This window comes from Streptomyces sp. NPDC058291 (genome assembly GCF_042880855.1).
Classification (GTDB): Bacteria; Actinomycetota; Actinomycetes; order Streptomycetales; family Streptomycetaceae; genus Streptomyces.
On record NZ_JBHVYK010000006.1, the window covers coordinates 1 to 57,671 of the forward strand.

At 69.2% G+C, this 57,671-nt stretch carries 47 protein-coding genes and 1 tRNA gene (1 of these 48 running past the window's edge); 27 read left to right on the top strand and 21 right to left on the bottom strand.

The window, feature by feature from the left end; genetic code table 11:
* Positions 1-78: 78 nt before the first annotated feature.
* Positions 79-1,464 (bottom strand): serine hydrolase domain-containing protein, encoded by a 1,386-nt coding sequence (locus tag ACFVYK_RS04545; RefSeq protein WP_389768386.1) that lies wholly within the window; start codon positions 1,462-1,464, stop codon positions 79-81.
* Positions 1,465-1,660: 196 nt separating this feature from the next.
* A complete protein-coding gene (gene dnaB, locus ACFVYK_RS04550) occupies positions 1,661-3,139 on the bottom strand; it encodes a replicative DNA helicase (protein ID WP_389768388.1) in 1,479 nt (492 codons plus the stop codon).
* Positions 3,140-3,599: 460 nt separating this feature from the next.
* On the opposite strand from dnaB, the gene ACFVYK_RS04555 reads away from it, so the two are divergent.
* Positions 3,600-4,937 carry an MATE family efflux transporter gene (locus tag ACFVYK_RS04555; protein WP_389768390.1) on the top strand — a complete coding sequence of 446 codons (1,338 nt, stop codon included), beginning with the start codon at positions 3,600-3,602 and terminating at the stop codon, positions 4,935-4,937.
* A gap of 126 nt (positions 4,938-5,063) precedes the next feature.
* On the opposite strand, the gene rplI is transcribed toward ACFVYK_RS04555, so the two are convergent.
* From rplI to rpsF, 4 genes are all read right to left on the bottom strand, one after another.
* Positions 5,064-5,510 carry a 50S ribosomal protein L9 gene (gene rplI / locus ACFVYK_RS04560; RefSeq protein WP_057609128.1) on the bottom strand — a complete coding sequence of 149 codons (447 nt, stop codon included), beginning with the start codon at positions 5,508-5,510 and terminating at the stop codon, positions 5,064-5,066.
* Positions 5,511-5,528: 18 nt separating this feature from the next.
* Positions 5,529-5,765 (bottom strand): 30S ribosomal protein S18, encoded by a 237-nt coding sequence (rpsR, locus tag ACFVYK_RS04565; protein ID WP_020130672.1) that lies wholly within the window; start codon positions 5,763-5,765, stop codon positions 5,529-5,531.
* A gap of 81 nt (positions 5,766-5,846) precedes the next feature.
* The gene (locus ACFVYK_RS04570) at positions 5,847-6,452 is read right to left on the bottom strand and encodes a single-stranded DNA-binding protein (protein WP_389768392.1); all 606 of its coding nucleotides are present in this window, start codon (positions 6,450-6,452) and stop codon (positions 5,847-5,849) included.
* A gap of 78 nt (positions 6,453-6,530) precedes the next feature.
* Positions 6,531-6,821 carry a 30S ribosomal protein S6 gene (rpsF, locus tag ACFVYK_RS04575; RefSeq protein WP_006604399.1) on the bottom strand — a complete coding sequence of 97 codons (291 nt, stop codon included), beginning with the start codon at positions 6,819-6,821 and terminating at the stop codon, positions 6,531-6,533.
* 287 nt (positions 6,822-7,108) lie between these two features.
* On the opposite strand from rpsF, the gene ACFVYK_RS04580 reads away from it, so the two are divergent.
* The 3 genes from ACFVYK_RS04580 (at position 7,109) to ACFVYK_RS04590 (ending at position 9,861) form a co-directional block, all read left to right on the top strand.
* Positions 7,109-7,420, top strand: coding sequence for a hypothetical protein (locus ACFVYK_RS04580; RefSeq protein WP_389768394.1), 312 nt, complete (start codon positions 7,109-7,111; stop codon positions 7,418-7,420).
* 211 nt (positions 7,421-7,631) lie between these two features.
* Complete coding sequence (gene femX / locus ACFVYK_RS04585) at positions 7,632-8,753, top strand: peptidoglycan bridge formation glycyltransferase FemX (protein WP_389768396.1); 1,122 nt, start codon at positions 7,632-7,634, stop codon at positions 8,751-8,753.
* Positions 8,754-8,829: 76 nt separating this feature from the next.
* Positions 8,830-9,861: an alanine racemase gene (locus ACFVYK_RS04590; protein WP_389768398.1), complete on the top strand. Its 1,032-nt coding sequence runs from the start codon at positions 8,830-8,832 to the stop codon at positions 9,859-9,861.
* A gap of 113 nt (positions 9,862-9,974) precedes the next feature.
* Here ACFVYK_RS04590 and ACFVYK_RS04595 read toward each other — a convergent pair whose 3' ends face one another.
* On the bottom strand, positions 9,975-11,474 hold the full coding sequence (locus tag ACFVYK_RS04595; protein WP_389768400.1) for a glycosyltransferase family 87 protein: 1,500 nt from the start codon (positions 11,472-11,474) through the stop codon (positions 9,975-9,977).
* Between the two features lie 131 nt (positions 11,475-11,605).
* Positions 11,606-14,302 carry a transglycosylase domain-containing protein gene (locus ACFVYK_RS04600; RefSeq protein WP_389768402.1) on the bottom strand — a complete coding sequence of 899 codons (2,697 nt, stop codon included), beginning with the start codon at positions 14,300-14,302 and terminating at the stop codon, positions 11,606-11,608.
* A 352-nt stretch (positions 14,303-14,654) separates the two neighbouring features.
* Between ACFVYK_RS04600 and ACFVYK_RS04605 the strand changes: the two genes are divergently transcribed.
* The 4 genes from ACFVYK_RS04605 (at position 14,655) to ACFVYK_RS04620 (ending at position 18,462) form a co-directional block, all read left to right on the top strand.
* The gene (locus tag ACFVYK_RS04605) at positions 14,655-15,338 is read left to right on the top strand and encodes a helix-turn-helix transcriptional regulator (protein ID WP_389768404.1); all 684 of its coding nucleotides are present in this window, start codon (positions 14,655-14,657) and stop codon (positions 15,336-15,338) included.
* A gap of 44 nt (positions 15,339-15,382) precedes the next feature.
* A complete protein-coding gene (locus tag ACFVYK_RS04610) occupies positions 15,383-16,465 on the top strand; it encodes an inositol-3-phosphate synthase (protein WP_389768406.1) in 1,083 nt (360 codons plus the stop codon).
* A 93-nt stretch (positions 16,466-16,558) separates the two neighbouring features.
* Positions 16,559-17,821 carry an MFS transporter gene (locus ACFVYK_RS04615; RefSeq protein ID WP_389768408.1) on the top strand — a complete coding sequence of 421 codons (1,263 nt, stop codon included), beginning with the start codon at positions 16,559-16,561 and terminating at the stop codon, positions 17,819-17,821.
* 125 nt (positions 17,822-17,946) lie between these two features.
* Positions 17,947-18,462, top strand: a complete 516-nt coding sequence (locus ACFVYK_RS04620) for a hypothetical protein (protein ID WP_389768410.1) — start codon at positions 17,947-17,949, stop codon at positions 18,460-18,462.
* 111 nt (positions 18,463-18,573) lie between these two features.
* Here ACFVYK_RS04620 and ACFVYK_RS04625 read toward each other — a convergent pair whose 3' ends face one another.
* Positions 18,574-20,040, bottom strand: a complete 1,467-nt coding sequence (locus tag ACFVYK_RS04625; RefSeq protein WP_389768412.1) for a CCA tRNA nucleotidyltransferase — start codon at positions 20,038-20,040, stop codon at positions 18,574-18,576.
* A gap of 259 nt (positions 20,041-20,299) precedes the next feature.
* Between ACFVYK_RS04625 and ACFVYK_RS04630 the strand changes: the two genes are divergently transcribed.
* The 7 genes from ACFVYK_RS04630 (at position 20,300) to trxA (ending at position 30,145) form a co-directional block, all read left to right on the top strand.
* Positions 20,300-22,696 (top strand): DUF6049 family protein, encoded by a 2,397-nt coding sequence (locus tag ACFVYK_RS04630; RefSeq protein WP_389768415.1) that lies wholly within the window; start codon positions 20,300-20,302, stop codon positions 22,694-22,696.
* A gap of 44 nt (positions 22,697-22,740) precedes the next feature.
* Positions 22,741-25,056, top strand: coding sequence for a murein biosynthesis integral membrane protein MurJ (gene murJ / locus ACFVYK_RS04635; protein ID WP_389768417.1), 2,316 nt, complete (start codon positions 22,741-22,743; stop codon positions 25,054-25,056).
* A gap of 194 nt (positions 25,057-25,250) precedes the next feature.
* On the top strand, positions 25,251-26,969 hold the full coding sequence (locus ACFVYK_RS04640; protein WP_389768419.1) for a protein kinase family protein: 1,719 nt from the start codon (positions 25,251-25,253) through the stop codon (positions 26,967-26,969).
* Between the two features lie 26 nt (positions 26,970-26,995).
* A complete protein-coding gene (gene sigM, locus ACFVYK_RS04645) occupies positions 26,996-27,721 on the top strand; it encodes an RNA polymerase sigma factor SigM (protein ID WP_389768421.1) in 726 nt (241 codons plus the stop codon).
* The gene (locus ACFVYK_RS04650) at positions 27,718-28,626 is read left to right on the top strand and encodes an anti-sigma factor family protein (protein ID WP_389768423.1); all 909 of its coding nucleotides are present in this window, start codon (positions 27,718-27,720) and stop codon (positions 28,624-28,626) included. The genes sigM and ACFVYK_RS04650 overlap by 4 nt, the downstream gene beginning before the upstream one ends.
* Before the next feature lie 178 nt (positions 28,627-28,804).
* Complete coding sequence (trxB, locus tag ACFVYK_RS04655) at positions 28,805-29,773, top strand: thioredoxin-disulfide reductase (RefSeq protein ID WP_389768425.1); 969 nt, start codon at positions 28,805-28,807, stop codon at positions 29,771-29,773.
* Positions 29,774-29,812: 39 nt separating this feature from the next.
* Entirely contained in the window at positions 29,813-30,145 is a 333-nt protein-coding gene (gene trxA / locus ACFVYK_RS04660; RefSeq protein ID WP_109004575.1) for a thioredoxin, read from the top strand.
* Between the two features lie 89 nt (positions 30,146-30,234).
* Here the strand turns inward: trxA and ACFVYK_RS04665 are convergent, their stop codons facing one another.
* The 9 genes from ACFVYK_RS04665 to rpmH form a co-directional block, all read right to left on the bottom strand.
* The gene (locus ACFVYK_RS04665; RefSeq protein WP_389768427.1) at positions 30,235-30,852 is read right to left on the bottom strand and encodes a GNAT family N-acetyltransferase; all 618 of its coding nucleotides are present in this window, start codon (positions 30,850-30,852) and stop codon (positions 30,235-30,237) included.
* 308 nt (positions 30,853-31,160) lie between these two features.
* Positions 31,161-32,279 (bottom strand): ParB/RepB/Spo0J family partition protein, encoded by a 1,119-nt coding sequence (locus ACFVYK_RS04670; protein WP_389768429.1) that lies wholly within the window; start codon positions 32,277-32,279, stop codon positions 31,161-31,163.
* A complete protein-coding gene (locus tag ACFVYK_RS04675; RefSeq protein ID WP_389768673.1) occupies positions 32,276-33,352 on the bottom strand; it encodes a ParA family protein in 1,077 nt (358 codons plus the stop codon). Before ACFVYK_RS04675 ends, ACFVYK_RS04670 begins: the two co-directional genes overlap by 4 nt.
* A 452-nt stretch (positions 33,353-33,804) precedes the next feature.
* A complete protein-coding gene (gene rsmG / locus ACFVYK_RS04680) occupies positions 33,805-34,521 on the bottom strand; it encodes a 16S rRNA (guanine(527)-N(7))-methyltransferase RsmG (protein ID WP_389768431.1) in 717 nt (238 codons plus the stop codon).
* A 121-nt stretch (positions 34,522-34,642) separates the two neighbouring features.
* Complete coding sequence (locus tag ACFVYK_RS04685; RefSeq protein ID WP_389768432.1) at positions 34,643-35,155, bottom strand: protein jag; 513 nt, start codon at positions 35,153-35,155, stop codon at positions 34,643-34,645.
* A gap of 15 nt (positions 35,156-35,170) precedes the next feature.
* Complete coding sequence (yidC, locus tag ACFVYK_RS04690; RefSeq protein WP_389768434.1) at positions 35,171-36,454, bottom strand: membrane protein insertase YidC; 1,284 nt, start codon at positions 36,452-36,454, stop codon at positions 35,171-35,173.
* 3 nt (positions 36,455-36,457) lie between these two features.
* Complete coding sequence (gene yidD, locus ACFVYK_RS04695; protein WP_389768436.1) at positions 36,458-36,811, bottom strand: membrane protein insertion efficiency factor YidD; 354 nt, start codon at positions 36,809-36,811, stop codon at positions 36,458-36,460.
* Positions 36,808-37,179 (bottom strand): ribonuclease P protein component, encoded by a 372-nt coding sequence (gene rnpA, locus ACFVYK_RS04700; protein WP_078615780.1) that lies wholly within the window; start codon positions 37,177-37,179, stop codon positions 36,808-36,810. The genes yidD and rnpA overlap by 4 nt, the downstream gene beginning before the upstream one ends.
* 21 nt (positions 37,180-37,200) lie before the next feature.
* Positions 37,201-37,338 carry a 50S ribosomal protein L34 gene (rpmH, locus tag ACFVYK_RS04705; protein ID WP_018846094.1) on the bottom strand — a complete coding sequence of 46 codons (138 nt, stop codon included), beginning with the start codon at positions 37,336-37,338 and terminating at the stop codon, positions 37,201-37,203.
* Positions 37,339-37,715: 377 nt separating this feature from the next.
* Here rpmH and dnaA point away from each other — a divergent pair, with 377 nt between their 5' ends.
* From dnaA to ACFVYK_RS04750, 9 genes are all read left to right on the top strand, one after another.
* The gene (gene dnaA, locus ACFVYK_RS04710; protein WP_389768438.1) at positions 37,716-39,644 is read left to right on the top strand and encodes a chromosomal replication initiator protein DnaA; all 1,929 of its coding nucleotides are present in this window, start codon (positions 37,716-37,718) and stop codon (positions 39,642-39,644) included.
* A gap of 1,206 nt (positions 39,645-40,850) precedes the next feature.
* A complete protein-coding gene (gene dnaN / locus ACFVYK_RS04715) occupies positions 40,851-41,981 on the top strand; it encodes a DNA polymerase III subunit beta (RefSeq protein ID WP_389768440.1) in 1,131 nt (376 codons plus the stop codon).
* Positions 41,982-42,206: 225 nt separating this feature from the next.
* Positions 42,207-43,082: a phosphogluconate dehydrogenase (NAD(+)-dependent, decarboxylating) gene (gene gnd, locus ACFVYK_RS04720; RefSeq protein WP_389768443.1), complete on the top strand. Its 876-nt coding sequence runs from the start codon at positions 42,207-42,209 to the stop codon at positions 43,080-43,082.
* Positions 43,083-43,134: 52 nt separating this feature from the next.
* Positions 43,135-44,256: a DNA replication/repair protein RecF gene (gene recF / locus ACFVYK_RS04725; RefSeq protein WP_389768445.1), complete on the top strand. Its 1,122-nt coding sequence runs from the start codon at positions 43,135-43,137 to the stop codon at positions 44,254-44,256.
* A complete protein-coding gene (locus tag ACFVYK_RS04730) occupies positions 44,253-44,789 on the top strand; it encodes a DUF721 domain-containing protein (RefSeq protein WP_389768448.1) in 537 nt (178 codons plus the stop codon). Before recF ends, ACFVYK_RS04730 begins: the two co-directional genes overlap by 4 nt.
* Before the next feature lie 374 nt (positions 44,790-45,163).
* Positions 45,164-47,251, top strand: a complete 2,088-nt coding sequence (gyrB, locus tag ACFVYK_RS04735; RefSeq protein WP_389768451.1) for a DNA topoisomerase (ATP-hydrolyzing) subunit B — start codon at positions 45,164-45,166, stop codon at positions 47,249-47,251.
* Positions 47,252-47,293: 42 nt separating this feature from the next.
* Positions 47,294-49,888, top strand: coding sequence for a DNA gyrase subunit A (gyrA, locus tag ACFVYK_RS04740; RefSeq protein ID WP_389768453.1), 2,595 nt, complete (start codon positions 47,294-47,296; stop codon positions 49,886-49,888).
* An 18-nt stretch (positions 49,889-49,906) separates the two neighbouring features.
* Entirely contained in the window at positions 49,907-50,701 is a 795-nt protein-coding gene (locus tag ACFVYK_RS04745) for a DUF3566 domain-containing protein (protein ID WP_389768455.1), read from the top strand.
* 134 nt (positions 50,702-50,835) lie between these two features.
* Positions 50,836-50,909, top strand: a tRNA-Ile gene (locus ACFVYK_RS04750).
* A 325-nt stretch (positions 50,910-51,234) separates the two neighbouring features.
* On the opposite strand, the gene ACFVYK_RS04755 is transcribed toward ACFVYK_RS04750, so the two are convergent.
* Positions 51,235-52,764 carry a helix-turn-helix domain-containing protein gene (locus ACFVYK_RS04755; protein WP_389768459.1) on the bottom strand — a complete coding sequence of 510 codons (1,530 nt, stop codon included), beginning with the start codon at positions 52,762-52,764 and terminating at the stop codon, positions 51,235-51,237.
* Positions 52,765-53,230: 466 nt separating this feature from the next.
* On the opposite strand from ACFVYK_RS04755, the gene ACFVYK_RS04760 reads away from it, so the two are divergent.
* Complete coding sequence (locus ACFVYK_RS04760) at positions 53,231-53,845, top strand: DUF4232 domain-containing protein (RefSeq protein WP_389768462.1); 615 nt, start codon at positions 53,231-53,233, stop codon at positions 53,843-53,845.
* A gap of 187 nt (positions 53,846-54,032) precedes the next feature.
* On the opposite strand, the gene ACFVYK_RS04765 is transcribed toward ACFVYK_RS04760, so the two are convergent.
* A complete protein-coding gene (locus ACFVYK_RS04765; RefSeq protein ID WP_389768465.1) occupies positions 54,033-54,422 on the bottom strand; it encodes a DUF6344 domain-containing protein in 390 nt (129 codons plus the stop codon).
* Between the two features lie 348 nt (positions 54,423-54,770).
* Here ACFVYK_RS04765 and ACFVYK_RS04770 point away from each other — a divergent pair, with 348 nt between their 5' ends.
* Both ACFVYK_RS04770 and ACFVYK_RS04775 read left to right on the top strand, forming a co-directional pair.
* Positions 54,771-54,899 (top strand): DLW-39 family protein, encoded by a 129-nt coding sequence (locus tag ACFVYK_RS04770; RefSeq protein ID WP_003999697.1) that lies wholly within the window; start codon positions 54,771-54,773, stop codon positions 54,897-54,899.
* Between the two features lie 247 nt (positions 54,900-55,146).
* Positions 55,147-56,634 (top strand): hypothetical protein, encoded by a 1,488-nt coding sequence (locus ACFVYK_RS04775; RefSeq protein ID WP_389768466.1) that lies wholly within the window; start codon positions 55,147-55,149, stop codon positions 56,632-56,634.
* On the opposite strand, the gene ACFVYK_RS04780 is transcribed toward ACFVYK_RS04775, so the two are convergent.
* Positions 56,598-57,671: the 3' portion of a protein kinase gene (locus tag ACFVYK_RS04780; protein WP_389768469.1), read on the bottom strand. 627 nt of this gene lie beyond the right edge of the window; 1,074 of the gene's 1,701 nt are visible here — the last part of the coding sequence; its start codon lies beyond the right edge, outside the window; it ends in the stop codon at positions 56,598-56,600. The two genes, ACFVYK_RS04775 and ACFVYK_RS04780, sit on opposite strands and share 37 nt — an antisense overlap.

Sequence of the window (57,671 nt, forward strand, 5' to 3'; positions counted from 1 at the left end):
CCCCTTCCGAAACGGAAAGTACCGGCTGCGGGGTGGCCGCTGTTTCACGTGAAACAGCGGCCTCCCCGCTGTGGGCGGTCAGCCGATCCCTCGCCAACCCGCCGGGTCGACGCCGCCGGGCACTGCGGCTCCCTTCTCGTACGGCTGACGCGTGAACACGAACGACCCCAGATCCAGGTGGTCCACACTGCCGTCCGTCCTCCGTTCCGCCTGCAAGAGTTCCCCCGCGTAGTAACCCTCCAGTCCGGTCCAGGTGCCGTCCCCGTTCGGCCGGAACCGGCTGCGCCGACCGCCGCCGGACAAGGGCCCCAGGGAGAGGAGCCCGTCGGCCGTCACCCGCAGCGCGACAGGGCTGGTCCCCCAGTACCACTGACCGGCCAACTCCATTACCGAGCTGTCGACTTCGCGCAGCGGACGCCAGGGCTCGGGGATCCGTGGCTCGGCCTCGGCGACGATGCCTACGAGATCGGCGGCCACCTGCGACGTCAGGGGGCCGGATGTGCAGTTCGCGAGCACGACCGCGGCAACGTCGTCCGCGACGCCGACCGTGAGCGTCGCCAGGAAACCCGGGACCGAGCCCGAGTGACCCACGAGCAGCCGTCCGTCCCGATGCTGGATCTGCAGCCCCAGTCCGTAGGACGCGCCGTCCGCCAGGTCCGCCGGTCCGGCCGGTGCCGCGGGCGTCCCCATCTCGCGCAGCGTCTCAGCGCTCAGCACCCGTTCGTCGCCCCGTGCCAGAAAGGCGGCGAACCGCGCGAGGTCGCCGCTGGTGGACCAGAGCTGACCCGCCGGCGCCATCCGTCCGAAGTCCTCGGCGGGCTCGGGCAGCATGACGTCGGCCCAGGGATGCACCGCCCAGCCGCCCGCGGCCGGAGCCAGCGCATGGACACTCGTGCGGTGCAGCCGCAGGGGCTCGAGGACCTCGCGCCGCAGCACTTCTGCCCAAGGCGCTGCGCGAAGCTGTTCCACGAGGGCCCCAAGAACGGTGTAGCCGGGGTTCGAGTAGTGGAACCGCCGGCCGGTGGGATGCGGCGCGTCCCGGTCGCCGAGGACGTCGGCGAGTTCGGGGCGCAGCGAGCCCGGGGTCCGCTCCCACCACGGGCCGGGTGTCTCGGCCGCCAGTCCGCCGGTGTGGGCCAGCAGTTCGGCGATCGAGACGTCGCCGACGCCCGTGCCGGGCAGGTGCTTCTCCAGCGGGTCGTCGAGGTCGAGCACTCCCTCGTCCCGCAAGCGCAGCACGAGGACGGCGGTGAAGGTCTTGGTGATCGAGCCGATCCGGTACTGCACGTTCTCGTCCGGGGCGTGTCCGTCGACCGAGGTCCGAGCCCCGTGCCACACGGTCCGGCCGTCCCTCACGACGGCGGCGACGAGGGACGGCGCCCGCCCTTCGGCCTGGGCCACGGCGATCCGGTGGAGCAGCGCACGCCGGGTGCCGGGCAGCAGCTCATCCTGAGGTGTCGTCATGGGGCCAGTCCACCCGGCCCCGCGACCGACGTCGAGTCCATTTCACCGAGGATCGCCAGGGTCTCGCCTCGCGGAGCAGTTCTGCCCTTCCCGCGCCTCGGTGAGTCGTGTCGGTCAGCGCGGCAGAGCTGACCCGGCGGCAAGGGTGATACCGGTCCGGCAGCGCGTATTCAGGACCCCCGATGACGGGACAGGATCAGGTCTGAGCCATGTCGACGAAGCGCGAATAGTGGCCCTGGAAGGCGACCGTGATCGTGGCCGTCGGGCCGTTACGGTGCTTGCCGACGATGATGTCCGCCTCGCCCGCGCGCGGGGACTCCTTCTCGTAGGCGTCCTCGCGGTGCAGGAGAATGACCATGTCGGCGTCCTGCTCGATCGAGCCGGACTCACGCAGGTCGGACACCATCGGCTTCTTGTCCGTGCGCTGTTCGGGACCACGGTTCAGCTGCGAGAGCGCGATGACGGGCACCTCGAGCTCCTTGGCCAGCAGCTTGAGGTTACGAGACATGTCCGAGACCTCCTGCTGACGGCTCTCGGAGCGCTTGGACCCTCCGGCCTGCATCAGCTGGAGATAGTCGATGATCACCAACTTGATGTCGTTGCGCTGTTTCAGCCGACGGCACTTCGCGCGGATCTCCATCATCGACAGGTTCGGGGAATCGTCGATGTAGAGCGGCGCGGAGGACACTTCGGGCATCCGGCGGGCCAGCCGGGTCCAGTCCTCGTCGGTCATCGTGCCGGACCGCATGTGGTGCAGGGCGACCCGGGCCTCAGCGGACAGCAGACGCATCGCGATCTCGTTGCGCCCCATTTCCAGGGAGAAGATGACGCTCGGCAGGTTGTGCTTGATCGACGCCGCGCGCGCGAAGTCCAGCGCGAGAGTGGACTTGCCCATGGCGGGACGGGCCGCGATCACGATCATCTGGCCCGGGTGCAGCCCGTTGGTGAGCGAGTCGAGGTCGGTGAAGCCGGTGGGCACGCCCGTCATCTCGCCGCTGCGCGAACCGATCGCCTCGATCTCGTCGAGGGCGCCCTCCATGATGTCGCCGAGCGGGAGGTAGTCCTCGCTGGTGCGCTGCTCGGTGACGGCGTAGATCTCCGCCTGGGCTCGGTTGACGATCTCGTCGACGTCGTCGTCGGCCGCGTATCCCATCTGCGTGATGCGGGTGCCGGCCTCCACTAGGCGGCGCAGCACCGCCCGCTCGTGGACGATCTCCGCGTAGTACTCGGCGTTGGCCGCGGTCGGCACCGTCTGGACGAGGGTGTGCAGATAGGACGCGCCGCCGACTTTGTTGATCTCGCCGCGCTTGGTGAGCTCGGCGGCGATCGTGATCGGGTCGGCCGGTTCGCCCTTGGCGTAGACGTCGAGAATCGCCTGGTAGATCTTCTCGTGCGCGGGCTTGTAGAAGTCGTGGCCCTTGAGCACCTCGACCACGTCGGCGATGGCGTCCTTGGACAGGAGCATGCCGCCGAGGACGGACTGTTCGGCGTCGAGGTCCTGCGGCGGCACTCGCTCGAAGGCGGTACCCCCGCCCTCCCACTCACCGCTGTCCCGCCCGCGGTCGTGCTGGTCGTCCCGGCCGCGGCCGCCGTCACCGCGTCGGCGGGAAGCGGGGAGACGATCACTGGGGCCGCTGTCGGCCCACGGGTCGTCCAAGGGCTCGGAAATGCTCACCGAGCCACCTCCTCCCGTCCGCCGAGAGCGGACCTCGCCGTGCCTCTTTTCTACGGCACGACACTGACAATCGAGATGCCCAACTCCGTTTGTGGTGCGTCGTTTTTATAAGGGTTTCTTCAGCCAACGGACGGAGCGGGCGCCGGACCACGGTAGGCCCGCGGGCACCTTCAGCCAATCTGGTTATCCACAGGCCATGTGGACGACGGCCCCGATGCTGTGGACAACCCTGCGAAACCTGTGCACGACCCGGTGGACAGTGCTGTGAACAAGCCCTCTACTTTTCTTTTCGGCGCTCTGTGACCTGCGGTTTCCTCATCCACCGGCTGTGCAGAAGAAAAAGTTGCCCAGTCGGGCCAAGATCTCTTCGAACGGAACGCGAGCATGTGCGTCACGCACACACAAGTAAGGGGCACAAGGCAATTGCATCTCTTACCTGTGGACGATTAGATTAGTGCTCATGACACAGGCTCCCGCGCCCCTCAAGGCCACCCGACGACAGCACGATCGAGAGATCCTCGCACTGGCCGTCCCGGCCTTCGGCGCGCTCGTCGCCGAGCCGCTGTTCGTCATGGCCGACAGTGCGATCGTGGGGCATCTGGGCACCGCTCAACTGGCCGGCCTCGGCGTCGCCTCCGCTCTCCTGACGACAGCCGTCAGCGTCTTCGTCTTCCTCGCCTACGCCACCACCGCGGCAGTGGCCCGTCGGGTAGGCGCCGATGACCTTCCCGCGGCCATCCGGCAGGGCATGGACGGCATCTGGCTGGCGCTTCTGCTCGGCGCCGCCGTGATCGCAGGCGTCCTGCCCACCGCCCCAGCACTGGTGGGACTCTTCGGCACCTCGGACACAGCGGCCTCATACGCGACCACCTATCTCCGCATCTCGGCACTCGGCATCCCCGCCATGCTCGTCGTGCTGGCCGCCACCGGCGTCCTGCGCGGCCTCCAGGACACGAGATCACCGCTGTATGTCGCCGTGGCGGGCTTCGTCGCCAACGCGGGTCTCAACGCTGCTCTCGTCTACGGTGCCGGCCTGGGCATCGCCGGTTCCGCCTGGGGCACCGTCATCGCCCAATGGGGCATGGCGGTGGCCTACCTCGTGCTGGTGGTCCGGGGAGCCCGTCGCCACGGTGCCTCCCTGCGGCCCGACGCCGCGGGCATCAGGGCCTCAGCCCAGGCAGGCGCCCCCCTCCTGGTCCGCACCCTCTCCCTGCGGGCAATCCTGATGATCGCCACCGCCGTGGCCGCTCGCCTGGGCGATGACGACATCGCAGCACACCAGATCGCTCTGGGCCTGTGGAGCCTGCTCGCGTTCGCCCTGGACGCCATCGCCATCGCGGGACAGGCCATCATCGGGCGATATCTCGGGGCGGACGACGCCCGGGGCGCCCGCGGCGTCTGCCGCCGGATGGTCGAGTGGGGCATCGCCGTGGGTGTCCTGCTCGGCCTGCTGGTGGTGATCGCCCGGCCCCTGTTCCTGCCGCTTTTCACCCGCGATCCGGCGGTTGAGGACGCAGCGCTGCCGGCTCTTCTCGTGGTGGCGCTCTCCCAGCCCGTGTGCGGCATCGTCTTCGTGCTGGACGGTGTCCTGATGGGAGCGGGAGACGGGCCCTATCTGGCCTGGGCGATGGTGCTCACGCTGGCCGTCTTCACTCCGGCGGCCCTGTTGGTACCGGTCTTCGGCGGCGGCCTCACCGCGGTGTGGGGGGCGATGACCCTGATGATGGTCGTGCGGATGCTGACTCTCTGGCTGCGGGCCCGATCCGGTCGATGGGTCGTCACCGGTGCCGCTCGCTGACCCGTTTCACGTGAAACGGGTGATCGCAGCCAGGACCGCCGTTTCACGTGGAACAGAGCAAGCGGAAGGGGGCCGCACCTCATGGGTGCGACCCCCTTCGCAGCTCTTTCGAGCCGTGCGCAGCGATCAGGCCGCGACAACCTCGATGCTGACCTTGGCGGCAACCTCGGGGTGCAGACGCACGGACGTCTCGTGGGCGCCCAGCGTCTTGATCGGCGAACCGAGCTCGATGCGGCGCTTGTCGACCTCGGGGCCACCGGAAGCCTTGATCGCCGAAGCGACGTCGGCCGGGGTGACGGAACCGAAGAGACGACCGGCGTCGCCGGAGCGGACGGCCAGACGGACCTTGACGCCTTCGAGCTGGGCCTTCACAGCGTTGGCCTGCTCGATGGTCTGGATCTCGTGGATCTTGCGAGCACGACGGATCTGCTCGACGTCCTTCTCGCCACCCTTGGTCCAGCGGATCGCGAAGTTCCGCGGGATCAGGTAGTTGCGAGCGTAACCGTCCTTGACGTCGACGACGTCGCCGGCGGCACCGAGGCCAGAGACCTCGTGGGTGAGGATGATCTTCATTTGTCGGTCACCCTTCCCTTATCGCGCCTGGGCGGTGTAGGGCAGCAGCGCCATCTCACGGCTGTTCTTGACGGCCGTGGCGACGTCACGCTGGTGCTGCGTGCAGTTGCCGGTCACGCGACGGGCACGGATCTTGCCGCGGTCGGAAATGAACTTCCGCAGCATGTTCGTGTCCTTGTAGTCCACGTACGTGACCTTGTCCTTGCAGAATGCGCAGACCTTCTTCTTAGGCTTGCGCACAGGCGGCTTCGCCATGGTGTTTCTCCTGTGTGATCAAGAAGTTGGGATACGACCCGCCTTCGACCCGAGCAGACCCGGACAACCGGGCCCGCCGGCCTAGAAGGGGGGTTCGTCCGAGTAGCCGCCGCCGCTGCCGCCGCTGCCGCCGGAGTTTCCACCCCAGCCGCCGCCACCGCTGCCGCCCTGGTTGCCGGCGGCAGGAGCGCCGCTCGCCCAGGGGTCGTCGGCAGGTGCGCCGCCGCCCTGCTGGCCGCCGCCGGAGTTTCCACCCCAGCTGCCGCCGGCCTGGCCGCCACCGCCGCCGCCGTAGCCACCCTGGCCGCCCTGTCCACCGCGGCCGGAAGCCTTGGTGACCTTGGCAGTGGCACTGCGAAGGCTGGCGCCGACTTCCTCGACGTCCAGCTCGTAGACCGTGCGCTTGACGCCCTCACGGTCCTCGTAGGACCGCTGCTTCAGCCGGCCCTGCACGATCACGCGCATGCCTCGCTGGAGCGACTCCGCGACGTTCTCCGCCGCCTGACGCCAGACCGAGCACGTCAGGAACAGGCTCTCGCCGTCCTTCCACTCGTTCGTCTGGCGGTCGAAGGTGCGGGGAGTGGACGCGACACGGAACTTCGCGACCGCCGCACCGGAGGGGGTGAAGCGCAGCTCGGGGTCGTCGACAAGATTGCCGACGACCGTGATGACGGTCTCGCCTGCCATGGGGGAACCTCTCGGCGGGTTTGCTGCTGGCTGCTAGTGCTGCTACTCAGAATCCCGAGATCAGCTGAGCTCGTGAGCTCAGTGGGTCTCGGGACGGAGGACCTTGGTCCGGAGGACCGACTCGTTCAGGTTCATCTGGCGGTCGAGCTCCTTGACGACCGCAGGCTCGGCCTGCAGGTCGATGACCGAGTAGATGCCCTCGGGCTTCTTCTTGATCTCGTACGAGAGACGACGACGGCCCCAGGTGTCGACCTTCTCCACCTTTCCGTTGCCCTCACGGACGACGGAGAGGAAGTTCTCGATCAGCGGGGAGACAGCGCGCTCCTCGAGATCGGGGTCGAGGATGACCATCACCTCGTAATGACGCATGTGGAACCCACCTCCTTTGGACTCAGCGGCCACGGTCGATCCGTGGCAGGAGGGTTGTGATGCGTAAGCAACGGTATCGGCCACCACTGACAATCGGGGGTCGGCGGGCGACTTCCCCAGTCTGAGCTGGGTGGACTCCCTGGCTCTGGCTCGGCAGACACCGGTGCAGAGGGTACAGACTACCTGCACACCGGCTTCCGGTTGAAATCCGGCGTGGTTCACCGTCAGTCTGTACACGTCGGGTGTGTATGGCGCTACGATGCGCCGCCTTCCGCAGGAGGTGCCCCATGGCACAGGCATTGCGACCCAACACCGCCGGTTCCCTGTTCGCCACCGACGGCAAATCCCATCCGCTCCAGGACACTCTGCTCGCGGTGACGCTGGTGCTCGGTGTGACGGCCTTCGTCACGTCGTTCTTCCACAGCCTTCATCTGCTGAGTTCCTGGACCGGTCTGGTGGGAATCCTGACCGGCGCGTACGGGCAGTGGATCTCCGAGACCACTCGCGAGCGCTTCGGCCTGATCCTCGGTCTCGGTGCCGCGGGCGTCGGTTTCTTCATCGGCATGGCGCACGGCGGCCTGTTCGGCGGAATGTGGTGACCCCACCGGTGCCGACCCCGGCACCGCAGCCGCCGTCCTCGCCGAAGGACGCGTAGAACGCCTACGAACGCACACGGAACGCCCCGGTCGCACCCGAGCCGGGGCGCAGGTGGCGTACGCCCAGTGAGGCCGCTCGCACGGCGCAGTAGGCTTCGGCGCGAGAGCCGGAGCCCCTACCCATGGGGACACCCCAGCCCGAGGAGCGCCCCGAATGAGCCTGACCCTGAGGACGATCAGCCGCGAGCAGCATCTGGCATACATCCAGAGCCTGCCGTCGGCGAGCCACATGCAGGTTCCGGCCTGGGCCGACGTCAAGGCCGAGTGGCGTTCGGAGAACCTCGGCTGGTTCGACGAACGAACCGGTGAACTGGTCGGCGCGGGTCTCGTCCTCTACCGCCAACTGCCCAAGATCAAGCGCTACCTGGCCTATCTGCCCGAGGGCCCGGTCATCAACTGGTACGCGCCGAACCTGACCGAGTGGCTGGAGCCGATGCTGGCGCACCTCAAGCAGCAGGGCGCCTTCTCGGTGAAGATGGGCCCGCCGGTGATCATCCGCCGCTGGGAGGCCACGTCCATCAAGGCGGGCATCCAGAACCCGGATGTGAAGCGACTGCGCGACATCGAGGCCGACTTCATCGAACCGCGCGCCTTCGAGGTGGCCGACAAGCTGCGCCGCATGGGCTGGCAGCAGGGCGAGGACGGCGGGGCCGGCTTCGGCGACGTCCAGCCGCGCTACGTCTACCAGGTACCGCTGGCGAACCGCTCCCTCGAAGAGGTCCACAAGAACTTCAACCAGTTGTGGCGACGTAACATCAAGAAGGCCGAGAAGGCCGGCGTCGAGGTCGTCCAGGGCGGCTACCACGACCTCGAGGAGTGGCAACGGCTGTACGAGATCACGGCGGTCCGCGACCACTTCCGGCCGCGCCCCCTGTCGTACTTCCAGCGGATGTGGACGGCCCTCAACACCGAGGACCCCAACCGGATGCGGCTGTACTTCGCCCGCCACAATGGCGTGAACCTGGCGGCGGCCACGATGCTCATCGTCGGCGGTCACGTCTGGTACTCCTACGGCGCCTCCGACAACATCGGCCGTGAGTTCCGTCCCTCGAACGCGATGCAGTGGCGCATGCTGCGGGACGCCTACGCGCTCGGCGCCACCGTCTACGACCTGCGCGGCATCTCCGACTCGCTGGACGAGACCGATCACCTCTTCGGCCTGATCCAGTTCAAGGTCGGCACGGGCGGGCAGGCGGCGGAGTACCTCGGCGAGTGGGACTTCCCGCTGAACAAGCTGCTCCACAAGGCGCTCGACATCTACATGTCCCGCCGCTGACGTCACGTTCAGTGCTTCCATCCTTCTGACGCACCTCCCCCACACGGCAGCCACGAGAAAGGTCCCGGGTCCGGCCATGGCGCTCACGCTCTACGTCGACACCGCGCGCTGGCGGGCGCACCACAAGCACGTGCAGGAGCAGTTCCCGGGGCTCGTCCCGGTCTGCAAGGGCAACGGCTACGGCTTCGGGCACGACCGGCTGGCGGAGGAGGCCACCCGGCTGGGCGCGGACGTCCTCGCGGTCGGCACGACGTACGAGGCCGCGCGCATCAAGGACTTCTTCGGCGGCGACCTGCTGGTGCTGACGCCCTACCGGCGCGGTGAGGAGCCTGTGCCGCTGCCCGACCGGGTGGTGCGCTCGGTGTCGTCGGTGGACGGCGTGTACGGCCTCGTGGGTGCTCGTGTGGTCATCGAGGTGATGTCGTCGATGAAGCGGCACGGCATCAGCGAGCAGGACCTGCCGCAGCTGCACTCCGCCATCGAGAACGTGCGGCTGGAGGGCTTCGCCATCCATCTGCCGCTGGACCGCACCGACGGTTCCGACGCCGTCGAGGAGGTCATCGGCTGGATGGACCGGCTGCGCGCGGCGAGGCTGCCGCTGCACACGATGTTCGTCAGCCACCTCAAGGCCGACGAACTCGCCCGGCTCCAGCAGCAGTTCCCGCAGACCCGCTTCCGCGCGCGCATCGGCACGCGGCTGTGGCTGGGGGACCACGAGGCCACCGAGTACCGCGGCGCGGTCCTGGACGTCACCACGGTCGCCAAGGGCGATCGGTTCGGCTACCGGCAGCAGAAGGCGGCCTCGGACGGCTTCCTGGTGGTCGTGGCGGGCGGTACGTCGCACGGGGTGGGTCTGGAGGCTCCCAAGGCCCTGCACGGCGTGATGCCGCGCGCCAAGGGCGTCGCCCGGGCCGGCCTCGCCACCGTGAACCGGAACCTCTCGCCGTTCGTCTGGGGCGGCAAGCAGCGCTGGTTCGCCGAGCCGCCGCACATGCAGGTCTCCATCCTGTTCGTGCCCTCCGACGCGCCGGAGCCGCACGTCGGGGACGAGTTGGTGGCCCATCTGCGGCACACCACCACGCAGTTCGACCGGATCGTGGATCGCTGAGCGCTCACGGGCAGCAGGGGCAGCACCCCGGCAGACAGCGAAGAGGCCGTGCGCGGATTCCGCGTCCGGCCTCTTCCGTGTCCGGGGTCAGTGCCGGACGGCACGTTGTTCGCTCACAGCGAACTGTCGGCGGCGTCCTGCTTGCCCCACTCCACCTGCGGCCCGTCGAAGTGGGAGGCGTGCCGGGGCGGGTGCGCCGCGGCGCCGAGGACGAAGACGTCTTCCGCCCCGTCGAGCACGCCTCCCGAGGGATCGTCCTCACCGGCTCGGCGCACCACGTCCCGTTCCGGCATCAGGATGTCGCGGACGACCACACCGCACAGGTAGAGCGTCCCCACCAGGTGCACGGCGATGGCCCAGTGGTAGCCGTCGGTCGGCAGCCCCTTGTGGGCCTCTCCGCTCATCGTGTAGGCGAGGTACATCCAGATGCCGAGGAAGTAGGCGACCTCGCACGCCTGCCAGATCAGGAAGTCCCGCCACTTCGGCCGGGCCAGCACCGCCAGCGGCACCAGCCACAGGACGTACTGCGGGGAGTAGACCTTGTTGGTGACGATGAAGGCCGCCACGATCAGGAAGGCCAGCTGGGCGAAGCGGGGACGGCGGGGGGCGGTCAGGGCCAGGACCGCGATGCCGACGGCGCACAGCGCGACCAGGAGCGTGGCGAGGGTGTTGACGCTGTCGGTGGTGAGCGGGTCGCTGGAGTTCTGGGCCAGGATCAGCCAGAAGGAGCCGAAGTCGACGCCCCGCTCCTGGCTGAACCGGTAGAACTTCGACCAGCCCTCGAAGGCGAAGAGCATGACCGGCAGGTTCACGACCAGCCAGGAGACGACCGCGCCGCCCAGCGCCTTGCCGAAGTCCCGCCACTTGCCCGCGCGCCAGCAGAGCACGAACAGGGGGCCGAGGAGGAAGACGGGATACAGCTTGGCGGCCGTCGCAAGCCCCAGCAGGATCCCGAAGGCCAGCGACCGGCTCCGGGACCACATGAGCATCGCCGCGGCCGTCAGGGCGACCGCCAGGAGGTCCCAGTTGATGGTCGCGGTCAGCGCGAAGGCGGGCGCCAGGGCGACCAGCAGCCCGTCCCAGGGACGTCGGGTATGTGTCCGGGTCACGCAGACGGCGATGACGGCCGCGCACGCCATCAGCATCCCGGCGTTGACGATCCAGTACCACTGCTCCTGGTCCTGGATGCTGCCCCCACCCGGGGTCAGCCAGTTGGCCACCTCCATGAACACGCCGGTCAGTACCGGGTACTCCAGGTAGTCCATGTCGCCGGGGAGCTTGTCGAAGTACGGCACGAGTCCGTCGGCGAAGCCGCGCCCCTGGTAGAGGTGCGGGATGTCCGAATAGCAGGCGTGCGTGTACTGGGAGGTGGCTCCGAAGAACCAGCCTCCGTTGTAGCAGGGCGCCTTCTGGATCAGACCGAGGGCGAACATCCCGATCGCCACGAGCGCGACGATCCGCACGGGAGTCCACCAGGACGTCCCCAGCAGGGCCCGTCGGCCGAGAGGGCCGCCGATCAGCTCGCTGCCGGCCGCGGCCACCGGATCGTCGCTGGTCGGCTTTACCGGGTCCGGCTCGTACACGCGCGCCGGAGAGGATTCTGCACTGGGCATGGGCGCCATCCTGCCGTACCGAACCAGGAAAACGCCGAGGACCGCCCCACCCGGTCCGGTGGAGCGGCCCTCGTTTCACGTGAAACATGCGCATGTTTCACGTGAAACACGCAACCTGGACAAGAGTACGGTTACCCGCCCGGACCTCCGAAGAAGCCCCCGTTGGCGTTCCCTCGGTTGTCGCCCTCCGTCTCGGAGGCGCTCGGTGACGGGCTCGTTTCGCCCGCACCGCCGTTGCCGTTGCCGTTGCTGTTGCCGTTGCCGTTGCTCGTCCCGCCGTCGTTCTGGCAGCCGAAGAACTTGTTGCAGGTCTCCGACGCGGACGGCGAGGGCTCGACTGCGGACTTGCTCGGCGACGGGGACGGAGACGGTTCCTCCTCCTCGGTCTCGCTGACCGAAGGCGTCGGAGTCGGCGACGGTTCCGCATTGACGATCTCGCCGATGGGCTGAGGCTCCGGGAAGTCCTTCGCCGGTGTGCCCTTCAGCGCCTCGAGCATGTAGTCGTGCCAGATCTGCGCGGGGAACGAGGCACCGTGGATCTTCTTCTGGCCACCCGTTCCGAACATCTTCAGGAACGTACGGTTCTTCTTCGACTCGTCGTCGTCGTACCGGAACATGGTGACCGCGGTCGACAGCTGCGGGGTGTAGCCCACGAACCAGGCCGACTTGTTGCCGTCCGTGGTACCGGTCTTGCCCGCCACCTCACGGCCCGGCAGTTGGGCGTTGGTGCCGGTGCCCTTCTCGACCACGGTCTTCAGAACGTCGGTCACGTTGTCGGCGACCCTCTCCGTGAACGCCTCCGTCGACTGCGTCTGGTGCGTGTAGATCTGGCCCTTCTCACTCGTGACCTTCTCCACGGAGTACGGATCGCGCTGCTTGCCGCTGGCGGCGAAGGTGGCGTACGCGCCGGCCATCCGGATCGCGCTCGGGTCGGAGATGCCGATCGAGAACGACGGGAAGCCGCTGTTGGTCAAGCTGGAATCCTTCAGGCCTGCGCTCCTGGCGGACTCCTTCACCTTGTCCAGGCCGACGTCCATGCCCAGTTGCACGAAGGCGGAGTTCACGGACTCCCGCATGGCCTCCCGCAGGTCGATCTTGTACTTGGGCGGCTCCCCCAGGGAGACGTTGCCGTCATTGGTCTGGAGCCACTCCTCGCCCTTCTCGTTCTTCCAGATCGAACCGTCATAGTTCCTGATCTTGAGCTTGTTCTGTCCGCTGAACAGGCTCTTGGGCGAGACGATGGTGCGCTCGTCCTGCGCCTGCGAGGATCCCAGTTCGGGGTTGCGCACGCCCCAGGTCATCGCGGCCGCCAGCACGAACGGCTTGAACGTCGAACCGACCTGGGCGCCGGTCTGGTCAGCGTTGTCGGTGAAGTGCTTGGTGGCGTCCTCGCCGCCGTAGACGGCCCGGATGGCGCCGGTGGCCGGCTCCACGGAGGCCCCGCCGAACTGGACGTGGGTGTCCGTGTCCGGGCGCTGCTTCGGTTTGATGTTGGCGTCCTGGACCTTCTTGACCGACCGCTCCAGCTGAGCGACCTTGTTCCTGTCGAAGGTCGTGTAGATCGAGAAGCCGCCCCGCTGCAGAGCGTCCTGGGTGACCCCGGTCTTCTCGCTGTTGGTCACCAGGTACCCGTTGGCGAGATCGACGAGGTAGCCGACCTGGCCCTTCAGGTCGGTGTTCGAGCGGGGGTTCTGCCACTTGGGGAGCGTCGTGTACTTCGCCCGCACCTCGGCCTTGAGATGGCCGTACTCCACCATCTTGTCGAGAGTGTCCTGCATCTGCAGCAGGGCCCGCTTGCTGTTGGCCGCGGGCGTGGCGCCGACCGAGTCGACGGACGTCGCGCCGGCCGGGTCGTAGTACGTGGCGCCCTTCAGCATGGCCGCGAGGAACGCGCACTCACCCGGGTCGAGCTTGATCGCGTCCTTGTCGAAGTACGCGTGTGCCGCCGCCTGGATGCCGTAGGCGTTCCGCCCGTAGTAGGCAGAGTTCAGGTACCCGGCCATGATCTGGTCCTTGTCGACCTCCGCGCCCACCTTTATGGACACGAAGATCTCCTTGAACTTCCGGGAGAGCGTCTGCGACTGGTCGTTCAGCATCGCGTTCTTGACGTACTGCTGGGTGATGGTCGAGCCACCCTGCGTCTGTCCGCCCCGGGCCATGTTGAACACGGCGCGGGCGATGCCCTTGGGGTCGATGCCGCTGTCGTCGTAGAAGGTCTTGTTCTCCTGCGAGATCACCGCCCAGCGCATCTCCTCCGGGATCTGCGAGAGGTCGATGTTCTGACGGTTCGTCTCCCCACCGGTGGCAACCATCTGGCTGCCGTCCTTCCAGTAGTAGACGTTGTTCTGCGCCGTGGCCGTCTTGGCGACGTCCGGGATGCCCACCATGGCGTACCCGATGCCGGCCACGGCGACCAGACTGCCGACGAAGCCCACGAACAGGCCCGCGACGAGCTTCCAGGAGGGCGTCCAGCGCTGCCAGCCGTCCTTGTCGGCGCGCGGATAGTCGATCAGGCGCTTCCGGTCGGGCGCCGAACGCCCTCTGCCCCGTCCGGGACCGGTCGGGGCGCCGCGGCGGCCCGCCGCGGGCTCGGCTGATCTACGCCGACCGCCGTCCAGGTTCCTCTGGGAAGCGCGTCGGGCGTCGGCGCGGCTGCCGGTCGGCTGCTCCTCGCTCCCGGATCCTTGGCCCAGCCCGTAGTCGGCAGGAGATCCGGTGGCGCCTCGCGGTGCCGCGCGGCGGCCGGAGGACGGACCGGACTGGCCGCGTCGGGCCGCGGCACGTCCGCCTCCCTGCGGCTGCGGCGGTTTGCGACGGTGCTCGCTCATCGAACGATTACTCCTCGGGCAGGCGCATCCGTGCGCGCCTGGAAAAGGCGGCTGGTTTCCTGTCCCCCCGAAGTACGGATGCGGTCGGTCGCGCATTCATCCGTACTTCACCGAGGACCTCGACGCCCCCCGGCGTCTCATGGGTCCCGGTGGTCTGCATGGCGCACAGACTACGCACCGCCGAAACCCGTCCGGCCCCGAAGTTCACCCCAAATCAGGCAACTCGCCTGCAACGAATCGGTGATGTGATCCCGTTCACCATCCCCGCTCTTGTCGCATGCGGAAGGCCGTTCTATCGTCTAGATGTATCGAGTCGATACATCAGCGCGGCATAAGCCGAGAGGAGGCGACCATGAGCCGGCGTTCCGGGATCCTTGAGTTCGCCGTCCTCGGCCTGCTGCGCGAGTCCCCCATGCACGGCTATGAGCTGCGCAAACGGCTCAATACGTCGCTGGGCGTGTTCCGTGCCTTCAGCTACGGCACGCTCTACCCCTGCCTCAAGACGCTGGTCGCCAACGGCTGGTTGATCGAGGAGCCGGGGAGCACCCCGGAGGACGCCCTCGCAGCTCCACTCGCAGGGCGACGCGCCAAGATCGTCTACCGGTTGACGGCGGAGGGGAAGGAGCACTTCGAGGAGCTCCTCTCGCAGACGGGTCCCGACGCGTACGAGGACGAGACCTTCGCCGCTCGTTTCGCCTTCTTCGGCCAGACGTCGCGCGATGTCCGCATGCGCGTGCTGGAGGGCCGTCGCAGCCGGCTGGAGGAGCGTCTGGAGAAGATGCGCGCCTCCCTGGCCCGCACCCGGGAGCGCCTCGACGACTACACGCTTGAGCTCCAGCGCCACGGAATGGAGTCCGTGGAGCGCGAAGTGCGCTGGCTGAACGAGCTCATCGAGAGCGAGCGGGCCGGACGGGACCTCAAGGGTTCACCGTCCGGGGGGTCCGCTCAGCAGAACACCACATCTGGATCGACGGGCGGCCTGCCCCGTCCCGGAGACATCTCCGAGACGGATACGCCCGACGAAACCGCCACGTGAGCGCCCGCTCAGGGCCTCACTCGTACACACAGGGAGCAACCGGAATGGGTTCGGTTCGCGTAGCCATCGTCGGCGTGGGCAACTGCGCGGCGTCACTGGTGCAGGGCGTCGAGTACTACAAGGACGCCGACCCGGCGTCCAAGGTCCCGGGCCTGATGCACGTGCAGTTCGGGGAATACCACGTCGGTGACGTCGAGTTCGTCGCCGCCTTCGACGTCGACGCGAAGAAGGTCGGCCTCGACCTCTCGGACGCCATCGGTGCCAGCGAGAACAACACCATCAAGATCTGCGACGTCCCGAACAAGGGCGTCACGGTGCAGCGCGGTCACACGCTCGACGGTCTCGGCAAGTACTACCGCGAGACCATCGAGGAGTCCGCCGAGACGCCGGTCGACGTGGTCCAGGTCCTCAAGGACAAGCAGGTCGACGTTCTCGTCTGCTACCTGCCCGTCGGTTCCGAGGACGCGGCCAAGTTCTACGCCCAGGCCGCCATCGACGCCAAGGTCGCCTTCGTCAACGCCCTTCCGGTCTTCATCGCCGGCACCAAGGAGTGGGCGGACAAGTTCACCGAGGCGGGCGTCCCGATCGTCGGCGACGACATCAAGTCCCAGGTCGGCGCCACCATCACGCACCGTGTGATGGCGAAGCTGTTCGAGGACCGCGGTGTCCGTCTCGAGCGCACGATGCAGCTCAACGTCGGCGGCAACATGGACTTCAAGAACATGCTGGAGCGCGACCGCCTCGAGTCCAAGAAGATCTCCAAGACGCAGGCCGTCACGTCGCAGATCCCCGACCGCGACATGGGCGCGAAGAACGTCCACATCGGTCCCTCGGACTACGTGGCCTGGCTGGACGACCGCAAGTGGGCGTACGTCCGCCTCGAAGGCCGCGCCTTCGGCGACGTCCCGCTGAACCTGGAGTACAAGCTCGAGGTCTGGGACTCCCCGAACTCCGCGGGCGTCATCATCGACGCCCTGCGCGCCGCGAAGATCGCCAAGGACCGCGGCATCGGCGGCCCCATCCTGTCGGCGTCGAGCTACTTCATGAAGTCCCCGCCGGTGCAGTACTTCGACGACGAGGCCTACGCCAACGTCGAGAAGTTCATCCGCGGCGAAGTCGAGCGCTAAGCCGACCCCGCACGGAAAATCGCTCCTGCCAGGGCTGAGAAGAGTCCCCGGGTCATATGACCCGGGGACTTCCCCGTGTGTGAGGCTGTGCCCATGGCCGTCGTCCGTGATCTTCGCGTTCTGCTGCGCCTGAGGAACTTCCGGCGCCTGCTCGGCGTACGGCTGCTCTCCCAGTGCGCGGACGGCGTCTATCAAGTCGCGCTCGCCACCTACGTCGTGTTCTCCCCGGAGAAGCAGACCTCGGCCACCGCGATCGCCTCGGCCATGGCGGTCCTGCTGCTGCCCTACTCGCTGATCGGCCCCTTCGCGGGCGTCCTTCTGGACCGCTGGCGTCGCCGGCAGGTGCTGGTGCACGGCAATCTGCTGCGGTCCCTGCTCGCGTCGGCCACAGCCCTCCTGATGGTCGGCCAGGTACCGGACTGGCTCTTCTACGCCTCGGCGCTGTGCGTCACCGCGGTGAACCGGTTCGTCCTCGCCGGCCTGTCGGCGGCTCTGCCGCGCGTGGTCGACGGCGAGCGGCTGGTGACGGCCAACTCCCTGTCCCCGACGGCCGGGACACTGGCCGCGGTAGCGGGCGGCGGCCTCGCCTTCGTCGTCCGGCTGGTGGTCGCGGACACCGACGCGGCGGTGGTGCTGCTGGCCTGCACGCTGTATCTGTCCGCCGCGCTGGCGTCCTTGTCGATGGCCGCGGATCTGCTCGGTCCCGACGACGGTCTCGGCCGGCCCGGACTGGCGGCCGCGCTCAGGGGCACCGCCCAGGGCCTGTCGGCCGGTGTCCGGCACCTGGCCGAGCCGAAGCGCAGGAAGGCTGCCTGGGCGCTTGCCTCGATCTCGCTGATGCGGTTCTGCTACGGCGCCCTGACCGTCATGGTGTTGATGCTGTGCCGGTACGCCTGGTCGTCCGATCCGGACGACGGGCTGGCGCTCCTGGGAGTCGCGGTGGGCGTCTCCGGTGTCGGCTTCTTCGTCGCGGCGGTGGTGACTCCCTGGGCGGCGGGCCGGCTGGGTCCGATCCGCTGGATCGCCGTCTGCGCCGCGGTCGCCGCGGTTCTGGAACTCGTCCTGATGCTTCCGTTCGCTCAGCTCACCACTCTCGTCGCCGCTTTCGTGCTGGGGATGGTCACCCAGGGCGCGAAAATAGCCACCGACACCGTCGTCCAGTCCTGTGTGGCGGATGGCTACCGCGGCCGGATCTTCTCCCTCTATGACGTCCTGTTCAACGTCGCCTTCGTCGGCGCTGCGGCTGTCGCCGCGCTGATGCTGCCCGCTGACGGACGCTCAGCAGCGCTGGTGGTCACAGTCGCCGTTATCTACGGAGCGGTTGCTGGCGCTATGGCCCGCTTTGGTCGTCGGTAAGTGTCACATCAATGACACAGACCCCTTCTCGGCTACAAGGTTGTCAGTGGGGCCCGGTAACTTACGTGCGTCTTACTTCGCGAGTGATTTCGCGCCACGTCCACGTTTTTCTAGGGGGACCCCAAGTGTCGACTCCGCCGCCCCAGGGCCAGAATCCGTTCGCGCAGCCGGGCCAGCAGCCCTACGGCCAGCCCGAGGGTCAGGCCCCGTACCCGCCGCAGGGCGGCTACCCCCAGCAGCCCGGTCAGCCCGGCTACCCCACCGCTCCTTACGGCGCGGTCCCGCCGGAGCAGCCCCGCCGCAAGGTCAGCTTCAAGCTGATCAAGAACATCGTCATCGTGCTCGCGGTCGCCGGCGTGGCCATCGGCGCGTACATATCGAGCCGGGACGACGCCAACACCGCGGCGGTCGGCGACTGCATGCACCGCGGCAACAAGAGTGACAACGACCCGGACCTCGAGGTGGTCAAGTGCGACTCCTCGCAGGCGCAGTACATCGTGCTGGCGAAGATCGACGGCACGTACACGCAGCTCACGGCCGACAGCAAGTGCGAGGAAAAGGCCAAGGACTTCCAGTACTCGTACACCGAGAGCGGTGACGGCACCAACTTCCTGCTCTGCCTGAAGGACTACAAGAAGTAGGTCAGTGACGGAAAGGGGCGGTGTTTCACGTGAAACACCGCCCCTTCGCATGTCCGGCCGCCGCATCGAGCGAGCCATGTTTCACGTGAAACACGACCCCGCCTCCTGGGCTCACTCCTGCTGGGCCCACCACTCCTTGAGGGCCGACACCGCAGCGTCGTGCTCCATCGGACCGTTCTCCAGGCGCAGTTCCAGCAGGTGCTGGTACGCCTTGCCGATGGCGGGGCCGGGGCCGACGCCCAGGATCTCCATGATCTGGTTGCCGTCCAGGTCGGGGCGGATGGCGTCCAGCTCTTCGCGTTCCTTCAGCTGGGAGATGCGTTCCTCCAGCCCGTCGTAGGCCCGGGAGAGCGTGACCGCCTTGCGCTTGTTCCGCGTCGTGCAGTCGGAACGCGTCAGTCGGTGAAGCCGTTCGAGCAGCGGCCCGGCGTCGCGTACGTACCGCCGCACCGCGGAGTCCGTCCACTCGCCCGTGCCGTACCCATGGAAGCGCAGGTGGAGTTCGACCAGACGTGAGACGTCCTTCACCAGCTCGTTGGAGTACTTCAAAGCCGTCATCCGCTTCTTCGTCATCTTCGCGCCCACCACTTCGTGGTGGTGGAAGGAGACGCGCCCGTCCTTCTCGAAGCGACGCGTACGCGGCTTGCCGATGTCGTGCAGCAGCGCGGCGAGCCGCAGAACGAGGTCGGGCCCGTTCTCCTCCAGGGCGATGGCCTGCTCGAGAACGATCAGGGTGTGCTCGTAGACGTCCTTGTGCCGGTGGTGCTCGTCGCTCTCCAACCGCAGCGCGGGCAGCTCGGGCAGCACCCGGTCGGCGATGCCGGTGTCGACCAGCAGCGAGAGCCCCTTGCGCGGGTGCGCGGAGAGGATCAGCTTGTTCAGCTCGTCCCGGACCCGCTCGGCCGAGACGATCTCGATGCGGTCGGACATCTCCTTCATCGCCGTGACGACGTCGGGGTCGACCTCGAAGTCGAGCTGGGCGGCGAAGCGGGCGGCGCGCATCATGCGCAGCGGATCGTCCGAGAAGGACTCCTCCGGGGTCCCCGGGGTGCGCAACACGCGTGCCGCGAGGTCGTCGAGGCCGCCGTGCGGGTCGATGAACTCCTTCTCCGGAAGCGCCACGGCCATGGCGTTCACCGTGAAGTCCCGGCGCACGAGGTCCTGCTCGATGGAGTCGCCGTACGACACCTCGGGCTTGCGCGAGGTGCGGTCGTACGCCTCCGAGCGGTAGGTGGTGACCTCGATCTGGAAGCATCGATCGACGTCTCCCACCCGGGCGTCCTTCTGGACGCCGACGGTGCCGAAGGCGATCCCGACCTCCCACACGGAGTCCGCCCACGGCCGCACGATCTTCAGGACGTCCTCGGGCCGGGCGTCCGTCGTGAAGTCCAGATCATTGCCGAGCCGACCGAGCAGCGCGTCCCGGACCGAGCCGCCGACCAGGGCGAGAGAGAACCCGGCCTCCTGGAAACGGCGTGCGAGGTCGTCGGCGACAGGGGCGACCCGCAGCAGCTCGCTCACGGCGCGGTGCTGCACCTGGCTCAGGACACTGAGGTTGTCTTCGTTGGCGTTCGGCACAACAGAAGAGGGTACGTGGCCGCGCGAGCCGAGGCGGCCCGGTTTTGCCACGGGAGGACACCTGCCCCGATAAGCAGGCAAGGGGGACTCGCGGCCACCCATAGGGGGCCTCCTCTTCATACGCGTACATAGCGGACGATCCGACCTTCTTCCACGATCTTGTGGAGCAGTCCGCGGCACTTCCCCTCAGCGCACATCGTTACCATGCGTGGACGCACATTCCGACGACCACTGACGACGACGAGGGACGGGCGAACGCGTGGCCGAGGCGGCAGACTTCCCGGGGATGACTCCCTCACCTGCCCGCCGGTGGCTGCGGCGCACCGGCGTACTGCTCGCCGGGGCGCCCCTGCTGGCCGGTCTTCTCCAGCTGCCCGCCGCCACCGCGCAGGCCGCCGGTCAGGCCACTGTCAAGGAGGACTCCGACGAAGGCACGGTGGCCGTCTCCGTCGACTCGCTGACGCCCGCCGCCCCCACCGACGGGGACACCCTTACCGTCTCGGGCACGGTCACCAACCAGGGCAAGCAGGACGTGACGGCCGCCCATGTGGATCTGCGGGTGGGTGACGCGCTCGCCACCCGCTCGGCGATCGACAGGGCCGCCAAGCGGCCGGACGCCCTCCCCGCAGACGACGGCTCCACGGTGGGCGGCAAGTACGTCGCCAAGTTCACCAAGCTCACACCCGGTGTGGCTGAGCACTTCAGCATCTCCGTCCCGGTCGACAAGCTCGACCTCGGCAAGGACGGGGTCTACCCGCTCGGAGTCGCCCTCTCCGGCGAGACGTCCGCGCAGCCGTGGGACCAGGTCCTGGGCGTGCAGCGGACCTTCCTTCCGTGGCAGGCCGACGAGGCGGACACCAGGACGCCGACGACCGTGCTGTGGCCGCTCGTGTCCACCGTCCACATGACGGCGGAGACAGGCTCGAACGCGCAGCAGACCCCGGTCTTCCTCAACGAGGACCTGGCCAAGGAGATCGCTCCGGGCGGCCGCCTGGACCAGATGGTGACCCTGGGCAAGGAACTCGACGTCACCTGGGTGATCGACCCGGACCTGCTGGCGTCCGTCGACGCCATGACAGGCAGCTACCGCATCCGGGGTGACGACGACACCACGACAGCCGGAACCCAGCAGGCCGTCGCCAAGCAATGGCTCGACGAACTGCAGGCCGCGGTCACCGGCAAGGAGGTCGTCGCACTGCCCTTCGCCGACCCCGACCTCGCCTCGCTGGCCCACAACGGCACCGGTGTCGCCGGCTCCCTGAGCCAGCTCAAGGAAGCCACCGACGTCGCCGCCACCACGGTGGAGACGGTGCTCCACGTGACCCCGAGCACCGACTTCGCCTGGCCGGTGGAGGGCGCCGTCGACCCGTCGATCGTCAAGGTCGCGACCTCCGCCGGCGCCGACAAGATCATCGCGCGCAGCGACAGCCTCGCCGAGACCGGCGACCTCTCCTACACCCCCTCCGCGGCCCGCCCCATCGGCGGCGGAACCACGGCGGTGGTCGCGGACTCGCGGCTGTCCACGCTGTTCGAGGGCGACCTGAGCAAAGCCTCCGCCTCCACGCTCGCCGTCCAGGAGTTCCTCGCGCAGAGCCTGGAGCTGGGTCTGCAGACGGACAAGCAGCGCAGCATCCTCGTGGCCCCCCAGCGCATGCCCACGGCCGGCCAGGCCCGGACGCTCGCGGAAGCCGTCACCCGGCTCCAGGGCGGCACCTGGGCCCAGCCCCAGCAGCTCGCGGCGACCGCCAAGGCCAAGCCCGATCCGGCCGCCAGCACGAAGGTGCCGTCCAGGTCGGCCTACCCGGCCTCGCTGCGCAAGCGGGAGCTGCCCCGGTCGGCCTTCGAGGAGATCGCGGACACCCAGGACAAGCTCGACAACTTCAAGGTGGTCCTCGCCAACGAGGCCAGGGTGGTGACCCCCTTCGGGCGGGCCCTGAACCGGGAGATGTCGACGTCCTGGCGCGGACGCGGCCCCGCGGCGAGCACGTTCCGCCAGAGCGTGCGGGCCTACCTCGACACGCTGACCGGCCAGGTCAAGCTGATCGACAAGTCGGAGACGAAACTCTCCGGACGCAGCGCCACGATCCCGGTCACCGTGCAGAACAATCTGGTGCAGGGCGTCGACCACCTGGTCCTGCGGCTCACCTCCACGAACCCGACGCGTCTGGAGATCTCCGGCGAGCCCTACGCGGAACAGCCGATCACGGTCTCCGGGGGCCATACGACGACGGTGAAGTTCACCACGTCCGCCAAGGTCAACGGCCAGACGACGGTGATCGCCCAGCTGTACACCGAGGACGGCCAGGAGTACGGGTCGGCGGTGACCTTCGACGTGAAGGTCACCGAGATCACGGCCACGGTGATGCTGGTCATCGGCGGCGGCGTCCTGCTCCTGGTGCTGGCCGGGTTCCGGATGTACACCCAGCGCAAGCGTGCCGCCGCCCGCGAGGCGGAGGGGGCAGACGAGGACGCCCCCGCCGAGGGCGACGAGCCCGCGGACGACCCGCAGAACCCGGCGGGGCCCCAGGACCGTCTCAGGGAAGAGTCCGGCCCGTCAGCCGGGGCAGACGACCCGGAGCAGCCGAGTGACGAGAGCCCGGACACCGAAGCGGAAAGCGCAGACCCGTCCGGCACGGGTGAGAGAGTGGACCGTTGAGGATGTCGTGGCCGGTGGGCCCGGGACGATGAGGTGGGGTAACCATGAACGCGCCGTACGACGCTGACCGCGGCCGGGCCGCGGGCGGCTCGGGGCATCCCGAGGGCCCGCCGCCCGAGCAGAACCAGGTGCCGCCGCAGCACCCCGCGGACATGTACCTCCAGGACGCCTACGACCAGGACCCCTACCAGGCGCAGGACCTCACCGCGCAGGACCCGGTCGCCGAGGCGCTCTACGACCGCGCCGCACACCCCCCGCCGCCCCCGCAGGCCTACGAGCCGCCCCAGCCCCTCTACGGCCGGCCCGCGCAGTCCCCGTACGCCCCCGACCCCCATGTGTGGGCCCAGACCCCTGCGCCCGAACCGGAGGGCCCCACCCAGTACCTGCCGTACGGAGACGACCCCCGCACCACCCAGTTCGTCGGCGTCGACGACCTGGTGACGCACTCCGGTGAGCAGCAGCACCAGCCGGACGCCTTCGCCCACCTCTTCCGCGACCAGCAGCAGAGCGGCTACCAGCAACAAGCCGGCCCTGCGCAGAGCGACTCCCGTCCGTCGGCGGAGCCGTCGGCCATGCCCGGCCCCGCCCAGCCGCACGGCGGGCCGGCAGCACCGCAGCACTACCGGGAGCCGGTCGCCGCCACGCCCGCGATCGACCAGACCATGAACCTCACCGCGACGCCCGACGCAGCGCCGGCCCCGGCCACCGCGGCGCCCGCCCCGAAGAAGGGCGGTCGCGCGTCGGGACTGCTGAAGTCCAGCGCCGTCATGGCGGCGGGCACGATGGTCTCCCGCCTCACCGGCTTCGTCCGCTCCGCGCTGATCGTCTCCGCACTGGGCGTCGGCCTGCTCGGCGACACCTTCCAGGTCGCCTACCAGCTGCCGACGATGATCTACATCCTCACCGTCGGCGGCGGCCTCAACTCGGTCTTCGTCCCGCAGCTCGTGCGGGCCATGAAGGAGGACGAGGACGGCGGCGAGGCCTACGCCAACCGCCTGCTCACGCTGGTCATGGTGGCGCTGGGCGTCCTCACCGTCGGCGCCATCGTCGCCGCCCCCGTCCTGATCCGTCTGCTGTCCGACTCGGTCGCCAGCGACCCGGCGGCCAACCAGGTCGGCATCACCTTCGTCCGCTACTTCCTGCCCTCGATCTTCTTCATGGGCGTCCACGTGGTGATGGGTCAGGTCCTCAACGCGCGCGGGAAGTTCGGCGCGATGATGTGGACGCCGGTCCTCAACAACATCGTCATCATCGTGACGCTGGGCATGTTCATCTGGGTCTACGGCACCGCCGCCGACTCCGGCATGAAGGTCACGACCATCCCGCCGGAGGGCGAGCGGCTCCTCGGCATCGGAGTCCTGCTCGGCCTGGTCGTCCAGGCCCTGGCGATGATCCCGTACCTGCGGGAGACCGGGTTCCGGCTGCGGCTGCGCTTCGACTGGAAGGGCCACGGTCTCGGCAAGGCGGCCACGCTCGCCAAGTGGACCGTCCTGTTCGTGCTGGCCAACCAGGCCGGCGCACTCGTCGTGACCCAGCTGTCCACGTCGGCCGGCAAGGACTCGCCGGTCGACGGCACGGGCTTCGCCGCCTACGCCAACGCCCAGCTGATCTGGGGCCTGCCGCAGGCCATCATCACCGTCTCCCTGATGGCCGCCCTGCTGCCCCGCATCTCGCGTTCGGCCGCCGAGGGCGACGGCGGCGCGGTCCGCGACGACATCTCGCAGGGTCTGCGCACCACGGCCGTCGCGATCGTGCCGATCGCCTTCGGCTTCCTCGCGCTCGGCATCCCGATGTGCACGCTGATCTTCGGTTCCTCGGGCACCAGCGAGGCCACGAACATGGGCTTCATGCTGATGGCCTTCGGCCTCGGCCTCATCCCCTACTCCGTGCAGTACGTCGTCCTGCGCGCCTTCTACGCCTACGAAGACACCCGCACCCCCTTCTACAACACGGTCATCGTCGCCGCGGTCAACGCGAGCGCCTCGGCGGTCTGCTACTTCGTCCTCCCCGCCCGCTGGGCCGTGGTCGGCATGGCTGCGTCCTACGGTCTGGCGTACGCGATCGGCGTGGGCGTCGCCTGGAACCGGCTGCGCAAACGGCTCGACGGCGACCTCGACGGCTCCCACGTCCTGCGGACGTACGCCCGGCTGTGCATCGCCTCCGTGCCAGCCGCCCTGATCAGCGGTGCGGCCTGCTACGGCATCGGCCACAGCCTGGGCCAGGGCGTCATCGGTTCCTTCGCCGCGCTGCTGGCCGGCGGGGCACTTCTGCTCGGCGTCTTCTTCGTCGCCGCCCGCCGTATGCGCATCGAGGAGCTCAACTCGCTGGTCGGCATGGTGCGCGGGCGCCTGGGGCGCTAGGGACCGCCGGACGGACCGGGTCCGGGGAAGGGAGCGCCGCCCGATGCACGAAGGTGAGCGAGGGGCAGTCGCACAACCATCGTTCGCCACCGTGTGTCGTGCATAGCGGCGGACTGTGGGCACAATTGGGTTCGGCGTCGGACGGCGCGCACGAGGTCGCACGGCGCGCACTGAATGGGGAGGCAGGAACGACGGTGGCAGAACGGAGCACAGCTGCCGTCGACGTGGCAGACAACAGCGGTGACGAGCCGCTGACCGCACAAGCGGGCCAGTCCACGGCCGACGGGGTGGTCAAGAACCGGGAGCAGGACACGGACAGCGACGAGGCACAGGGGAGTGGCGGGGCGGAGCGTCCCGGGAAAGCCTCACCGCCGGAACTGCACAGCGGCCACAAGCTCGCCAGACGCTACCGTCTCGAAGAGTGCGTCACCCGTCTGGACGGTTTCAGCAGTTGGCGGGCCGTCGACGAGAAACTCCGCCGTGCCGTGGGCGTCCACGTCCTGCCCGCGGACCACAACCGGGCCCGTTCGGTGCTGGCCGCGGCGCGCTCCTCGGCGCTGCTGGGCGATCCCCGCTTCGTCCAGGTGCTGGACGCCGTGGAGGAGAACGACCTCGTCTACGTCGTCCACGAGTGGCTGCCCGACGCCACCGAGCTGACCACGTTGCTCGCGGCCGGCCCCCTGGAACCGCACGACGCCTACCAGATGGTCAGTCAGATCGCCTCCGCGATGGCCGCGGCGCATCGGGAAGGCCTGGCGCATCTGCGGCTCAACCCGAACGCCGTGCTGCGGACCTCCTCGGGGCAGTGGCGCATCCGCGGCCTCGCAGTGAACGCCGCCCTGCGCGGCATCACCACCGACGCCCCCCAGCGCACCGACACCGAGGCGATCGGCGCGCTGCTGTACGCGGCGCTCACCCAGCGCTGGCCGTACGAGAACGACGCCTACGGCCTGTCCGGACTGCCGAAGGACATCGGTCTGATCGCCCCCGACCAGGTGCGCGCGGGCGTCCACCGGGGCCTGTCGGAGCTGTCCATGCGCGCGCTGGTCAACGACGGTGCGACCGCCTCCCGACACGAGTCCGCCTGCACCACCCCGGAGGAGCTGGTGAAGGCGATCGGGGAGATGCCGCGCATCCGGCCGCCGGAGCCCGCTTTCACCGCACCGCCGGAGTACCAGCGCACGACGTACCAGCAGGGCTCCTACGGTCGGCCGGCGACGCACCCCGGCGTCACCCAGCAGGTCACGGCCCCGCCGCCCCCGCTGCAGAGCCGTACCGGCAAGGCCCTGAAGTGGGCGGTCTCCGCCCTCCTGATCGCCGCCCTCGGCCTGGGCAGCTGGCAGCTCGCTGACGCCCTCATGAACCAGCGCAACTCCGACGACCCGAACCGGACGCAGACGACGGACGAGGGCGACAAGAACAGCAGCGCGCCCAAGCCGGTCCAGCAGCTGAAGATCAAGGACGCAGCCGAGTACGTGGTGAGCGGCAGCGCCCAGCACCCCGGCGACGTCGGTGAGACCTACGACAGCGACAGTTCGACGTACTGGCGGACGGCCAGCTTCATCGGTGGTCCGAACCTCGCGCCCTACAAGCCGGGCGTGGGCATCGTGTACGACCTCGGCTCAACGCAGGAGATCTCCAAGGCGGCCATAGGGCTCTACTACGGCGGCGACCACACCACCGTGAACCTGTACGCCGCTGACTCCCTGAACCCGTCACCGAGCGCCCTGAACTCGATGACGAAGATCGGCACACTCACCACGACCGGAACCACCGCCACGGTGAAGGCGTCCAAAGCGGTCAAGACCCGGTACGTGCTCATCTGGCTCACGGCTCTGCCGTACGCTGCCGGCGACCAGTACAGCGACGGCGGCCACAAGCAGGGCATCACCGACGTGAAGTTCACGGGTTGACGTCTCACTGAAGGGGAGGGGGTCCGATGGCGGGAAGCTCCGGATACGACGGAGTGAGCGACCAGGACCTCCTCACCCGCCACGTCGAGGGCGACGCCGACGCCTTCGGTGAGCTCGTGCGGCGTCACCGCGACCGGCTGTGGGCGGTGGCCCTGCGCACGCTGGGAGACCGCGAGGAAGCCGCTGACGCCGTCCAGGACGCCCTGGTGTCCGCCTACCGGGCCGCCCACACCTTCCGCGGCCAGTCCGCGGTCACGACCTGGCTCCACCGCATCACCGTGAACGCCTGTCTCGACCGTGCACGCAAAGCAGCCTCCCGCAAGACCTCGCCGGTCGACGACACCGAGCGCCTGGAGCAGTTGCTCGACCCGCACGAGTCGGCTTCCGCGCCGGCCGAACGCAACGACGTCCACCGCCAGCTCCTCGAAGCGCTCGGCACGCTCCCGCCCGATCAGCGGGCCGCCCTGGTCCTCGTGGACATGCAGGGGTATGCGGTCGCCGAGGCCGCCCGCGTGCTCGACGTGCCGACGGGAACGGTGAAGAGCCGCTGTGCCCGCGGCAGGGCCAGACTCCTTCCCTTGCTCACCCACCTGCGGCCGGAAGGCTCCGGCGACGGAAGACGAAGCGGCTCAGGACGGAACCGGGCGCAGGGGACATCCGTCCCACCGGCAGCGGGCCTTCGGGACGAGGGACCGGACAACGCCGGGACAGGCGATTCAGCTGCTGTGAAGGGCGGAGGTGGGCGAGCGTGACATCGACGACGGACATGACCGGACACCCGGACGTCGCGGAGATCTCCGACCTCACCGAGGGCCTGCTGGCCCCGGCCCGGAGCGCCGAGGTGCGCCGACATCTGGACGCCTGCGACCTGTGTGCCGACGTCCACGCCTCCCTGGAGGAGATCCGTGGCCTGTTGGGCGATCTCCCCGGCCCACCGCGCATGCCGGACGACGTCGCCCGTCGCCTCGACGCCGCGCTGGCCGCCGAGGCCCTGCTGGACGCCACGGCTCCGGACACTGAGCACCCTCAGGAGACGGTCCCCGCAGTCGCCGGTGACACCGACGCTCCCCCTGTTTCACGTGAAACAACGACAGCGGCGGACCGCCCCTCGGGACATGCCCGCTCCACCACCGGCCCGGGACGCAAGGGTCGCCGGAACGACAGGCGGGGCAACCGCCGCAGGGTCGCCGTCCTCGGCGCGGTCTTCACCGCTGCGGCACTCGGACTCGGCTCCGTCCTGGTGTCGTCCCTCACGGGCGGCGGCGGAAACCCGGGCAGTGCGCCCCACCAGTCGACGGCGCCCGACACCTTCTCCGCGAGCAAGCTGCACACACAGGTCACCGATCTCCTGGCCAAGGCCGGCGGCTCGCGATCACCGTCCAGCATGGGCATCCAGGGCGAGCCCGACACCCAGACGCCCAAGATCCTGCGGCAACCCACCGTTCCGCCGTGTGTGCAGCAGGGCATCGGACGCTCCGAGGCGGTCCTCGCAACCGAGACAGGCACCTACAAGGGGACGGACGCCGTGCTCGTCGTGTTGCCCGACGCCTCGGACAGCACACGGGTCGACGCCTACATCATGGACACGGCCTGTGTGAATCATCCGTCGTCCGGTCCAGCCAAGATCCTGCTGACGACTACCTACACCCGCCCCTGACGAAACGACGCTTCGAGTCGATCTCGCGTCGTACCCCCTTGGCGTCCGTCAGGACGTCCTCCCTCCGTGTGCCCGGACACAGCGGGAATGCACGCCCCTTAGGATCCGTTGGGTGGGGTGAGAGTCCGAAGAAGCTCCCCCGGTCGACCGAAGCTGTCCAGAGACGAGGAAACAAGCCGTGAGCGATGTCCGTAACGTGATCATCATCGGCTCCGGGCCCGCCGGCTACACCGCGGCCCTCTACACCGCGCGCGCCTCCCTGAAGCCGCTGGTGTTCGAAGGCGCCGTCACGGCGGGCGGCGCACTCATGAACACCACCGAGGTGGAGAACTTCCCCGGCTTCCAGGACGGCATCATGGGCCCCGAGCTCATGGACAACATGCGCGCCCAGGCCGAGCGCTTCGGCGCCGAGCTGATCCCCGACGACATCGTCTCCGTCGACCTCACCGGTGAGATCAAGACCGTCACGGACACCGCCGGCACGGTCCACCGCGCCAAGGCCGTCATCGTGACCACCGGCTCGCAGCACCGCAAGCTCGGTCTGCCGAACGAGGACGCCCTCTCGGGCCGCGGTGTCTCCTGGTGCGCCACGTGTGACGGCTTCTTCTTCAAGGACCAGGACATCGCCGTCATCGGCGGCGGCGACACCGCGATGGAGGAGGCCACCTTCCTCTCCCGGTTCGCCAAGTCCGTGACGATCGTCCACCGCCGGGAGACCCTGCGCGCCTCCAAGGCGATGCAGGAGCGCGCCTTCGCCGACCCGAAGATCAAGTTCATCTGGAACAGCGAGGTCGCCGAGATCCAGGGAGACCCGAAGCTGGCCGGGCTGAAGCTGCGCAACCTCAAGACCGGTGAGCTTTCGGACCTGCCGGTGACCGGCCTGTTCATCGCGATCGGCCACGACCCGCGCACCGAGCTCTTCAAGGGGCAGCTCGACCTCGACGAGGAGGGCTACCTGAAGGTCGCCGCGCCCTCCACCCGGACGAACATCACCGGCGTCTTCGCCGCCGGCGACGTGGTGGACCACACCTACCGCCAGGCGATCACCGCGGCCGGCACCGGCTGCTCCTCCGCTCTCGACGCCGAGCGCTACCTCGCCGCCCTCGCGGACGAGGAGCAGGCCGAGCCCGAGAAGACCTCCGTCTGATCCCCTCCCGCCCCACGCACAAGAATGAAGGAGCCCCCTGTGGCCGGCACCCTGAAGAACGTGACCGACGCCGATTTCGAAGAGGTCGTCCTCAAGAGCGACAAGCCCGTCCTGGTGGACTTCTGGGCCGAGTGGTGCGGCCCGTGCCGTCAGATCGCGCCGTCACTTGAGGCCATCGCCGCCGAGCACGGCGAGAAGATCGAGATCGTCAAGCTCAACATCGACGAGAACCCGAACACGGCTGCCAAGTACGGCGTCATGTCGATCCCGACCCTGAACGTGTACCAGGGCGGCGAGGTCGCCAAGACCATCGTCGGCGCCAAGCCGAAGGCCGCGCTCGTCCGCGACCTGGAGACCTTCATCTCCGAGTGACGCGCTGAGCCGTCACGCCGACGGCCGATGTTTCACGTGAAACACGAAGGGCCGGTCCCGACGGACCGGCCCTTCGCTGTGTCGAGCCCCTACAGCGGACGCAGAGCGGGCTCCTTCTGGACTGCTCCCAGCAAACGGTCCAGCGCCATTTCGACGTCTTCCTTCCACGAGAGGGTGCTTCTCAGCTCCAGTCTCAACCGAGGATGGGCGGGATGGGGACGGACGGTCTTGAAGCCCACCGCCAGCAGGTGATCGGCCGGGAGCAGACAGGCCGGCTCCTTCCAGCGGGTGTCACCGAACGCCTCGACGGCCTTGAAGCCTCGCCTCAGCAGATCCTTGGCGACCGTCTGGACCATCACCCGGCCGAGCCCCTGCCCCTGGTACCCCGGCATGATGAACGCGGTCATGAGCTGCACGGCGTCCGGCGACACCGGGCTGGTGGGGAACGCCGTCGAGCGGGGGACATAGGCGGGAGGCGCATAGAGCACGTAGCCCACGGGGACGTCGTCCACGTAGACGACACGGCCGCAGGACCCCCAGTCCAGCAGGACTGCAGAGATCCAGGCCTCCTTCTCCAGCGAGGTCGTCCCCGCCTTCAGTGCGGCTTCGCCGCTGACGGGATCGAGTTCCCAGAAGACACACGAGCGACAGCGCTTGGGAAGGTCTTGAAGGTTGTCCAGCGTGAGCGGTACGAGCCGACGCCCCATGAAGGCTGTTCCTCGCTTCCTTCGCCCGCGGCATCGCGAGCAGCCGTCAGAGCGCTCCGTTCCCTGAGCAGACTGCCGACGAACCCGCCGACCGCGCCCAGCCCGAGTCCGGCGCTCACCAGTCCGGTCCGGCTCATCGTTCGCATGGCCCCCACCTCCCGCTCCGAGGTACTGCCAGGTGGATGCGTCAAAGCCTTACCGCATCGTATCCACGATGCGATTCCATCGACAGCGCCTGCAAGCAAAGAGCGAGCCGTGTCCGGTACCCACCGGACACGGCTCGCTCTGTACGACTCAGGCCGACGCGGTCACTGCTGAGCGTGACCTCGGTCTTCCGTTTCCTCGGTGTCACCCTCCCCGAGGCCCTTCGGCAGGACCGGCCCCTCGCCGGGAGCAAGGGTGCCGAGGATGCGCTCAAGGTCCTCCATCGAAGCGAACTCGACGGTGATCTTTCCCTTCTTCTGCCCGAGATCGACCTTCACCCGCGTTTCGAAACGGTCCGAGAGCCGGGTCGCGAGATCGGTCAGCGCCGGGGAGACCCGGCCGCCGGCACGCGGCCCCTTGGCCCGCTGCGCCGCCTGCGGACGCGACCCCATGAGGGTCACGATCTCTTCGACGGCCCGTACGGAGAGCCCCTCGGCCACGATGCGGTGGGCCAGACGATCCTGCTCCTCCGAGTCGTCGACGGAGAGCAGCGCCCGTGCATGGCCGGCGGACAGCACACCCGCCGCCACGCGACGCTGGACCGCCGACGAGAGCTTCAGCAGACGCAGGGTGTTGGAGACCTGTGGACGGGACCGCCCGATGCGGTCCGCCAGCTGGTCGTGCGTGCAGTTGAAGTCCTTCAGCAACTGGTCGTAGGCGGCTGCCTCTTCCAGCGGGTTGAGCTGAGCCCGGTGGAGGTTCTCCAGGAGGGCGTCCAGGAGGAGCTTCTCGTCGTCCGTGGCTCGCACGATCGCCGGGATCGCCTCCAGGCCGGCCTTGCGGCAGGCCCGCCAACGCCGCTCACCCATGATGAGTTCGTAGCGTGCGGTGCCGGTCTGACGCACGACGACCGGCTGGAGGAGACCGACCTCCTTGATGGAGGTGACCAGCTCGTGCAGGGCGTCGTCGTCGAAGACCTCACGCGGCTGGCGCGGGTTCGGCGTGATCTGATCGAGGGGGATCTCCGCGAAGTGAACGCCGATGGGCGCCGACGGCATCTCCAGGAGGTCACTCGTCGGCAGTTCCTCTGTTTCACGTGAAACATGCGGCAGCGTGGCGACCTTCGCCGCGGCCACCCCTCTGTCCGCCGTCAGGACCGGGACGGCAGCGGGCGACGTGGAGCCCCCGCCGCCCATCGCGGCTTGAGCCGGCGTCTTCTCCGTCGGGGCAGCAGGGATCAATGCGCCAAGACCGCGACCCAAACCCCTCCGTCGCTCACTCACTGGATCCCCTCCACCATGTTCGGGTTGTTCTGAGCGCCGATGTGGGCGTGCGTCGCGTCATATCCGACGTCGACACCCTTCAACGCGAGTTCTCGTGCAGCCTCAAGGTAGGAGAGGGCGCCGCTCGATCCTGGATCGTAGGTCAGCACCGTCTGCCCATAGCTCGGTGCCTCGGAGATACGGACCGAGCGGGGAATGCTCGTCCGCAGCACCTCGTCACCGAAGTGGGTGCGCACCTCTTCCGCGACCTGCGACGCGAGCCGCGTCCGGCCGTCATACATGGTGAGCAGGATGGTCGACACATGCAGGTCGGGGTTGAGGTGCCCCCGTACCAGGTCGACGTTGCGCAGCAACTGTCCCAGGCCTTCCAGCGCGTAGTACTCGCACTGGATCGGGATGAGAACTTCGGCGCCGGCCACCAGCGCGTTGACCGTCAACAGGCCGAGCGACGGCGGGCAGTCGATGAGGATGTAGTCCAGCGGCTGTTCGTACGCCTGGATCGCCCTCTGCAGGCGACTCTCTCGTGCCACCAGGGACACCAGCTCGATCTCCGCACCAGCGAGATCGATGGTGGCGGGAGCGCAGAAGAGGCCCTCCACGTCGGGCACGGGCTGGACGACTTCTGCGAGGGGACGGCTGTCGACCAGCACGTCATAGATGGACGGCACCTCAGCGTGGTGGTCGATCCCCAACGCGGTGGACGCATTGCCCTGAGGGTCGAGGTCGACCACCAGGACACGGCCGCCGTGCAGGGCCAGGGACGCGGCGAGATTGACCGTCGTCGTCGTCTTGCCCACTCCGCCCTTCTGGTTGGCGACCACGATCACACGGGTGTGCTCGGGCCGTGGCAGGCCCTCACCGGCGCGGCCCAGAGCCTCCACCGCGAGTTGGGCAGCACGACCGATCGGAGTGTCGTCCATCGGGGGCGGTGTTTCACGTGAAACATCCTCCCCAAACGACGACTCGGTACGGGGACCGGGGACCGGATCGGTCATCGGTCCCGCGATGTTGGCGTCGGACCGCAAGGATTCACTCTCCTCGACTTCAGGCTCGCAATGAACAGAGCCTCCCATGCCTTCGGGGTGGTGAACCAGTGAGGCCTGTCGTTCTGTGGAGAAATCCACCTCTGTGGACAACTCCCGTCCCTCATCGAGTGAACCGAGAGGCTTGCGGTCGCGCGGTTCGGCAGCGGCGCGGCCGCGGCTGATGATGCCGTGGAGCAAGGAGCGACGTTTCACGTGAAACACGATGCACGGCGGTCAGGTCCCCGCCTGTGCGACACCCCGGTATGCGCACGTTTGGCTTCTTGGGTGGGATATGCCCGGCAGCCGCTCCTCAGTCGAACGCTCCTCCACACGGGCACCCGGAGGACCCGTCGGCAACCGAACCACCACAGAGCGAACCGTCACAGGCCGCACCACCAGCAAACAGCCCGCAAGAGAGCGGACTGCGGGCCGGAGGAACGGCCGACGACGGTGCACGAAGCCCGGCGACGACGCGGCACCGACCCGGACACGCCGTCCGATCAGCGGCGTCGCCGCGTCCGGCCGGTCCGCGCCGCCTTGGCCCGCTTGGCCGCAAAGCGCACACCGCCCGGGCTCTCCCCGACCTCGACCCGCACGACCGTGGACAGAGGATCGACGAATCCCTCCCCGACGTGCAAGATCGAAGTGCCCACGGCGCCGAGCTTGCTCAGTGCCGTGGCAGCGCTCTTCAACTCTTCCTCGGCCGTGTCGCCCTTGAGGGCGAGCATCTCACCGTAGGGACGCAGCAGCGGAATGCCCCACGTGGCCAGGCGGTCCAACGGCGCCACGGCACGGGCGGTCACCACATGGACCGGTGGAATCTTGCCCATGACCTCTTCCGCGCGACCGCGCGCGACGGTCACATGGTCCAGGCCGAGGAGCTCGACGACCTCCGTGAGGAAGTTGGTGCGCCGCAGCAGCGGCTCCAACAATGTGATCTTGAGATCCTCCCGCACCAGCGCCAGGGGAATGCCAGGCAGACCGGCGCCCGAACCGACGTCGCACACGGTCACGCCCTCGGGCACGACCTCGGAGAGGACCGCGCAGTTCAGGATGTGCCTCTCCCACAGGCGGGGCACCTCCCGCGGGCCGATGAGCCCGCGCTGCACTCCTGCCTCGGCCAGGAGCTCGGCATAGCGGACCGCATCGCCGAAGCGATCGCCGAACACCTCGCGTGCCACTTCGGGCGCGGGGGGGAGCTCCGCTGCCTCCGTCACGGGGACCGTCCTTCCGTACCGCATCAACGCTGCTTCGAGCGCCGACCACCAGAACTACCAGGCTGACAAAGACCGGCCCCGTCTGCACAACAGACGGGGCCGGGAACGCGTATGTACCGAATCAGTTGGGCAGCACGACGACGAAGCGCTGCGGCTCCTCGCCCTCGGACTCGCTGCGCAGGCCGGCCGCCTTCACCGCGTCGTGGACGACCTTGCGCTCGAAGGGCGTCATCGGCCTCAGCCGCACCGGCTCACCGCTGTTCTTCGCATCGGCCGCGGCCTTGGCGCCCAGCTCGGAGAGCTCGGCGCGCTTCTCGGCACGGTAACCCGCGATGTCCAGCATCAGCCGACTGCGGTCACCGGTCTCCCGGTGCACGGCAAGGCGCGTGAGCTCCTGCAACGCCTCCAGCACCTCGCCGTCCCGGCCGACCAGCTTGTGCAGGCTGCGAGTGCCCTCATCGCTGATGATCGACACTGAGGCGCGGTCGGCCTCGACGTCCATGTCGATGTCGCCGTCCAGGTCGGCGATGTCCAGCAGACCCTCGAGGTAGTCCGCCGCGATCTCGCCCTCCTGCTCGAGGCGGGTCAGGGTGTCTGCACCCTCGGCGGCGGCGGAGGTGGTGCCTTCCGTCACGGGATGGGCTCCTTCTTACTTCTTGGACGGGGACTTGGGGCGCTGCGGGCCGCCCTTGCGCTGACCGGACTGGGCCTTGCTGCGGCCCGCGGAACCGGGCTTGGCGGCAGGCTGCGTCCTGGCGGCCTCGGCGGCTGCGGAGGGCTTGTCGTCCTCCGGGGCACCGGACTTGATCAGAGAGGTGGGCTCGCCGGCCGCCTTCGCGGGCGCGGACTGGCGCTGGGACTTCGACTGCCGCTTGGGCTGCTGGCGCTTGGCGGCGGCCGCGCTCGTCGGCGTGCCGTCCTCGGCCTGGGCGGCGGCCTGGGCCTCGCTCTTGATCACGGTGCCGTCGACCTGAGCCGCGTAACCCACCTTGGTCAGAGCGTTGATGAACTTGCGCTCCGCCTCGTTGCGGTCACGGCCCTTGGCCACGATGGCCTTGACGATGGCCTTCTCACTGCGCCGACGCGTCTTGCCGTGCTGCGTGACGTGCTTGTACAGGCGCTCCAGGTAGGCGGCCTGAGCCTTGGAACCCGGGGTCGGGTTGTTGCGGATCACGTACATCTGCTGGCCCATGGTCCACACGTTGGTGGTCAGCCAGTAGACGAGGACACCGACCGGGAAGTTGATGCCGAAGACGGCGAACATGACCGGGAAGACGTACATCAGCATCTTCTGCTGCTGCATGAACGGCGTCTTGACCGAAGTGTCGACGTTCTTCGTCATGAGCTGGCGCTGGGTGAAGAACTGCGACGCCGACATCAGGACGATCATGATCGCGGTGACCACGCGGACGTCCGTCAGCGAGGCGCCGAGCGACTCCACCTTCGCCGAGCCGTCGGTGAACTTCGCCGCCAGCGGAGCGCCGAAGATGTGCGCCTTACGCGCGCTCTCCAGCAGCTGCTCGTTGATGACGCCGATCTTGTCGCCCGTCGCGATGCCGTTGAGCACGTGGTACAGGGCGAAGAAGAACGGCGACTGCGCCAGGATGGGAAGGCACGAGGAGAGCGGGTTGGTGCCCGTCTCCTTGTACAGCTTCATCATCTCTTCGGACTGACGCTGTTTGTCGTTCTTGTAGCGCTCCTGGATCTTCTTCATCTCGGGCTGCAGCGTCTGCATGGCCCGGGTCGACTTGATCTGCTTCACGAAGAGCGGGATCAAGCAGATACGGATCAGGATCACCAGAGACACGATCGACAGGCCCCAGGCCCACCCGGTGTCAGGGCCGAAGATCGACCCGTACACCTTGTGGAACTGGACGATGACCCAGGAGACAGGTGTCGTGATGAAGCTGAAGAGGCTGGCAATCGTGTCCACTAATCATGCTCCTTGGGCATGGGACGGTGTCTCTGCGGCCGGGCTCGAAGGGAGGTCCTCTTCGGTGGCCGTTTCGGCGGCGGAGGTCCCGCCCTTGCGTGCACGCCAGGCGTCACGCAGCATTTCGTGCCACCGCGGGCGCTTGCGCGGCGGGACATGGTCCACGCCCCCCAGCGACCACGGATTGCACCGCAGGATGCGCCAGGCGGTGAGTGCCGTTCCCTTGACCGCGCCGTGCCGGTCGATGGCCGTGTAGCCGTAGTGGGAGCACGACGGGTAGTACTTGCACACCGGCCCGAGCAGCGGACTGATCGTCCACTGGTAGAGCTTGATGAGAGCCAGCAGCGGGTACTTCATCGCGCGCCCCCTCCCAGTAGCCGTTGAAGGGCGGCGTCCAGGTCTTGGGCCAGCTGTGCGTGGTCGGCGTCGCCCGCCCCGGGCAGCGCCCGTACGACTACCAGGCTACCGGGGGGGAACAGCGTGACTCGATCGCGCATCAGGTGACGCAGTCTGCGCTTCACCTTGTTGCGGACGACCGCGCCGCCCACCGCCTTGCTGACGACGAAACCCGCACGCGTCGGGGGAGCGCTCTCCCCAGGCGCGTGCGGGTCCGTGGCACCGCTTCGAAGATGGACGACGAGAGTCGGGCGTCCGGCCCGACGGCCCCGTCGTACCGCGGTCGCGAAGTCCTCGCGCCGCCTCAGCCGATGCTCGGTAGGCAGCACGACGTCATGACCTGATCAGGCTCAGGCGGACAGGTTGGCGCGACCCTTGCTGCGGCGGTTCGCGAGAATCGCGCGGCCGGCACGGGTGCGCATCCGCAGGCGGAAGCCGTGGGTCTTGGCGCGACGGCGGTTGTTCGGCTGGAAGGTGCGCTTGCTCACTCGGGGGCTCCAGAAATCAATCGGTGGTGGCGGGGTGCCGTCCTGGCTGTCACCGTGCGCCCACGAGGTAGCTCGCGGTCAACGCCCGAGTGCACCGCTTCCCGATCACCTGACGCGATCTGTGCCCATCGGAGGCAGGCGGCAGCAGCCATCGACAACTCGACCTGGTTACGGTACGCGCGGCTGCGCCATCCGGTCAAACCGGTGGCCGCTGGGAGACACTGTCCACAGGCTGGGGACAACAACTTGAACCGTACCCGCCGCCCTGACTACCGTGGCTGGACTCCGATTCGTTCCTTTGTCCCTGCCCCCGCCCGATATGAATCCCGACCGTCCCGCAACCACACGTTCGTGGGACCCACGAGAGAGCGTGCCCTGTGGCTGACGTGCCTGCCGATCTTGCCGCAGTGTGGCCACGAGTACTGGAACAGCTCCTCGGTGAGGGCCGTGGCCAGGGCGTCGAGGTGAAGGACGAACACTGGATCCGGCGCTGCCAGCCGCTCGCGCTGGTCGCCGACACCGCACTGCTCGCAGTGCCGAACGAATTCGCGAAGAACGTGCTGGAAGGCCGCCTGGCCCCGGTCGTCAGCGAGACGCTCAGCCGCGAGTGCGGCCGCCCGATCCGCATCGCGATCACCGTCGACGACTCGGCGGGCGAGCCCCCGGCCCCGCCCGCGCCCCCCGTCCAGCAGCAGCAGCGCTACGAGGAGCCCGAACTCCCCGCCGGCCCCTACGACGGGCAGGACGGCCGGTACGACACCCCGTACGAGAGCCAGTACGAGGGCTACGGCCGACACCGTGGCGACCAGCTGCCCCCGACCCCGGGCGACCAGCTCCCCGGCTCGCGCGGGGACCAGCTGCCGACCGCACGCCCGGCCTACCCCTCGGAGTACCAGCGTCCCGAGCCCGGCGCCTGGCCGCGCCCGCAACAGGACGAGTACAGCTGGCAGCAGCAGCGACTCGGCTTCCCCGAGCGCGACCCGTACGCGTCGCCGTCGTCGCAGGACCCGTACGGCTCCCCCTCGCAGGACTACCGCCCCCAGTCGGCCGAGCGGCCGCCGTACGACCCGTCGCCGTACGAACAGAAACGGCCCGAGTACGACAAGCCCCGCTCCGACTACGACCGCGACGGCGGCCGCCGGGACCGGCCCGAGTCGTCGGCCGGACCCGGTCACCCGCACCGCGGCGGTCCCGGCGGCCCGGGCCAGTCCGGCATGGGCGCGCCCGGCCCTTCGGCCGGCTCGTCCTCGCCGACGCCCGGACCCGGTGAGCCCACCGCGCGCCTGAACCCGAAGTACCTCTTCGACACCTTCGTCATCGGCGCCTCCAACCGCTTCGCGCACGCGGCCGCCGTCGCCGTCGCGGAAGCGCCCGCGAAGGCCTACAACCCCCTCTTCATCTACGGGGAGTCGGGCCTCGGCAAGACGCACCTGCTGCACGCCATCGGCCACTACGCGCGAAGCCTCTACCCGGGCACGCGGGTGCGCTACGTGAGCTCGGAGGAGTTCACCAACGAGTTCATCAACTCCATCCGCGACGGCAAGGGCGACAGCTTCCGCAAGCGGTACCGCGAGATGGACATCCTGCTCGTCGACGACATCCAGTTCCTCGCGGACAAGGAGTCGACGCAGGAGGAGTTCTTCCACACCTTCAACACCCTGCACAACGCCAACAAGCAGATCGTGCTCTCCAGCGACCGCCCCCCGAAGCAGCTGGTCACGCTGGAGGACCGGCTGCGGAACCGTTTCGAGTGGGGCCTGATCACCGACGTCCAGCCGCCCGAGCTGGAGACGCGTATCGCGATCCTGCGCAAGAAGGCGGTGCAGGAGCAGCTCAACGCCCCGCCGGAGGTGCTGGAGTTCATCGCCTCGCGGATCTCGCGCAACATCCGCGAGCTGGAGGGCGCGCTGATCCGGGTGACGGCGTTCGCGTCGCTCAACCGGCAGCCGGTGGACCTGGGCCTCACGGAGATCGTCCTGAAGGACCTCATCCCCGGCGGCGACGACTCCACGCCCGAAATCACCTCGACGGCCATCATGAGCGCGACGGCCGACTACTTCGGCCTCACGATCGAGGACCTGTGCGGCAGTTCGCGAGGCCGCCAGCTCGTCACGGCCCGGCAGATCGCCATGTACCTGTGCCGTGAGCTGACGGACCTGTCGCTGCCGAAGATCGGCGCGCTGTTCGGCGGCCGGGACCACACGACGGTCATGCACGCGGACCGCAAGATCCGCAATCTGATGGCCGAGCGGCGCTCCATCTACAACCAGGTGACGGAGCTGACCAACCGCATCAAGAACGGCTGACGGCGGGCCGCGGAGCGCGGCGCACCCGTCCCTGACGTCGCTGAGGGCGTCCCCGGAGGAGGAAGTTCCGGGGACGCCCTTCGCCGTTCCCGGACCGCTGCGGCTACGGCTACGGCGGGGCCAATGGCGGCTGACGGAGACCGGTGGAGCCCATGAGAGGACCGACGGGAGACCCACGGGAGCCCCACGGGGAGACCTGCGAGCGTCGGCGGAGGCCGCCGGGAGCTTCCGGAGCTCGGAGGTCGCTCCAAGGCCGCATCGAGACCGCTGGACGCCCGTCGAGGGCCGTCTCACGGGCCCGCGGCCCCGTCCTCGGCCCTTCCCGGCCCCTTCCCGGCCCCTTCCCGGCCCCGTCTCGGTCGCGATGCGGCCGCGACGCGCGTCGTGCGGCGGTCGTACAGGGGTCGCTCACCGCTCACCCGCTGTTCGATTAAGAGCCGAGGTTACGGCCGTCCTCCACAGATTCGGCGACTTTTTCCCGTCCACACCCTGGGGACCGGGAAGTTGTCCAGACTGTGTCCACAGGCACCCTGGATGCGGGACGATCGAGCCAGGTCAATGGGCTGTGGATTCGTGGACGAAGGTCATCCACAGCCTGTGGATGAAAAAACTATCCACAGGCTGTGTACGAAGTTTTCCACCGGCAACCCACAGGCGGAGCCTGCTTGTCCCCAGCGATCACCGGCTTCTCCACATGGCTGTCCACTGTTCGGCAACGTGACGCGCCTCCTCACCGCACCGAGTGAAAGGCGTCACACGAGGTTGCCGAGGGGGCCTGTGGGAAAGACGACCAAACCTGGGGACGACGCTGGGGACAAGTAGCCCCTCCCTGTGCACGGAGTGTGCAGAACTTTTTGTTCTCCACAGAAGGCCCTGGTTATCCACCGGCTCCGCCCACAGGCCCGGTGGATAAAATATCGCCTCTGAGCTGCGAAAACGGGGTTATCCACGGTATCCACAGGCCCTACTACTACTGACAACTAGAGAGAGCGAGGAATCCGTTTCGAAGTGGGTCCTGTGCACAACTCGCGGTCGGACGTCCGGCTGCCCCTCGTCACGACTTGACCCCGAGGGGCACCGACTGTCAGTGCGGTGCGTCAGACTGGTCCCCGATGGTCCTTCCCCTCACCGGGGCCGACCACACCGAGACAGACGACGAAGGCCAGGCAGGGCGAGAAGCGCCGGCAACAGCAGGAGGCGGCAAGAGTGAAGATCCGGGTGGAACGCGACGTACTCGCGGAGGCCGTGGCCTGGGCGGCGCGCAGCCTCCCGGCCCGTCCGCCGGCGCCGGTCCTCGCCGGCCTGCTGCTGAAGGCCGAGGACGGCCAGCTGAGCCTGTCGAGCTTCGACTACGAGGTCTCCGCCCGGGTCTCCGTCGAGACCGAGGTCGAGGAGGAGGGCACCGTCCTGGTCTCGGGCCGCCTGCTCGCGGACATCTGCCGTGCCCTGCCCAACCGCCCGGTGGAGATCTCCACAGAGGGTGTACGGGCGACGGTGGTCTGCGGTTCCTCGCGCTTCACCCTCCACACCCTGCCGGTGGAGGAGTACCCGTCGCTGCCGCAGATGCCGAACGCGACGGGCACGGTCCCGGGCGAGGTCTTCGCCTCCGCGGCCGCCCAGGTCGCCATCGCCGCCGGTCGTGACGACACACTGCCCGTGCTCACCGGTGTGCGCATCGAGATCGAGGGTGACACCGTCACGCTGGCCTCCACCGACCGCTACCGCTTCGCGGTCCGCGAGTTCCTGTGGAAGCCGGAGAACCCGGAGGCCTCCGCGGTCGCCCTGGTGCCCGCCAAGACGCTCCTGGACACCGCCAAGGCGCTCACGAGCGGCGACAGCGTCATCCTGGCGCTGTCCGGCGGCGGCTCGGGCGAGGGCCTGATCGGCTTCGAGGGCGCGGGCCGGCGCACGACGACCCGTCTGCTGGAGGGCGACCTCCCGAAGTACCGCACGCTGTTCCCGACCGAGTTCAACTCCGTCGCCGTGATCGAGACCGCCCCCTTCGTGGAGGCCGTCAAGCGCGTGGCCCTGGTGGCCGAGCGCAACACCCCGGTGCGGCTGAGCTTCGAGCAGGGCGTGCTCATCCTGGAGGCCGGCTCCAGTGACGACGCACAGGCTGTGGAGCGGGTCGACGCACAGCTGGAGGGCGACGACATCTCGATCGCCTTCAACCCGACGTTCCTGCTGGACGGGCTGAGCGCCATCGATTCGCCCGTGGCCCAGCTGTCCTTCACGACGTCCACCAAGCCCGCGCTGCTCAGCGGCAAGCCGGCCCTGGACGCGGAGGCGGACGACGCCTACAAGTACCTGATCATGCCGGTGAGGCTGAGCGGCTGAGCGGCTGAGCGGCCGAGCGGCCGAGCGGTACCGGCGTCGGTACCGGAGGTCGTCCACAGGCTGTGGCCAACGGCCCCCGGTCTGTGGACGAAGCCGCAGGTGAGCGGCGCGCGGGGCAGTACGTCTGAGCGCGTATGCCCACAGGTGTGCGTGACGGTCCGGGTTTAGGCTCGGAGGTGGGCACGAGGTGCCCCGCACGCCACACAGCGACCTAAGGAACAACTGATGGAGCTCGGTCTCGTCGGCCTCGGCAAGATGGGCGGCAACATGCGCGAGCGGATCCGCCGCGCCGGCCACACCGTCGTCGGATACGACCGCAACCCGGACCTCGCCGACGTCCACAGTCTCGAAGACCTGGTGGGCAAGCTCAAGGGCCCGCGGGTGGTCTGGGTGATGGTCCCGGCCGGCGCCGCCACCCAGTCGACCGTCGACGAGCTCGCCGAGCTGCTGGAGCCCGGCGACGTCGTCGTGGACGGCGGCAACTCGCGCTGGACGGACGACGAGAAGCACGCCGGTGAGCTGGCCGCCAAGGGCATCGGCTTCGTCGACTGCGGCGTCTCCGGCGGCGTCTGGGGCCTGGAGAACGGCTACGCGCTGATGTACGGCGGCGAGGCCGAGCACGTGGCCCGGGTCCAGCCGGTCTTCGACGCGCTCAAGCCCGAGGGCGACTTCGGCGCGGTGCACGCCGGCAAGGTCGGCGCGGGGCACTTCGCCAAGATGGTCCACAACGGCATCGAGTACGCCATGATGCAGGCCTACGCCGAGGGCTGGGAGCTGCTGGAGAAGGTCGACTCCGTGGACAACGTCCGCGAGGTCTTCCGTTCCTGGCAGGAGGGCACGGTCATCCGGTCCTGGCTGCTGGACCTCGCGGTCAACGCCCTCGACGAGGACACCCACCTGGACAAGCTGCGCGGCTACGCCGAGGACTCCGGCGAGGGCCGGTGGACGGTGGAGGCCGCCATCGACAACGCCGTGCCGCTGCCCGCGATCACGGCCTCGCTGTTCGCGCGGTTCGCCTCGCGGCAGGACGACTCGCCGCAGATGAAGATGGTCGCGGCGCTGCGCAACCAGTTCGGCGGCCACGCGGTCGAGACGAAGTAATCCACAGGGTCGCTCCGCGATCCACAACGCTGGGGGAGGTCGGCGAACGACCATGCACGTCACGCATCTGTCGCTGGCCGACTTCCGCTCGTACGCCCGGGTCGAAGTCCCGCTCGACCCGGGCGTCACCGCTTTCGTGGGCCCCAACGGGCAGGGCAAGACCAATCTCGTCGAGGCGGTCGGCTATCTCGCGACCCTCGGCAGCCACCGGGTCTCCTCGGACGCGCCCCTGGTACGCATGGGCGCCGACCGCGCCATCGTGCGGGCGCAGGTCAGACAGGGCGAGCGGCAGCAGCTGATCGAGCTGGAGCTGAACCCGGGCCGCGCCAACCGCGCGCGCGTCAACCGCTCCTCGCAGGTCAGGCCGCGGGACGTGCTGGGCATCGTCCGGACCGTGCTGTTCGCGCCCGAGGACCTGGCGCTGGTCAAGGGCGATCCCGGTGAGCGGCGTCGGTTCCTCGACGAGCTGATCACCGCGCGCTCCCCGCGGATGGCGGGGGTGCGCTCGGACTACGAACGGGTGCTCAAGCAGCGCAACACGCTGCTCAAGACGGCGGCCATGGCCCGTCGGCACGGCGGCCGCGCCATGGATCTGTCCACGCTGGACGTGTGGGACCAGCATCTCGCGCGCGTGGGGGCGGAGTTGCTGGCCCAGCGGCTCGATCTGGTGGCCGCGATCCAGCCGCTCGCCGACAAGGCGTACGAGCAGCTGGCGCCCGGAGGCGGTCCGGTGGCCCTGGAGTACAAGCCGTCCGCGCCGGGTGAGGCGCACACGCGTGAGGGTCTCTACGGGCAGTTGACGGCCGCGCTCGCGGACGCGCGCAAGCAGGAGATCGAGCGGGGCGTCACCCTCGTGGGGCCGCACCGGGACGATCTGACGCTCAAGTTGGGGCAGTTGCCGGCCAAGGGGTACGCCTCGCACGGCGAGTCCTGGTCGTACGCGCTGGCGCTGCGGCTGGCCTCTTACGACCTGCTGCGGGCGGAGGGCAACGAGCCGGTGCTGGTGCTGGACGACGTCTTCGCGGAGCTGGACGCGCGTCGGCGGGAGCGGCTGGCGGAGCTGGTCGCGCCGGGCGAGCAGGTGCTGGTGACGGCGGCGGTCGACGACGATGTGCCGGGCGTCCTCGCGGGGGCGCGGTACGCCGTGTCCGAGGGGGCGGTGGAACGCCTGTGAGCGGCGAGGAGCCTGCTTCGCAGCGGGTGCCCGAGCCGTCCGGCGTCGATCTGGCGCGCGTGGCGCTCAGGGCGGCGCGGGAGCAGGCACGCGCGCGGGGGAACGCGGCGCAGCAGAAGAAGCAGGCCCGGCGCGGGGGCGGTCTGCGCTCCGGGGCGGGTGCGGACGGCCGTGACCCGATGGCGCTGGGCGCCGCGATCAACCGGCTGCTCACCGAGCGGGGCTGGGAGGCGCCGGCCGCGGTGGGCGGGGTGATGGGCCGCTGGCCGCAGATCGTGGGCGAGGACGTGGCCAAGCACTGTGAGCCGGAGAGGTACGACGAGGAGGAGCGGGCGCTGATCGTGCGCTGCGACTCCACGGCGTGGGCGACGAACCTGCGGCTGCTCGCTCCGACGCTCGTGGCGCGCCTCAACGAGGATCTGGGCCATGGCACGGTCCGGTTGATCAAGGTTCTCGGGCCCGGTGGTCCCCAGCGTCGCTACGGCCCCTTGAGGGCCCCTGGAAGCACCGGTCCCGGTGACACCTACGGGTGACGTGCATCACGTCTTCGTGTGGCCGGGCGGTCCTGTCGGGACCGCCCGGCCTTCTTTTCGCGCGTCCGCGCGCGCGTGCGAATCGGGACCTGACTCCCAAGTAGCCAAGGGTTGACACCTGGAAGCGCTGAGTGCCTCCGTGAGCCTCTTGGAGCCCCCTTCCGCATATCGGGACCCGGAAGAGACCGGTTGAGGGCGGCACATGCGGACTCAGGTACCGGCAAACCCCCATCAGTGTCAGTGCTACCGGTAGACTGGAAGCCAATCCCGCCCCGAACGTGGGGACCGCCCGGGAAAAGCTGAGCAACGCTGATCAAGGCTGACCAACGCAACATGCCGCAGCCGCTCCGGCAACCTGCCGACGAGCCTGGCTGGTGCTGTGCCAGAAAGGGCGCTTCGTGGCCGATTCCGGCAACCCCAACGAGAACATCCCGTCCACCGACGCCGGCGCGAACAGCGGGGCGAGTGCCTCGTCCGGCCACGAGGTCACCGCCTCGTACGACGCCAGCGCGATCACCGTCCTCGAGGGCCTGGACGCCGTCCGCAAGCGACCCGGTATGTACATCGGTTCCACCGGTGAGCGCGGTCTGCACCACCTCGTGTACGAGGTCGTCGACAACTCGGTCGACGAGGCGCTGGCCGGGCACGCGGACACCATCGACGTGACGATCCTGGCCGACGGCGGCGTACGGGTCACCGACAACGGCCGCGGCATCCCGGTGGGCATCGTCGCCTCCGAGGGCAAGCCGGCCCTCGAGGTCGTGCTGACCGTGCTGCACGCGGGCGGCAAGTTCGGCGGCGGCGGCTACGCCGTCTCCGGCGGTCTGCACGGCGTCGGCGTCTCCGTCGTCAACGCCCTGTCGAGCAAGGTCGCCGTCGAGGTCAGGACCGACGGCCACCGCTGGACGCAGGACTACAAGATGGGCGTCCCGACGGCGCCGCTGGCCAAGCACGAGGCCATCGAGGACACCGGCACGTCGGTCACCTTCTGGGCCGACGCCGACATCTTCGAGACGACCGAGTACTCCTTCGAGACGCTGTCGCGGCGCTTCCAGGAGATGGCGTTCCTCAACAAGGGCCTGACGATCAAGCTCACTGACGAGCGCGAGTCGGCGAAGGCCACCGCCGGGGCGGACGAGGCGGGTGCGGACGAGAAGGACGAGGTCAAGACCGTCACGTACCACTACGAGGGCGGCATCGTCGACTTCGTGAAGTACCTCAACTCCCGCAAGGGCGAGGCGGTGCACCCGACGGTCATCGACCTGGAGGCGGAGGACAAGGACAAGAGCCTGTCCCTCGAGGTCGCCATGCAGTGGAACAGCGGTTACAGCGAGGGCGTGTACTCCTTCGCCAACATCATCCACACGCATGAGGGCGGCACGCACGAGGAGGGCTTCCGCGCGGCGTTGACGAACCTGGTCAACAAGTACGCGCGGGACAAGAAGCTGCTGCGCGAGAAGGACGACAACCTCACGGGCGACGACATCCGCGAGGGTCTGACGGCGATCATCTCGGTCAAGCTGAGCGAGCCGCAGTTCGAGGGCCAGACCAAGACCAAGCTGGGCAACACGGAGGCCAAGACCTTCGTCCAGAAGGCGGTCTACGAGCACCTCAACGACTGGCTGGACCGCAACCCGGTCGAGGCCGCGGACATCGTCCGCAAGGGCATCCAGGCGGCCACCGCGCGCGTGGCGGCCCGCAAGGCCCGCGACCTGACCCGTCGCAAGGGGCTGCTGGAGTCGGCGTCGCTGCCGGGCAAGCTCTCCGACTGCCAGTCGAACGACCCCACCAAGTGCGAGATCTTCATCGTCGAGGGCGACTCCGCCGGCGGCTCGGCCAAGTCCGGCCGTAATCCGCAGTACCAGGCGATCCTCCCGATCCGGGGCAAGATCCTCAACGTCGAGAAGGCGCGGATCGACAAGATCCTGCAGAACCAGGAGATCCAGGCGCTGATCTCCGCCTTCGGCACGGGCGTGCACGAGGACTTCGACATCTCGAAGCTCCGCTATCACAAGATCATCCTGATGGCGGACGCCGACGTCGACGGACAGCACATCAGCACCCTGCTGCTGACCTTCCTGTTCCGCTTCATGCGGCCGCTGGTCGAGGCCGGGCACGTGTACCTCTCCCGTCCTCCGCTCTACAAGATCAAGTGGGGTCGGGACGACATCGAGTACGCGTACTCCGACCGCGAGCGCGACGCGCTGATCGAGATGGGCCGCCAGCGCGGCAAGCGCGTGCGCGAGGACTCGATCCAGCGGTTCAAGGGCCTCGGCGAGATGAACGCCGAGGAGCTGCGCATCACGACGATGGACCAGGAGCACCGGGTCCTCGGCCAGGTCACCCTCGACGACGCCGCCCAGGCCGACGACCTGTTCTCGGTCCTCATGGGCGAGGACGTCGAAGCGCGCCGCGCCTTCATCCAGCGCAACGCCAAGGACGTCCGCTTCCTCGACATCTGAGTCGGTCTCAGCTGACCGCACCAGGAAGGATCCCCACCAGCAATGACCGACGAGAACACTCCCGTCACCCCTGAAGAGGGCGGCGACATCGTCATGCGCATCGAGCCCGTCGGGCTCGAGACGGAGATGCAGCGCTCGTACCTCGACTACGCGATGTCCGTCATCGTCTCCCGCGCGCTGCCGGACGTCCGCGACGGTCTCAAGCCCGTCCACCGCCGGGTGCTGTACGCGATGTACGACGGCGGCTACCGCCCCGAGCGCGGCTTCTACAAGTGCGCCCGCGTGGTCGGCGACGTCATGGGCAACTACCACCCGCACGGCGACAGTTCGATCTACGACGCCCTGGTGCGTCTCGCCCAGCCGTGGTCGATGCGCATGCCGCTCGTGGACTCCAACGGCAACTTCGGCTCCCCGGGCAACGACCCGGCGGCGGCCATGCGGTACACCGAGTGCAAGATGGCGCCGCTGTCGATGGAGATGGTCCGTGACATCGACGAGGAGACCGTCGACTTCACGGACAACTACGACGGCCGCTCCCAGGAGCCGACCGTCCTGCCGGCCCGCTTCCCGAACCTGCTGATCAACGGCTCGGCAGGCATCGCCGTCGGCATGGCGACCAACATCCCCGCGCACAACCTGCGCGAGGTCGCGGCCGGCGCCCAGTGGTACCTGGAGAACCCGGAGGCCTCGCACGAGGAGCTCCTGGACGCCCTCCTGGAGCGCATCAAGGGCCCCGACTTCCCCACCGGCGCCCTCGTGGTGGGCCGCAAGGGCATCGAGGAGGCCTACCGCACCGGCCGCGGCTCGATCACCATGCGGGCGGTCGTCGAGGTCGAGGAGATCCAGAACCGCCAGTGCCTGGTGGTCACCGAGCTGCCCTACCAGGTCAACCCGGACAACCTGGCGCAGAAGATCGCCGACCTGGTGAAGGACGGCAAGATCGGCGGCATCGCGGACGTCCGCGACGAGACGTCGTCGCGCACGGGCCAGCGCCTGGTCATCGTCCTCAAGAGGGACGCGGTCGCCAAGGTCGTCCTGAACAACCTGTACAAGCACACCGACCTGCAGACGAACTTCGGCGCCAACATGCTGGCGCTGGTCGACGGCGTGCCGCGCACGCTGTCCCTGGACGCGTTCATCCGGCACTGGGTGACGCACCAGATCGAGGTCATCGTCCGCCGTACGAAGTTCCGGCTACGCAAGGCCGAGGAGCGGGCCCACATCCTGCGCGGCCTGCTGAAGGCCCTGGACGCCATCGACGAGGTCATCGCGCTGATCCGGCGCAGCGACACCGTCGACATCGCGCGCACGGGCCTGATGGAGCTCCTGGAGATCGACGAGATCCAGGCCAACGCCATCCTCGAGATGCAGCTGCGCCGACTGGCCGCCCTGGAGCGCCGGAAGATCATCCAGGAGCACGACGAGCTCCAGGCGAAGATCACCGAGTACAACGCGATCCTCGCGTCCCCGGAGCGTCAGCGGGGCATCGTGAGCGACGAGCTGGCCGCGATCGTCGACAAGTACGGCGACGACCGCAAGACGATGCTGGTGCCCTACGACGGCGACATGTCCATCGAGGACCTCATCGCCGAGGAGGACATCGTCGTCACCGTCACGCGCGGGGGCTACGTCAAGCGCACCAAGACGGACGACTACCGCGCCCAGAAGCGCGGCGGCAAGGGCGTGCGCGGCGCGAAGCTGAAGGAAGACGACATCGTCGACCACTTCTTCGTCTCCACCACGCACCACTGGCTGCTGTTCTTCACCAACAAGGGCCGCGTCTACCGGGCCAAGGCGTACGAGCTCCCGGACGCCGGGCGGGACGCGCGCGGGCAGCACGTCGCGAACCTCCTGGCCTTCCAGCCGGACGAGGCGATCGCCGAGATCCTCGCGATCCGCACCTATGAGGTCGCGCCGTACCTGGTCCTGGCCACCAAGGGCGGTCTGGTCAAGAAGACGCCTCTGAAGGATTACGATTCGCCGCGTTCCGGTGGCGTCATCGCGATCAACCTCCGTGAGACGGAGGACGGTTCCGACGACGAACTGATCGGAGCCGAACTCGTGTCGGCCGACGACGATCTGCTTCTGATCAGCAAGAAGGCCCAGTCGATCAGGTTCACCGCCACGGACGAGAGTCTGCGTCCCATGGGCCGTGCGACCTCGGGCGTCAAGGGCATGAGCTTCCGCGAGGGAGACCAGCTGCTCTCGATGAATGTTGTTCGACCCGGTACGTTCGTGTTCACTGCCACAGACGGCGGGTACGCGAAGCGGACCGCCGTCGACGAGTACCGCGTCCAGGGTCGCGGCGGCCTCGGCATCAAGGCCGCCAAGATCGTCGAGGACCGTGGCTCCCTCGTCGGCGCGCTGGTGGTCGAGGAGACCGACGAGATCCTCGCCATCACGCTGGGCGGCGGTGTGATTCGTACGCGAGTCAACGAGATCAGGGAGACCGGCCGTGACACCATGGGCGTCCAACTGATCAACCTGGGCAAGCGCGATGCCGTCGTCGGTATCGCACGTAACGCCGAGGCGGGGCGCGAGGCGGAGGAGGTCGACGGCGACGTTGCCGTGGACGAGACCGCCGACAACGCCACGACCGCCGGCACGGACGAGGGTGAGGCGCCCTCGCCCGAGTAGCACGAGGAGTGAGTCATCGTGAGCGGAGCCACGGGCGCCGGTACGTCTGCCGGTACGGACAAGAGCGGCGGCGGCCGTGGCTCCGCCGCCCCGGAGGGGGACGCGCGGACGACCGACGCGCGGGGCGCGGGGGGCGCCGAGGGCCGTGCGGCGGACACCCACACGACCCAGCTGAAGGCCGTCAAGGCGCCCGTGGCCGAATCGCCCTCCTCTTCCTCGCCCTCGACCGACACACCAGGCTCGAAGGGATCCCAGGGGGGAACCGTGACGGACACCCGAGGCTCACAGGCCAAGCAGCCTGACGCGTCGCCGCTGCCCGGTGAACGCCGGCCGCAGCAGCCCACCGCGCCCTACCACCCGCCGCAGGCCTACCCGCCGCAGGCGGCTCCCGCGTCGACCGGCGCGGTACGGCGGCCGCGGACCGGCGCCCGCACCGCGCCCCGCGTGCGCAAGGCGCGGCTGCGCGTGGCCAAGGCCGACCCGTGGTCGGTGATGAAGGTCAGCTTCCTGCTCTCCATCGCGCTGGGCATCTGCACGATCGTGGCGGCCGCCGTGCTGTGGATGGTCATGGACGCGATGGGCGTCTTCTCGACGGTCGGCGGCACGATCTCGGAGGCGACCGGCTCCAACGAGTCGAACGGCTTCGACCTCCAGTCGTTCCTGTCGCTCCCCCACGTCCTGATGTTCACGGCGATCATCGCGGTCATCGACGTCGTCCTCGCGACGGCTCTGGCGACCCTCGGCGCGTTCATCTACAACCTCTCCGCGGGCTTCGTCGGCGGCGTGGAACTGACGCTGGCCGAGGACGAGTGACCGACGACTGATCCAGCCGTCACCGCGGTCGCGACCCCGCGCCGGGAGCCCCCCGACTATCGATTTTGGGACTGCCCAGGTCGTGCGCTAATCTTCAGGAGTCAGCGCGCGGGACACACACCGCACAGCGCGGCGGGGCTATAGCTCAGTTGGTTAGAGCGCATCCCTGATAAGGATGAGGCCACAGGTTCAAATCCTGTTAGCCCCACATGCGAGAAGACCCCCGGACCATCGGTCCGGGGGTCTTTTGACACCATCAGCCGGCGATCTCCTGTTCCAGCTCTTGGAGATCCCGCCGCTCCACGAGGAGGCCCGCTCGGCGCTGCCGCCGCCGATGCGCTGGCGCCGCCCGATGCGCGGCCGCCGCCGACGCGCGCCTCCCACCTGTGCACAGGGCCGGAAGCCATGAACGGGTCCGGACTCGCCGAGACCGGAGGCGGCAGTGACTCCGCTCTCATCGGCGGTTCGGCGATCGCGGTGATCACGGCCGGCGCGGCGTGCTGTTCGCGGTGCGCGGCGGCGGGCGGACGCGGTCAGCGCCCGTCGCCGACTTCCCCGTCACCGACTTCCCCGTCACCGCCTGCCGCGTCACCGACTTGCCCGTCGTCGCCTGCCGCGTCGTCGTAGGCGGCGGTCATGGGGACCCAGCCACGGGGATTGCGGTACCAGAGGTGCGGTAGCCCCGTGATGCTGGTGGTGCGGAACGGGCGGCCGTGGTCGTCGATGCGCACCGTGCCGCTGCGGCCCTGCGAGGACCAGTCGAGTTCCAGGTACCAGTCGCAGGTGCAGGACACGGTGCGCGCGGAGAGCATCAGGACCTCCGGCTCCCGCAGGGACACCTGGTACGGGAAGTCGATCGCCGGCTCCGGCCTGTCCGGATCGTTGCCGGGCATCGAACGCGCCAGGGGCCGGCGCGCGTCGAGGTCCACGGAGAAGTAGCGGGGGACGAGGACGGCGCCGCAGCCTTCGTACATCGAGTAGGCGATGCCGCGGCGGGCGGCGGGTGTGGTGCGGTCGACCAGGCGCACGTGCAGGGCCTCCAGGACGACGGCGGCCGAGCCGCGCCCCTGCACCGAGATCCGCAGATCGGTGGTGCGCCCGTGCACAGCCCCGAGCGACGCGGCCCACACCGCGGCGTCCGCTGGGGTCGGCGGGGGCGGGACCTGCTGAGGCGGCTTGGCGATGACGTAGTCGTGGTCGCAGTCGAGCTGCCACAGATGGGAGTCGGCCGTCCAGGTGAGGGGGACCGGCGGCGGGACCGTGCCGGCGCCCGTCCGGTTCCTTCGAGGACCTCCGTCGCCGTGCGCGGCCGGCGGCGAGGACGGCGGTGCGGCGGGGGCGGAGGCCGACGGCTCACCGCCGCCGGAGGAGGGCTCGGCAGCGGGGCGCGGGCCGCCGCCGCGGTGCGCGGCCGGTGACGAGGGTCGCGGTCCCGTGCGGGCGGAGGCCGACGGCTCACCGCCGCCGGAGGAGGGTCCGGCAGCGGAGGTGGTGAGGCCTGCGAGGACGACGGCGAGCGCGCCCGCCAGCGCCATCGATCGCACGGGCCGTCGCCGAAGACGTCCGGCACGCGGCCGCCGGTCGGCCGGAGGGACCGGCGCCGGGCGGGGACCGGGCGGCGCGGTCGGCTCCGGCCGTCGGTCGACCGGTGAGCTCACCCCCCGGCGCGGGCCGGCCGGTGCGCTCGGTTCAGGCGCCTCGTCCGGCGGACTGCCGTGGCTCGCGGACGCCGCCGCCGATTCCGCTGCGCCCGCGGCCTCCGCAGGGTCATGGGGCCGCGGCGCCCGCCCGGCGGACGGGCGTGGTCGTCGCCGTGCCGCGACCGCCAGGATCCACCGGCGATGCAGCACCACGCGCTCCTCGGGGGACGCGCCGCAGAGGGCGGCGAACCGCTCGATCCCGGTGAAGTCCAGGGGAACCACCTCACCGGAGCAGTAGCGGTGCAGCGTGGAGGCGTTCATCTCCAGCCGGCGGGCCAGCGCCGCGTAGCTGCGGTCCGTGCGCCCCTTCATACGCGTCAGCAGCAGCGCGAACTCCGCCACGTCCTCGTGGATTGCGTCCATGTGGTCCGTACTCGCATCCATCCATCGGCCGGTGCTGTCATGCCCTGCTCCAGGACGGCATCCCCGGCACTCCCCATACCTGCACGTCGGTCGGGCCGCGCACGGTTCCAGCGGCTGTGTCACGCCTTTCCTCGGGACCGCCTGACCCGCGCTCGGGGTACGGATCGAGCGCACCGGGCGTCCGGACGCCGGCCTGCGGGCGTTTTCCGTCCCGGGCGGGCATCCCAGGCTTCCGGGGCCCCGCAGGTCGTGGGCGGTGGGACCGTCCCACCGTTGCAGGTGGGCGTCAGCCGTTGTCCCAGGCCCGCGGGGCGTCCCACGCTGTGGCTGTCGCACCGGCTGAAGCGGCCGGCCGCCCGGTGGCGCGCCGCCCTCCTGCCGAGCAGAACCCCTGCCGAGCAGAACCCCTGCCGAGCAGAACCCCTGCCGAGCAGAACCTCATACGGATCAGAAAAGGAACACACACATGAACACGAAGTCCTTCGCGGCCCGCCGTGTGGCCGTGGCCGCAGGTCTCGTCCTGGCCGTCGGGTGCGGTGTGTCGGCCCATGCCTCCGCCACCGGACCGCAGACGAGCAGCAGGACGGCCGACGCTGCGGCCACCCACCGCGCGGGCGGCAGTGGCGGAAAGACCGCTGCGGTCGCCGCGTGCACCCAGGAGGTGCTCGGAGTGTCCGCCGTGAAGGAGCCCGCGGACAGCAAGGACGCCAGGCACCTGCTCCTCACCGTCCAGAACGCCGGCGACAAGAAGTGCAACGTGTACCGCTACCCCCTCGTGCGGCTCGGCGACGGCCGCACCACGGCCCCGGTCATCAAGGAGAGCGACCCGGACCCGGGGGCGCCCGTCACCCTCGCTCCGGGTGAGGAGGCGTATGCCGCCCTGCTCGTCAACGGTCCCATGGACGAGTACGAGGCGAAGAGCATCACCCTCGGCCTCCAGGGGCGTCAGCCCGGCAGCCGCGCGGGCAAGCCGATCGACGTCCCCATGCCGGTCGACACGTTGTACGCCAACGACGGTCAGCGGGTCACCTACTGGACGACCGCTCCCGGTTTCGCCCTGGACTTCATCATGTCCAAGTGACTTTTCGGGCCGCGGGCCGCGGTTCACGGGGGGCTTGAGGGAGCGGCCCTGGTCACCGGGTCCGCTCCGCGCGTGGGCGGCGGGGCACATGGCGAAGGCCCGGGGGCTCCTGGGGGAGCTGCCGGGCCTGTCCGTGCGGGCTGTACGCAGGTTCGCCGTCACGTCATGGTCGGGAAGGGGCCGGGACTCAGCGCTGCAGGGGGATGGCCGGTTCGGCAGGTTCCGCGAGGTCGGCCGGCGCGCAGGAGGTCGCGCCCTGCTCGGCCTCCTCCGTGTCGGGAAGCTCGCGGTGGCGGCAGCTGGGGGACTTGCCGTGGGCCTCGGCGCGGATGCGCTGCTTCATCGTGGGGGGAAGTGAGCGGGCCTGGGACCAGAGCCCGGGCGACGACGCCGTCGGCCAGGCGGGCGTGGACGCGGCGGCCGCGCTCTCGCCGGTGTTCGCCGGCTCGGTGCGCGCCGGCTCGGTCTGCGCCGTCGCCGCGGCGGCGGTCGTCGTGATGAGTCCGAGCGCCGTGCACAGCGCGAGTACGGCGGTGACGATGGCGGTCCACAGCTTCACGACCCGGTTCTCGGTCATGGCCCCTCACTTTCGGGTTGGGCGATTTGCGTACTTTCCTCATGATGTGTATGGACGCCGCGAAGTGGTGGACCGACGCTCGCGGCGTGGCGTTGTTCCGATGAACACCACTCGGATGGCCGCAAGAAGGCGAAAAAGCGGATGAGCAGTGACCTTGATGGCGATGTCGGGCGAAAATCACCCTCCGTCCAGGTGTGATCACCCTCCGATCGGAGCGGTGCGGGCGGCTCCTACTGAGCTGCCGAAGACGGGAGTTGAGGGCGGGACGCAGGTCACCGATCGGTATCGGCCGGTGTGTATAGTCGGGCGCCAGAGGTCCCCAACGTCAAGGAAAGACGAGGTCGCGCGGTGAAGAAGCTTCTCCTGGTCGCACTGGCCGCTATCGGCGGGCTCCTCGTGTACCGCCAGATCCAGGCGGATCGCGCCGAGCAGGACCTGTGGACGGAGGCGACCGACTCCGTGCCCACGGGTTCTTGAGTATCGATACCGAAGACTGAGCAGACCCCGACCGCCCAGCGGTCGGGGTTTTGTGTTGTGTGTTGCGCGAGCGCCCGACCGGGGTTAGAGGCGGGCTTTTCGGACGCTCGCCGGCAATGCGCGGGTGCCGTGGGCGCGGGCGGGGCAGGATGGCCCACGTTCGGTCGAAGGTGAGGGGGCGGGGTCGATGGGCCGGCGGGCGGGACGTGGGGTGACCGGGTGGCGGGCCGTCGTACGGATCACGGCTGTGGGGGCGACGCTCTGCGTGTCGACGGCTGCGCTGCCCGGACCGGGCGCGGCGGCCGCGCCGAACGTCCCGTCGTACGCCTTCCCCGACGACGTCCGCACCGTCCGGGCGGCCACGGCCACCACCGGGGCCGTGGGCCTGGAACCCGGCGCGACCTACCGCAGCTCGCTCTCCCTTCCGTCAGGGACCGAGGGATCCGGCCAGAGCGAGAGCCCGGACGAGAGTCAGGGTCAGGTCCCGGACGAGGGTCAGGGCCAGAGTCGGAGTCAGGGTCAGGGGCAGGACACGGGGGACGAGGTCGCCAAGGCCTACTTCCGGCTCGAACTCGACGGCGTCTCGAACGTCTACGTCGGCGTGACGGCCATCCCGCGCGCGGGAACGGAACTCGCCGCCGGCGACGGGATCAGCGTCTCCGTGCAGGACGCCGACAGCACCCGTTGCTCCCGCGACTCGGCGATCGTCGGGGCGTCCAGGAGCCCGCAGCCGATCACGGCCTGGGGGGCGCGCGAGCTGCTGCCGGGCCGGGGGGCCTGCCAGGGGGCCGGGACGTACTACGTCGTTGTCGAACGCAATAAAATCAGTACCGGAAGCAGTGCCAGTGGCAGTGCCAGTGCCGGCACCGGTTCCGGGGACGGCGCCGATGCCGGTGACGAGCCGTGGGAGCTGGAGATCGCGCCCGTCTCCGAACCGGCGCTCGGAAAGGCGGCCGCCACGAACGCGCCCGAGAAGTGGGACTCCGCCACCCCCGCGCCGCCCACCGGCGAACCGGTGGCCGTCCGGGGCGGGGCCGGCTTCACCAGGGCGACCGCGGTGGAACAGGGCGTCTGGCGCGACGAGATCGTCCCCGGGCAGACCCTCTTCTACAAGGTGCCCGTCGACTGGGGCCGCCAGGTGTCCGCCTCCGTCGACCTCGGCAGCGCGGAGAAGGACTCGGGTTACGTGGTCGACGCCCTCGACCTGACCCTCTACAACCCGGTGCGAGCCGAGGTCAGGGAGGCGAGCGTCGGCTACGGCGGCAGCCAGAAGTCGGCCGCGCCGCCGCCCGTGCCGCCGGTCGGATACGCCAACCGGTACGCGTCCGCGAGCGCGACGAAGGCGCTGCGGTTCGCCGGCTCCTACTACCTCGTCGTGCACCTGGCCGCGCGGGTCGGCGCACGCTTCGGACCGGGGCCCTACGGGCTGACCCTGCGCGTGCGGCTCGGCGGCACCACGCAGGCCGGCCCGGGGTACGCGGGACGGTCGGCGCCGCGCGGCTTCTTCGACGTCGGAGCGCGCGATCCGGAGCTCTCGGCGGGGCCGGGTCTGACGAGCCGTGACGCCGCCGCGGGCGGGGGAGCGCCGGACGGCGACCCCGTGATGAAGGCGGTCGCCGTGGGCGGCATCGGCGCCGGAAGCCTGCTGCTGGCGGTGCTCGGGGCCTGGACGCTCACCGCCCGGCGCAGGGCCACGGCTCAGACGTGCGCCAACGCCCAGAATCCCACGGCGTAGCAGACCAGCGCGAGGAGCAGCATCGGCACCGCGACCTTGGCGGGGGGACCGGGACGCCCACGGCGGACGGCACGGTGCCTCCGTCGACGTTCCCCGCCCTCCGAGACCTGCGAGACCTGCGAGACGTGCAGGGCCGGTGGGGGATACGGGGCTCTGAGGGACTCGGGTGACTGGGGTGACTGGGGTGACGACTGTGCGCCTGCCGGGTCCTGCGCGGTGTACGAGGCGGTGGAGGAGCCCGTGTGGCGCTGGCCGTGGGACGGCAGCGCGAACGTCGTCTCCGGCGCGTAGGAGCCGGCGGACGAGCCGGGTGCGGGCGGGTGCGGCAGGGGCGCGGGTGCGTAGGCGGGCGGACGCGGAGCCGGGAGCTGCGCCGGCGAGGGCGTCGACGTGGGGGAGGAGGTCCCCGTCGGTTGCGGCGGCGGCAGATGGAAGCTTCCGGTGTCCGACATGGAGGGATGCGTCGCGCGTCGCGGATCGATCGGCACGGAGTCGGTCCCCGGCCACGCCGAGCCGGAACCGGTGCCGCCGCCCTGGCCGCCGCTGCTGCCGTTGCCGGGCCCGAAGTCGTCACCGGGGCCGGCCTGGGCGCGGGTTCCGGGCGTCGCCGTGCCGGAAGGAAGGAGTCCGCTGCCCGTAGGGGCTGACTCCGGGGCGATCGTTTCCGGCCGCGAGGGCAGAGATCCGGCGTCCGGACGGGCCGTATGGGGAGTACGGGGAGTACGGGGAATCCGGCGAGCGGTGTCGGGACGGGCGGGCGGCGAGCCCGCGTCCCGCGTCGGGACCGACGGACCCTCGGGGCCGAACCCCTGCGGAAGCGGCCCCAGTTGGTCGAAAATCTCGATCGTCTCGTCGTCCGGGCCCGGCTCGGGCAGCAGCTCGACGGCGGCGGCGAGCGCCTTGCGCGCCCCCGTGGCCGAGCGGAAACGTGCCTGCGGCTCCGGCTGCAGCAGGGTGGCCACGACCTGCCAGAGCGGCTCCGGAACGGTCTTGGGGGCGCTCGGCGTCCCGTGTTCCGCGAAGTACTGGACGAGCGC

What these genes read in the sequence shown, in the direction of transcription:
- ACFVYK_RS04545 (WP_389768386.1), bottom strand. Translation starts at nt 1,464, where the DNA reads ATGACGACACCTCAGGATGAGCTGCTGCCCGGCACCCGGCGTGCGCTG.
- ACFVYK_RS04555 (WP_389768390.1), top strand. Translation starts at nt 3,600, where the DNA reads ATGACACAGGCTCCCGCGCCCCTCAAGGCCACCCGACGACAGCACGAT.
- rplI (WP_057609128.1), bottom strand. Translation starts at nt 5,510, where the DNA reads ATGAAGATCATCCTCACCCACGAGGTCTCTGGCCTCGGTGCCGCCGGC.
- rpsR (WP_020130672.1), bottom strand. Translation starts at nt 5,765, where the DNA reads ATGGCGAAGCCGCCTGTGCGCAAGCCTAAGAAGAAGGTCTGCGCATTC.
- ACFVYK_RS04570 (WP_389768392.1), bottom strand. Translation starts at nt 6,452, where the DNA reads ATGGCAGGCGAGACCGTCATCACGGTCGTCGGCAATCTTGTCGACGAC.
- rpsF (WP_006604399.1), bottom strand. Translation starts at nt 6,821, where the DNA reads ATGCGTCATTACGAGGTGATGGTCATCCTCGACCCCGATCTCGAGGAG.
- ACFVYK_RS04580 (WP_389768394.1), top strand. Translation starts at nt 7,109, where the DNA reads ATGGCACAGGCATTGCGACCCAACACCGCCGGTTCCCTGTTCGCCACC.
- femX (WP_389768396.1), top strand. Translation starts at nt 7,632, where the DNA reads ATGAGCCTGACCCTGAGGACGATCAGCCGCGAGCAGCATCTGGCATAC.
- ACFVYK_RS04590 (WP_389768398.1), top strand. Translation starts at nt 8,830, where the DNA reads ATGGCGCTCACGCTCTACGTCGACACCGCGCGCTGGCGGGCGCACCAC.
- ACFVYK_RS04595 (WP_389768400.1), bottom strand. Translation starts at nt 11,474, where the DNA reads ATGCCCAGTGCAGAATCCTCTCCGGCGCGCGTGTACGAGCCGGACCCG.
- ACFVYK_RS04600 (WP_389768402.1), bottom strand. Translation starts at nt 14,302, where the DNA reads ATGAGCGAGCACCGTCGCAAACCGCCGCAGCCGCAGGGAGGCGGACGT.
- ACFVYK_RS04605 (WP_389768404.1), top strand. Translation starts at nt 14,655, where the DNA reads ATGAGCCGGCGTTCCGGGATCCTTGAGTTCGCCGTCCTCGGCCTGCTG.
- ACFVYK_RS04610 (WP_389768406.1), top strand. Translation starts at nt 15,383, where the DNA reads ATGGGTTCGGTTCGCGTAGCCATCGTCGGCGTGGGCAACTGCGCGGCG.
- ACFVYK_RS04615 (WP_389768408.1), top strand. Translation starts at nt 16,559, where the DNA reads ATGGCCGTCGTCCGTGATCTTCGCGTTCTGCTGCGCCTGAGGAACTTC.
- murJ (WP_389768417.1), top strand. Translation starts at nt 22,741, where the DNA reads ATGAACGCGCCGTACGACGCTGACCGCGGCCGGGCCGCGGGCGGCTCG.
- sigM (WP_389768421.1), top strand. Translation starts at nt 26,996, where the DNA reads ATGGCGGGAAGCTCCGGATACGACGGAGTGAGCGACCAGGACCTCCTC.
- ACFVYK_RS04665 (WP_389768427.1), bottom strand. Translation starts at nt 30,852, where the DNA reads ATGGGGCGTCGGCTCGTACCGCTCACGCTGGACAACCTTCAAGACCTT.
- ACFVYK_RS04675 (WP_389768673.1), bottom strand. Translation starts at nt 33,352, where the DNA reads ATGGGAGGCTCTGTTCATTGCGAGCCTGAAGTCGAGGAGAGTGAATCC.
- yidD (WP_389768436.1), bottom strand. Translation starts at nt 36,811, where the DNA reads ATGAAGTACCCGCTGCTGGCTCTCATCAAGCTCTACCAGTGGACGATC.
- gnd (WP_389768443.1), top strand. Translation starts at nt 42,207, where the DNA reads ATGGAGCTCGGTCTCGTCGGCCTCGGCAAGATGGGCGGCAACATGCGC.
- recF (WP_389768445.1), top strand. Translation starts at nt 43,135, where the DNA reads ATGCACGTCACGCATCTGTCGCTGGCCGACTTCCGCTCGTACGCCCGG.
- gyrA (WP_389768453.1), top strand. Translation starts at nt 47,294, where the DNA reads ATGACCGACGAGAACACTCCCGTCACCCCTGAAGAGGGCGGCGACATC.
- ACFVYK_RS04755 (WP_389768459.1), bottom strand. Translation starts at nt 52,764, where the DNA reads ATGGACGCAATCCACGAGGACGTGGCGGAGTTCGCGCTGCTGCTGACG.
- ACFVYK_RS04760 (WP_389768462.1), top strand. Translation starts at nt 53,231, where the DNA reads ATGAACACGAAGTCCTTCGCGGCCCGCCGTGTGGCCGTGGCCGCAGGT.
- ACFVYK_RS04765 (WP_389768465.1), bottom strand. Translation starts at nt 54,422, where the DNA reads ATGACCGAGAACCGGGTCGTGAAGCTGTGGACCGCCATCGTCACCGCC.